Raw genomic sequence first — 57,671 nt, 5'->3', positions numbered from 1 at the left:
TAATTGTGCAGGCCATGTATGATATAAATCATAATTCGTAAATGCTAATAGCAGCACAAAGATAATTGGTAAAATAACAACAAATAACAAAAGGAAGAATCCAGGGGTCAACATTAAATACGGGAATCCATTGTCTATTAGGTTACGGTATTGATTTCGTACAGAATTAAGTTGTTGTCCCATATCTCTTCTTTGTCCATTTTTATATGCATCACGCAAGTTAATGAACATAAAAATAGAAGCCAGCACAAGTAAAAAAATCGCAATTATTCCATAGACCATTAGAAAAATTGAATTATCCCTAGGTAACTGTTCACCAAGTGTAATAATTCCCCATATACCAAGATCGATGAAATCCCAAAACGAAATTAAAAATGATACACCCAGGATTAAAAATAAAGTTCCCTTAAGAATTTGCCGATTATAAAATTGTCCAATCCCTGGAATAATTGAAAGCCATGCAGCAATTTTTCGGTGGTTTGATTTATATACATTATCCACAGAAAGAGACCCCTTTCTTAAAAACACAGGCAGTATTTCAACGAAGAAAATACCGCCTGCAATCACTATTAGTTTCCGCCGCCATGATTCATTTCAATATTTTGATTAATTAAATCAACAGCTTCCTTCAATGCTTCTTTCGGTTCCGCTTTATCAGTAGCAACTGTTTGAACTGCTGCTGCAATTGGATCCCATATTTCAGCCATTTCTGGAACGGATGGCATTGCAATTGCGTTTTGGGATTGTGCCATAACAGCTGCAGCACCTTCATTTTCACTAACCCATTGTTCATCTTCAATTAATGATACTAATGGCGGGATTTCACCAGTTAGGTCATAACGTGTTTTTGCATTTTCTTCATTTGTTACAAATTCCACAAATTTCTGTGCCCATTCTTTGTTTTCAGTAAAGTTTGTAACAAACCAACCTTTAACTCCCATATATGTTCCTACTTCTTCTCCATTTGGTAAAGTTGGCATTGGAGCAATCCCTATATTAATTCCTGAATCACGGTAATCCTTGAATGCCCATGGTCCATTTTGAACTGCAAATGCTTTTCCTTCTTTAAACAGAGCATTCATTTGATCATTTGAATTTTCACCTATTATACCTCTAGGGAATAATCCTTCTTCATACCATTTATTAATATATTCTAATGCTTCTACTGCTTGTTCATTATTTAAACCAATATCAGTTACGTCGTCACCAAAGACATAGGCTCCAAATCCTTCAAAAATACCATGGCTATGATAGAAATCATCCCATATTGCCAAAAATCCGAAATCATCTCCTGAATTAGCTTCTTGAGACAATGTATATACTTCTTCCATTGTTTCCGGTACTTCTGGCAGAAGGTCTTTATTGTATATGAAAACTGTTGTTTCAGTTGCTTTCGGTAAGCCATACAACTCACCTTCATATTTTAGCGACTCAACAGAAGACTCTGTGAACTGACTTAAAATGTCCTCGCTAACTTCGATTGGCGAAATATATCCTTTAACTACTGATGGACCAACCCCATCATGAGACATGGTAACCACATCTGGAGCATTATCTGTGTTACCATCTAATGCTAAATTTTCTTGAATTTCCGTAATGTTATATTCCACATATTCAATTTCTATCCCATGCTCTTCTTCAAACTTTACTGCAGCATCTTCCAATGCGGCTCCTTTATCCTGATCCTCCCAAACAATTAACTTCTCAGGCTTGTCACCCTCTGTACTTTCCGTACTATCTCCCTCACCCGCACCTTCATCTGCTGGTTCAGCATCATCCGGACCACATGCTGTAAGTATTCCGATGATAAGTAACATTGCGAAAATATAAATTAACGACTTTTTCATTCAATTAACCTCCCCTATGTTTTGTAAAAATTAACAATGCTTATTTTATGCAATTTGTGAAATCGTTTGCACAAACATTGTACTTTTATTATACATCGATTTTTTTAAAAAACAAGCTTAAAACTCTTATTCTAATAATATTTATAATTATTGTTATTATAATGGGGTTAACGCTTACAGTTTTAAGAATAAACGCTATTTTAATAGTATAAAAAGGGGCCCTGGATCGAGGTATAATTTGGTTTGGCCATATTTAAAATATTATTTTGTGCAAACGTTTGTTCAAAAGACACATAAAATCTGGTTCTATTTTAATACATGATTATCGAGGTAGATATTTAATATATCTGTTACCCCGCAATTATTTTGTAGCCTTGAATATTGGATTTATCTGGAATAACTTTTCAAATAATGAGATAATAGACTTAGAAAAGGAGCTGTTTTTATGCATCAAAAGAAAACTGATAAAAAGCCATTGATTAAAGAAACCGGGTGGAGTGTTGATGACTATTATCAATTACCTGAGGACGGGAATCAATACGAAATTATTAATGGTCAACTTGATTTAAAGCCTTCTCCAACAACTACCCACCAGCGTGTTTGTCATCGTTTTGTACAGACTTTAACCGATTCGTGTGATAATGACTATATTATTATGCATGCACCTATTGATGTAATCCTATCCGATAATGAAACAAGACAACCCGATATACTTATGATTCACCACAGCCGCGAGCACATAATTGAGGAGCATGCTGTGGTTGGACCCCCGGACTTAGTAATTGAAATCCTCTCCCCAAATAGTGCAAAACGTGATCGTATTATGAAAAAGAATAGCTATGCTTCTTTTGGTGTTTCGGAATATTGGATTGTCGATCATAAAAATCAGTTTATTGAACAATATGTGCTTGCAGCAGATGGACAACCTTATGAATTAGTCAATGTATTTGAAGCTGCTGATGTGGTTTGTTCTGAACATATTCCTTGTGTTGCTTTTATTGTGAAGGATAGCTTGAAAATAAAGTAGGTTTTCATGTTTAGTACAGCTTTTCTGATATAAACTGTTTCAATCTCAATCATAAAATATTCTAGTTGCCGGGGGTTCCATTTCCCACTTATCTTTTCATCTGATAGCTTTTAACAATTATTATGGTTGAAATTTTAACTTTAAAAAAGTAGGAAATTTCTGTTTTTTTTATTGAAGAAAGCTAGTTGAGCGTCTTATCTATAGGGCAGGATTACATTATTATAGAGAAAATAAAAAGCGAAACTTCAATCAGTGGAGTATTAGTAGCTTGATGTTACATAAGGAATAATAGTATAAGGAAGTGCCTTAAATTTTATGTAGTACTTTCATTTTGGATCATAAAAAGACATATTATTTTTTGTAAATATCACCACGGCTATCCAAATCGAATACAAATATCACAATCTCACTTTCTATTATTGTGTATAAAGCTCTGTATTTTCCAACCCTTAATCTATAGGAATCTTCATACCCTGCTAATTTTTTGATGTCTAGTTGATTTGCTTCCCATGGGTTTTGAGCAAGTTTAACGAACGATTTCTTGATCCTTTCTTTTGTTGGTTTATCTAACTTTTTAAATATTTCCCAGCCCCTTTAGAGAATCGTATCTCATACATTATTCTCACCATCTTCGAAAACATAATCAAAAGTATGATATTCCCCTTTTTCGTATTCATCAAATGATTTTTCTAGCCTCTTTTTTGATTCTTTATCCAATACTATTTCTTCATCCTCTTGATTATTTAATCTATCTAAATACTTCTTAATTTTATCGTATTTTTCCACTGGCATGTTATCTATTTGCTTAAACAAATCCCATTTGGATATTCCCATGATTTTACCTCCAGTATTTATTTTGATTACATTGTATCATATCATGGAGAACTATTCGTATCCTTCTCTTTTTGGTGTTTTATCAGAAAAATACCCACCTACTTCTCGACTTTATAACCTTATCTCTCTGATTTGGCACTTTATTTCCCAACTTTAACTACTAGCCTCTCAACTGCACTATTTAACCCCTTCAACAAATCACCTCTTATTTTTTTGACTAGCATCATGTATAATTAATATTAATACAGACGATAAGGAGCACTCAATATGATCAAAGTTAAGATGAATGTCCAAACAGCATACCATGGTGAATTGCTGCGTGCCGGTAAAGTCTATGAAATTGATGAAACAATTGCAAAACGCTGGATAGCCAGTAAAATAGCAGCAAAAGCGGAAGATAAATAATATCAAATCACGACATGTTTCGATAGCATTCTTTTTAAAATTCAGATATAATTTTTAAATAAGAAAGGTGGTGAAAAAAATGAGTGAAGAAAGATTTGACCGACTTGAAAAACGATTCGATCTCCAGGATAAAAAATTTGAGCGTATGGAGAATATGTTGTCACAATTGATTGCGACAGTAGCTAAGGTAGTGGAGGAACAAGTTGCCATGCGTGAAGAACAGACTACATTTCGCAAAGAGCAGAACATCATGAAGGAAGAGCAGGCTTCAATCCGAGAAGATGTAACTGTCGTAAAATTGGAACAAGCCTCTATGAAAGAGGAAAATGATAACCGTCATAATGAAATAATGGGTAAATTTGAAACCCTGGAGGCAGATCAGAATCATATCTGGGAGAAGGCTGTGCGTAACGAAAGGGAGATTGCCAGATTGAAAAGCCAATTTGGCAATTAATACGAATTCACCCACGTAATTCATCTTCACTTCAACTATTAATACTTACTTCATAGAACTCTATTTCCCAAATTAAAACCCCCGCTGCAATACTGCCATTCGTATTATCCAGTGGGGATTACTATTGTTAATATCTAGTTTTGCCATGCTATTCTCTCTCTTAGAAAAAAATCATATTTACGGCGGAACATCTACTTTCCCACAAGCTCACTAAACTTCCTTAACGCTGCCGGATTTTCCTCCATTTCGTCCCTCTTCCAAACCGACTGCAAATAAACTTCAGTGATTGCCTTCTGTCTGCTGTCACCTTTTACGCTGGTTTCAATTGCAATGACACTTTCATAAATAGCTGCCATCGCCTCTGCAATTTCTTTGCTGTAGTAGGTTTGCAAATCAGAAGAAAGCTCTTTAATCTGATGTATTCGATCCATCAATTCGTTAATCCCCAAATTGATTATTTCAACCCAGTGCATTAACTTGCTACCTGTCACCTTGTCTAGCTTTGCTCTCATTTCTTCCGCAAATATTTCTTCCGCATTATATTTGCCAATTAACCTGAGAACTTCCATCCCTAATATATTTGCAGTGCCTTCCCACACGGTCAGGACCTGTGCATCGCGAAGCAATCGTGGTGTTATAAAATCCTCAATATACCCATTCCCGCCATGCATTTCAATAGCCTCATGTGCAAAATGGATTGCTTGCTCTGCCGTTTCTTTTTTCATAATTGCCACATACAATCTGAATAATATCTGATCTTCTTTTGAAGCTTTCTGCTTTGTATCCTTCCCCATTACCAAATCCATCAAACGTATAACTTCAAACACTGCATTTGTTTCAACCTCTTGTTTAGCAGCCAATTTACTCAATGTGGCCTGCACCATTGGATAGTTTGTAAGTTTATTTCCAAATGCCTCACGATCCATCGCATAGTTTTTCGCCTCCAGGTATGCACGGCGCATGATGCCCAAGGATGCTACCGCATTGGATACACGTGAGAGGTTGAGTGCTTCTATCATATAGGAAAATCCTTTGTGTTCTTCTCCTACCAAATAACCCTTAGCACCTTCAAATTCCACTTCCCCTGATGGAACGGCCCTTACGCCAAGCTTATCCTTTAATCTGCGAATCCTAAGCAGTCCGGCAGCCCGGTTTTCTTCCCAGGGGACAAGAAATAAACTTAACCCCCTTGTGCCTTCCGGTGCACCCTCGGTTCGCGCCAAAACCATTGCGATACCGCATGCTCCAACATTGCTGGCAAAATACTTTTCTCCCGAAATACGATAGAAATCACCATCCTGAACAGCCTCTGTTTCATTTGCACCAACATCCGAACCACCCTGTCTCTCAGTCAGAAAGGTTGCTCCCTCATATAGTTCTGTATCACCTGTTGAAAGTACATGTGGCAAAAATTCTTCCTTTAAAACTTCCGAAGCATAGTGATCAATCAGATAGGCAGTAGCTTTCGTAAGTGTTACCGGACAGTAAAACCCTGGCTCTGCATGGGAAAGCAAATAGCTCTGGGCATAAGAATAAACATAATTCCCCTTATATCCCAAATCAGGAATTTCTTTATGGACATAGCCGATAATCCCTGAGTTATAGGTCTCTTCAATCGTCTTTTTATATCCCTCATTTAACCAAATATGGGATACTTCATTTCCCATTTTGTCATAACGGATAAGAAGAGGTTGCCCCTCCCTATCTGTATGAGCAGCCCGCTCGTCAATATCTCCCGCACATAATTCACCAAATTCCCCTAGTTCACCGTCTGCCCAATTGAAAAAGTCCTCCTGCAGCATTTCTTTAAGCAAACGCTTTAAGTTTGGATCCTCTGTATAAAAATTTGTCATGATCTTATCCCCCTATGATGTTACAGTTCTACACGCTCACGCAATTGGTTTTTCAGCAGTTTACCAGTTGCATTGCGAGGCAGTGCATCCAATTTTTCATATACTCTAGGAATCTTGTAATCGGCTATTTTTCCCTGCAGAAATCCTTTGCATTCCTCTGCCAGATTTTCTATTTCTCCTTCAGTCACAACATATGCTTTCACTGTTTCGCCCCAGTCTGGATTCGGAACACCTACAACTGCTGCATCCGCAATTTGTGGGTGGATTGTTAATAGATTTTCTATTTCTATTGGAAAAATGTTAACCCCGCCAGAGATAATCATGTCTTTTTTCCGATCGACAATCCAGTAAAATCCGTCTGCATCCTGTTTGCCCATGTCACCTGTATATAACCATTTTCCCTTTAATGCTTCACTCGTTTTTACTGGATCTTTATAATATCCCTTCATATTCCCTTCACCACGCAGAATTATCTCTCCAACCTCACCTTGTTTTACTTCAATACCTTCTTCATTGACTATTCGAATCTCACAATTCAAAGCTGGCCTTTTACCGATGCTGCCAGCTTTTGTTTGATGGTCATCGAATCCTAATAATGATCCACTTGGTCCTGCTTCTGTCAGTCCATATACACACATCAGCCGGTCAGTTGAAAATTTCCCTTTAACAAATCTCACTTCCTGTTCCCCTAAAGGAGCGCCGCCGTATACCCAGTATTCCATGGATGATAAATCATACTCCTTAATTTTTGGATGTTTGGATGTTGCCAGGTAAGCAATTGGAGCACCAAAGAAGTGTGTTGTCTTTTCCTTTTGTACTGTTCCCAGCAGCAAATCAGGTGTAAATGTTGGTACAAGTACATGTGTTGCTCCAACATAGGTACCTGCAATCAGGAATAAATGCAATGGTGCAGAATGACTCAGCGGCATCATGTGGAGTATCCTGCTTTCAGTATTCATTGTCATCTCAATACAAATCATCGTTGCAACTGTGAGGATATTGCGATACGTAAATACAACACCCTTCGGATCACCAGTTGTTCCTGATGTATATAATAATGCAGCTTCATCATCTTCCATCAAATCACACTCTATTTCATCCGGGGATCCTTCTTTTATCAGCTTTTCAAATGAGAGCCAATGCCCTAATGCTTCTCCTGTTTTCACACATAAAAGATCATCTGATTCAGGCAGCCCCTCCACTTGATTGAATAATAACTCATGTGTCACAAAAACTGTCGCATCACTGTGATCTAAAATATAGGCGATTTCCTGATGAACGAGCTTCGCATTGATTGGAACAATCAGTGCTCCTAAACGCTGCACAGCAAAATAAGTGAATAAAAATTCCTTTGTATTCGGCATGTGCAGGATGACTTTATCACCCGGCCTGACACCATGTTTCCTAAGACTGTCTGCTAATTTGTTCACTTTCACATTCCATTCTAAATACGTTATCCGTTCATATGGTGTTACGATTGCTTCATGATTTGGAAATATTCTCGATTGCCTTGCAAGCAAATTTGGTATATTCATCATTTCTCACGCTCCAATTCATCTAATCTAACCTTAAAATCCATTATTAAATACTCCATCTCTGAACGAAGGTTCTTCATTTCATCTATCCGTTTGGACACCTCCCCTATTTTTCCTGTGCCATATTCGATTGTCTTTTGGAGCTGTTGTTTTCCGGAAGGATCCTGATCAAATAGCTGAATCATCTCTCTGATTTCCTCCAGACTGAATCCATATTTCTTCCCGCGAAAAACAAGCTGCAGGCGAATTCGCTCTTTTTTTGAGAATATTCGCTGACCGCCTTCACTTCGTCTGGGATGTATTAAACCAAGCTCCTCATAATAACGAATCGTTCTTGTTGCGATGCCAAAATATGCCGCAAGCTCCGAAATCGAATAGGTTTCTTCTTTATTCATTTGCAATCACCTTTATTGTAATTTTCTAACATTTAAAGCTTATCATTGACGTTAACGTTAAGTTCAATATCTTTTTGCACTTTCCTGCTTATTCTCTAAAAAAGCCTAAACTCTTATTGACTTTATAGGATAATTTTACTATATTTATAATAATTGGATTTTTCTAAAAAATATATTCGATTTACTATGGAAGGGGTTATTGTTTTGGAGGTAAATAAAGGAATTACCACAGAACAAAAGCGGATGGATGATATAATCAATGAATTTGAAGGAGAACTTTTTGTTGGAAGAAAGAAAGAAATAGAAATTTTCCGGCAGCACACAGAGTCTTCCCATCATGATGCAAAAGTACTCCATATTTACGGCACAGGCGGAATAGGGAAAACGTATTTGCTATCAGAGTATTCCAGGATTGCCGAACAGGATGGAATACTTTTTTTAATGATCAGCAGTGAAGATTTCCACCATACGCCCTCGGGATTTGTTGAATACTTATGCTCACTCATTGAAATGAAAATATCACAGTTCCAATACCACACTACTAATATGCTGCAAAACTGTTTTCAAAATCTGGCAGATATCGCCCGTGAGCACAAAATTATCATCGCCATTGACACCTATGAAAAGATGGACGATCTTAAACGCTGGTTACGTCAGGTATTCATCCGAAATATTGATGCGAACATCTTGTTTATCTTTGCCGGCCGAAAAAAACTAAAAGGAGAGTGGAAGGAATCTCCCGCTTGGCGCAGAGTGACCAAACAAGTGGAACTGAAGGATTTTACTTTAGAGCAGACAAATACCTATTTAAGCCATTACGGAATCAAAAGTAAACGGCATATTAAGTCATTATGGCAATTTACAGAGGGGCATCCACTGACGCTTTCCCTTGCAGCAATTACGGATGAAAAACCCGAGTTAGATCCCGCTTTACAACTGACTGAAAGTATACCCCAGATTTTGATTGAACTCACAAAAAGATGGCTGCAAGAGGTTGAAAATGAGGATCTGCAAAATTTAATCGAAGCAGCGGCAATTCTGCAGAACTTTAATCAAATGTGCCTGTCCTCTATTTTGAATCAGAAGATTAGTATGACGAAATTCAATGAACTTCTATCACTTTCCTTCATCAAGCAGACCAGAAATGGCTGGGCAATGCATGATTTAATCAGAGATTCTATTCGAATCGAGTTAAAACATCGAAATCCCGAGCACTTTGAGCTTTTAAGTGAACGAAGTGCCGCATTCTATTATCATAGAACAGTTTCAACCCGATCATCCTATGATATTGCTCAATTTTTTTACCATCTTGGTGACGAGTTTATTCAATCTGCTTTTTTTCAGGATTCGATCGATACATCCCTGTATTTCGAGCCTGTAGCATCCTATAATTTTCACGAAGTAGCTGCATTCTTTGAACATAAAAAAAACCATTTAACCAAAAGTGATGTGCAGTTTTACAGCAGAGGCTCAAATACTTCTTACCATTTTCATGCATCACTGAGACATAATAAAAAAGAATTGGAATTAATGGATAAAGAATATATTAAAAAAATGGGGTATAACGTTGCCCAGCTATTGAAAAATGAGCATGGGGAAACATTAGGTCTTTCCGTTCTTGTACCAATAAATAAACATACACTGGAGCATTTGAGTAAAGAACCTGTTTCCAGGGCTTATTTTTCAAGACTGACTGGCACGGATAAGAAGAGCTTTTCCGTTTCTGATGGCTCTAACGCCGGCTGGTTCATACGTATGCTGGACTATGCCAATCCAAGTGATACGGCAGCCCGATCATTTTCATTGTATAATTTATTTCCTTTATTGCTCTCTGGCGGGAAAATTATTGTATCAACGCCGCTTCCCTTTTTCCAGGATTTACTTAAAAACTTTGGGTTTCAGGAAATTCCGAATGCATTGCATTATGATTATGGAGAGGACTATCCATCCCCCACATACTTATTAGATGTCAGCGGGGCGAAATTAGCTGTGTATCTAAAACAGTTTACAGCCAAAGCTTCGGAAAGCAATCAAATTGAAATTATTACAAAGACTTTTTCCTTCACAGAACGGGAAGTAGATATTGTCAGACTGATCCTGGATGGAAGAAGCAATGCAGCTATTGCCAATCAGCTGTTCGTTGCTGAAGTAACAGTAAAAAAACATATCTCCAGAATTTTAGCAAAGGCTCGTGTTAAAAATAGAACTCAGTTAATCAAACGCATTATGGATATTATTTAGGAAAAGGGAGGCAGTTCATAACCGGCTGTCTCCCTTCCTCTTCACTTAATCAGCTTGAATTTTCCAATTAACGGCAGTGGCTTCTCTTGACCATTTGCAGCATTGATGATCCCAAGCACAAGCATAATGATTAAAAACAAACTGCCAAGCGGCAGGATGAGCAGCCATCCAATAAACGGTAATATTGTACCGAGTACGGATACCCCAACCCAACAAAGAAACAGGATAAGCCCTTGATTTGCATGATACATAGCAAACTTTGAATCTTTTGCAGCAAGAAGCGGAATAAAGAAAATAATATATGCCAGAATTGCCATTCCCTTATTTTCCTTTACATCAGATGATTCTTCCTGGTGTGGGTCCAGGGACGTTTCCTCTGATTTTACTTTCTCTGTCATATTATGACACCTCCTTAAAAACTGCTAGCTGTTGGCTTTTTCATCGTATAGAAATTTTACCATGTGATTTATCCTGTGTAATGTATACCTAAGTATACAAATTAGCTTTTCAACTGTGGAGGAGAATTTTCAAATTCCATTTTTGGATAACCTTGTTTCAAATAAGTACGTACCTTTTCTTTACTTAATCCTAATTCCTTTGCCTCGGAAATTAAATTAACCCATTCTTTATCATAATAATATGTAGGACTTTTAACTAAAGCTTTGTTATCCAACGACGAAACGCCTCCCACAACTAGTCTTTTGGCTGTTATACTCTCCTGCTCTTGTAGTTCCTTTTACTCAAATATAACGTACCACAATAGATACGGTTGTGTAATGTATACCTGGGTATACAATTTCAAAAAATCTTTATTTATCAAAAAAAGTACTGCCCCACATTATGTAAGGCAGCATGTTTTTTCTATATATTAATTTACCTGTTCGCAAAAAACTCTTCTGCTTTATCTAGGAATACTTCCTGATCAGGTGTGAGATCATATTCTTCCTCTATCGCTTCCACCGGACAAACAGCTTTACATGCCCCGCAATCAATACAAACATCTGGATCTATATAAAACTGATCTGGTCCTTCTTCGATACAGTCCACTGGACAAACGCTGACACACTCGGCAGCTTTTTCCGGACCACATGGATCCAAAATTACGAAAGCCATCTATGTTATACCTCCCTTATATACTATAAAAAGTTTCTATCTCTTATTTAATGATACATTAGATAACCATTGCAAGTAAACCGCTTGATTATTTTTTAGTAGTTTTATCATTTAACAAAGTGGGAACACAATTATTGAATATTAGTTATAAAGGAGTTTTTCATAATGAAAACCTATAGTATCGCACCAAATGTCGATGCATCGGGCTGGTTTGTAAAATTGGAGGATGTTGCACCTGAAAAGATATATGATGCAAAAGATGATGCCATAGCAGCAGCTGAACAAATGGCAAAGGAAAACAGTCCGAGCAAAGTTGAAGTTTTGGATAAGAACCATAATATAGTGGAAGAGAAAAGATATTAATAGAAAAGGATGCTCATAATCGAGTATCCTTTTTATGTCTATGTAAATGGTTTTTAGGAAGCTGCAAATGTGAATTTCGGCATTCTCCAGGTTTCGCACCAAAAAAGGACTCCCTGCATCATCATGTGCAGAGAGTCCAAATCATTCTATTTCTTCAGCTTCGCAAGCTGCTCGGCCAGTGCATTATTTTTAAATTCGTCATCCTGCTTCTTCAAATATTTATTCACGTCTTTTTTCGAGACTTTGTGCTTTTTCTCACGCTGCTTGCGTTGATTAAATGTGGATAGTTTCTCACGGTGGCCACACTTGCACATGAACATTTGCCCTTCGCCTTCACCGCGCAGTTCCAAGCGTTTATGGCAATTCGGGCAGCGGGCATTCGTTTGTTTGGCAATATTTTTCTTGTGTCCGCAAGAGCGATCCTGACAAACAAGCATGCGGCCATGTTTATTTTTTATTTCCAGCATTAGTTTGCCGCAATCCGGACATTTTGTTCCAGTCATGTTGTCATGTTTAAATGTTTCATCACTGCCTTTTATCTCCCGTACTACTTGTTTTGCATAGCTTTTCATTTCAGAAATAAACTTGTTCTTATTCAGTTTTCCTTCAGCAATTAAGCCAAGCTTTTGCTCCCATTCTGCTGTCAAGGCTGGTGAACGCAAATCTTCAGGTACAAGATCTAGCAGCTGACGTCCTTTAGAGGTAATGAAAATATGCTTGCCCTTCATTTCCATGTACATACTATTGAATAGCTTTTCAATAATATCCGCACGGGTTGCAACAGTGCCAAGACCACCAGTTTTATTGATGGTGCTCATTAGATGCTTTTCATCAGAGCTCATGTAGCGAACCGGATTTTCCATTGCCTGGAGCAGTGCCCCTTCTGTAAATCGTTCCGGAGGCTTTGTTTCGCCCTCTTTCATAGAAATCCGCACATTCATTACATCGCCCTTTTCAACTGCAGGCAATTGCTGATCATCACTGCTTTCATTGTCGTCAAAGCGATTATCATAGATTTCCTTCCAGCCTTGTTTTTTAACAATCTTGCCTTTTGCAGAAAAACGTTCATTATCGATCTGTGCTGTGATGGTAGTTTGTTCATATTCATGCGGTTCTGACAATACTGCTAAAAACCGCTTCACAACAAGATCATAAATTTTACGTTCTTTATCATTCAATTCATCCAGAATCACATGCTGTTCTGTTGGAATGATGGCATGGTGATCAGAAACTTTCGCATTATCTACGACAGACTTTCCAAGCTTGAAGTCCTTTCTTGAAATTTTCCCAGCAAAACGGGCATATTGATCAACACCACAGGCTTTCACTCGGTCCTTCAATGTCGGCACAATATCTGTTGTAATCACCCTTGAATCTGTCCGGGGATATGTCAGAACTTTATGCTGCTCATACAATTTCTGCATTAATGATAATGTTTGTTTTCCAGAAAATCCAAAAATCCGGTTTGCATCCCGCTGCAATTCTGTCAAATCATACAGCTGTGGAGCAAATTTCTTTTTGAAGTTTTTATTGATATCCACTATTTCAGCAGGCTTACTTTTCAGTTGACCAAGCAAATCGTCAGCTCTCTTTTTATCGAAAATTCTGCTGTTATTTTTCGCATCCTGCCAGGTTAGTTTAAAGCCTTTATTCGTTTTCCCTTCGATTCCATAAAATTTCTTCGGTTTAAATTCCTTTATTTCCTTTTCACGTGCGGCAATCATTGCTAATGTAGGTGTCTGTACACGGCCACTGGAAAGCTGTGCATTAAATTTGGTTGTCAGTGCCCGTGTGGCATTAAGTCCTACATACCAATCAGCTTCTGAACGTGCTACTGCGGAAGCATATAAATTTTCATACTTATTCCCAGGTTTTAACTGTTTGAATCCATCACGAATTGCTTTATCCGTAACGGATGAAATCCATAATCGTTTTACAGGTTTTGACACGCGTGCTTTTTCCAATATCCAGCGTGCCACCAATTCCCCTTCACGACCAGCATCTGTTGCAATGACTATTTCACTGACATCCTTCCGGGCCAACTGTGTTTTTACTGCACTAAACTGCTTGCCGGTTTTTTTGATTACGACCAGCTTCAAATCGGTTGGAAGCATTGGAAGATCATCAAGCTTCCATGTTTTATATTTATCATCATACACTTCCGGGTCAGCCAGTGTAATCAGATGACCAAGCGCCCATGTCACAATATATTTTGAGCCTTCCAAATAGCCATTGCCTTTCTTGCTGCAGTTAAGCACACGAGCAATGTCACGGCCTACGGAAGGCTTTTCTGCTAAAACTACTGTTTTACTCATTAAAAATCCCCTCTTCTAAAAAACATCTATTGTAACTTTACCATAATTGGAGACTGTGTGCAGGAAGGAGCGCGCTCACACACTACGAGCCATTTCCATAAAATGAATGAATTAAAAGAGATAACAAAGGAATTGGTAAAATGCTTTTTTATACAGGTTTATTTTTTTTAGTAATTGCTGTTAGTCTGGATGGCTTTGGTGTGGGGATTACGTATGGGATGCGGAAAATTCTCGTTCCACTCAGTGCGTTGTTCACTATTATGTGCTGCTCAGGGATTATTGTGCTGGCCGCTATGTCAATTGGTTCAGCTCTGAGTTCATTCATATCACCAGAAGTGGCTAAAACGATTGGTGGAAGTATTTTAATCTTTCTGGGCTTATTTTCTCTTTACAATATTATTCGTCCAAGGCAGGAGAATGCATCGGACGAATCCAGTCAAAACTATTTAACAGCAGTGCTTTCTACACCAGATAAAGCAGATTTGGATCAATCCGGTTCCATCACGTCACATGAAGCATTGCTGCTTGGTGCCGCTCTGGCACTTGATGCCTTTGGTGCCGGATTAGGTGCTTCGATGCTTGGGTATGCACCAATTTTAACAGCATTTCTCATTGCTTTTATGAGTGGGTTATTTGTCTTCTGCGGTATACGAATCGGTATTGTTTTATCAAAAACCAGGCAGCTGCAAAAAATGACATTTGTGCCGCCTTTATTATTGATCGCTCTCGGGATTTTTAATATCCTATAGTGCCTTTACCAGACCACCGTCTACAATCAGGGACTGTCCGGTAATATAGGTGTTTGCCCCGGATGCCAGAAAAACAATTGCCTTGGCAAATTCCTGCGGCTGTCCATAGCGTTTCATTGGTATATTTTCTTCTGCTTCTTTTCTTATGTCTTCTGCTGTCTTATTTTGTTTGTCAGCAAGTGTCTGATTCAGCTCCGTAATGCGATCAGTTTCAATGGTTCCTGGACCAACTGTATTGATGAGAATATTATCTTCACTTAATTCCTGGGCCAGTGTTTTTGCAAGCCCGACGATTCCAGGTCTCATTGTATTCGAGAGCACAAGATTATCAAGACTTTGTTTAATGGAAGAGGAAGCCAAGTTAACGATATGCCCTTCCCCTTGTTTCTTCATAAATGGCACAGCCTCACGAATTGTACGAACAAAGCTGAGTAAATTTAGTTCAAATGCATGCTGCCAGTCTTCATCCGTCATATCCAAAAAGCTTCCTGCTGGCGGACCACCGGCATTATTAATAAGTACATCTACTGTGCCATTTAGGGAAACAGCCTTTTCAACAAGCTGTTTAATTTCCTGTGCATCTTTCATATTGCAAACAGCATAATCAATGGTTGTATTTCCAGTAGCTTCTCTGATTTCATCAACTGCTTTTTGCAATGCAGGCTCACTTCTGCTGCTGATCAGGACTTTTGCTCCTTCTTTGGCAAACTCCATCGCTGCTGCTTTTCCGAGTCCTTTGCTTGCAGCTGTTACGATCACTGATTTTCCCTTTAACCTAAAATCCATTATAAACACCCCTCTATCTAAAAATACCCGTAATCCTATTATATAGGCAGGATTACGGGTATTTCAAAATTATAGATTTTTTACAGTAATGAAATTATCCATCCAATTACAACAATAGCACCAATAATCATTAGAATCGTTCTCAGCATCTTAGTCATCCTTTCCTGAAAGAGGAAAATTTTTAATAGTATTTACCTTTAATTTACCCATTACATAACGGATGAAAACATCAGGCCATAATGTTCAACAGGATTGTTAATGTAACAATACTTGTAACGGTTGCGATAAAAGTGATGCTTGAAACTAAGTCCGGTTCCGTATCAAATTCAATTGCGTACATTGTCGTGGTGGCTGCAGTCGGCATAGCGGAAATAATGATAAGTACGCTAGCTATAATCGGATCCACATCAACAATGAGTACAAATCCAAATGCGATCAATGGTGCAATCACCATTTTTAATGTTACTGCTGAAATGACCACTTGCCAATTCAGTTTTAACTTTGTCATCGAACCAAGCTGCATACCAAGCATAACCATCATTACTGGAATTGCAGCATTTCCTACCATGGATAAGGTGGAATGAACCGATTCGGGAACACCAACGGAATAATGCTGAAAAATAAATGCGAGAATGGCTGCATACGTTGTCGGCATTTTTAATACATTTGCAAATGCACGCTTTATGCCGCTGGTGCTGCGTGAGGCATAATAAACCCCAAAGAAATTATTTTGCAGGGCTTGTACTACCATTATAAAGATAGCATAAGGCAATGCAGCATTCCCCACACTGAACAGAACCACCGGCAGACCATAATTTCCGGAATTCATAAATCCGGTCGCTAAGATAGAAGCACTTTCCAAATTAGGCTCCCATTTAAAAAATTTCGCCAGCAGCTTATTTAAAAATACCATTAGGAAGAACAATACGAACATATATACAATAATAATCAAAAATCCACTGTCAAATTCAGCATCATACAAAGTAATGAAAATCAGCGCCGGACTCAATATGTATAATGTAATTGCTGAAACTGATCTTACATCAAGAACCCTGATGCGCTGCAATATAAATCCTGAAGCAAATACTGCCATGATTGGCAATATAACATTTAAAAATAGACTCATCCTTACCTCTCCAATAATATATTCAATTCTATTAGTTTATCATAGTTGGTTGGACTGATGGACTTGCTTCCGCGAAAAAAATAATTGTTTTCCTCCTATTCCCTGTTTTTGTGGATGCATGTCCACACTTCGCAATCAAGAATTAATTGACATATTGTTTATATTGTATATAATGTATATATACAATATAAATGAGGGATTATTCCATGGATATTCTGATTAACAGTAACAGTAAAGAGGCTCTTTTCCAGCAAATCAAAGAACAAATTAAACAGCAGATCTTCTCCGGTGAACTAAAGGAAGGCGATGCACTCCCATCCATGAGGCTTTTGGCTAAGGATCTGAAGGTCAGTGTGATAACGACCAAACGTGCTTACGAAGACCTTGAAAAGGAAGGTTATTTAATTTCCGCTGTAGGCAAAGGTACGTTCGTCGCAGGTCAGCAGCCTCATGTACTCAAGGAATGGCAGATTCGTGAGCTGGAAAATGAACTGGAAAAAGTCGTTCAGGAAGGAAAAAGACTTGGCTTAACAAAAGCTGATTTATTCGAACGGATAACGATTTATTTTGAAGAGGAGCTGTAATATGAATACGGTTGAATTTCACAATGTGACAAAGAAACGCAAAGGATTTTCGGTTGAAAACTTGAATATAACTATACCAAAAGGCTATATTACTGGTTTCATCGGACCAAATGGAAGCGGAAAAACGACGACAATCCAAATGATGATGAACATTTTACAATTGGACAAAGGTGATATAAAGCTGTTTGGTACCAGTCATAAAGAGCATCAGGTCAAACAAAAAATTGGCTTCGTCTATGATGATCTTTACATGTATGAGGAATTTACGATTAAAAAAATGAAATCCTTCATTGCTCCATTTTATGAAACCTGGAATGAAGAATTATTTCAGGACTACCTGGCAAAATTCGAACTGCCACTGCGAAAAAAATTAAAGCACTTTTCTAAAGGAATGAAAATGAAATGCTCGCTATTATTTGCCCTTTCACATGAACCGGAATTTATCGTCATGGATGAACCAACCTCGGGCCTGGATCCGATTTTCAGAAGAGAATTGCTTGATCACCTGCAGGAATTAATGGTTAATGAAAATCAAACGATATTTCTTTCGACGCATATAACGACAGACCTGGACCGTATTGCTGATTATATTGTTTTCATTTATCACGGCAAGGTTATTTTTCAAAAAAGCATGGAGGAATTACAAAATCAGTTTCATATCATTAAAGGCAAAACAGACATGATTGATGCAGATACGAAGGAGTTATTTGCCGGGCTTCAAAAAACTGATATGGGGTTCAACGGACTTTTCGAAGGGGATCCATCTATTTTTGATCCATATGGCGAGGAAATTATTATTGAAAATGCAACACTTGAAGATATCATGTATTTCATGACACGAAAGGGGAATTGATTCGTGGCTCAGCTTGTTAAGAAGGAATTTCAGTTAAATATAATCTATCTAATCTTTATCATACTTTTTATTCCATTCTCCTATGTAATGGATATGCCCAGTACTTTTATTTTTATTGGTGCAATGCTCGGTTTTCTTTTTAATGCATTTTATTATGACAGCAAAAACCATGTAAATCGATTGACTGCAAGTCTTCCATTCAGAAAAAAACATGTTGTTTTAGGGAAGTATGTATTCTTTCTTATTATTAGTGCAGGTTTCTTACTGTATCTCTGGCTTGTTGACTCAATTGCTCATTATGGATTGCCATACCTGGAGTCACAGCCTTTGCACTGGTTTTTAGTTTTATTAATTTTTGCATCCATTGCAATCATGCTGTCCATTTCGATTCCGATTTACTATTTGATTCAATCGTATATGAAAGCCTTTTTCGTTCAAATAGTCTTTTTATTTTCAATTGCATTCGGCATTGTAATCATCATCGCAAACCCATTTATTCAAGTGAATGACAGCATCATTCGCTTTATCCTTGATATTATCGCATTACAGCCTGTCTTGATTGTGGTTGGATTTTCATTTATCAGTTTATACCTTTCCTATAGGCTTTCCACTTGGATTTATATACGGAAAGATATTATATGAAGAGGGTGGTCGAATGTATCAGTTTATCAAACAGGATTTTTCTGTAAATACATGGGGAACCTATCTATCTCTAATTCTAATATTACCAATATCTTACGTATTATTTTTGCCGTCTGTTTTCATGTTTATCGCAACTGCCTTGACGATCATTATCAGCATTTTTTATTATGATGACCGCGCAAATGTGAATCGGTTCCTGATCAGCCTGCCCATTTCAGCTGCATCTGTTGTCAAGAGAAGGTATCAGTCTATTATTCTGTTTTCAATTTGTGTCATTCTTTATCAATGGGTAATTGGTCATGTCGTAACGTTTTTCATTGGCAGCGAACACTATGTATACGGCTGGAAGGATATTATTGTATTAATCTGTATGGGGGCAATCATAACAGCCGTTACTGTTCCTTTTTTCTACTTATTTCGTTCGTTCATACTTTCCGTCGGATGCATAATGGTTCTTCTGCTCTTGGAAAGCTATTATTCATTAACACCACTTGTCACCGTTTTAGAAATGGATGAAGTTATTATTTTTAATGATCTAGACCCAGGATTTGTAATGATAGTGGAAGAATATATCCCTTATCAGCCATTTCTTATTTTAGTGTTTGCATCACTAGTTATCTTTTATATGTCGATGAAAATTTCTGAGCTGCTTTATTTGAGAAATGACCGGTGAATTTGACATAGTTGCATTCATGTGGTAAGCTTGTCAAGTTAACAAATGAAGTAACAAATAAGTCATCTGGCATTCTGCAATGTTTTTGAAGATGCTTATTCACACTGGCGCGACTAAGGGGTCGCAAGGACGTAAGAGCAGGTAGGGCTTACGTTGCTTAAGTTAGAGAACACCCAGTGGAACATGTACCGCGGTTAAAGTGAAATTCTTTAAGAGACTCTTAAGCTATATCAGCTGAGTTTAGAAAAGAAAAAAGAAGTTAATGTTATTCCATGATACACATTAAAGAAATGCTTTTAAAAAGCACACGAACAAGAATTTCCCACCCGTTTTTTAACGGGATTAAAAATAAAATTTGAAACTTATGTGTTACTTTAGAAATCAAAGGGGTACTCTTAATAGAAGGGTGCCCCTTTTCCAATACATAGCGGGACTTGGTGCATTTCACGTCTCTTGAACGGATATTACCAATCTTAAAAGGATTTTTGGCATAATAGAATTTAAATAATGCATAAAAAGAAAGTAGGTTTAAACATGTTGCCAATAGGAACAATTCAAACGATGACTGTACTGCGTAAAATCGACACAGGATATGTTTTGCAAAAGGATGAGCTGGAAGCACTGCTGCACCATAACGAGACAGATAAAGAAATCGAAGCCGAAGAAAAAATAGACGTATTTCTATATACGGATAAAAAAGGCAATCTTACCGCAACAGCCCAATTACCTTCCGTGGTAATGGATGAGTATAGCTGGGCTGAGGCAGTTGAAGTTATTCCGAATCTTGGGGTATTCGTGAATATCGGCACAACAAAGGAAATGCTCATTTCTAAAGATGACCTCCCATTATTTGAAACCGTTTGGCCAGCCGTTGGTGATAAGCTGTATGTTACTTTAGGCAAAGACCAAAAAGGACGGCTGCTTGCAATCCCTGCAACAGAAGGTGTTTTGGCAAGAGAGGTAGAACTTGCCCCTGATGAATTACTGAATCAAAAAGTCACTGGAAGAGTTTATCATACAGATAAAGAAGGAGCAGCGATAATAACAGAAGAGAATTATCGCGGATTCATCCATCATACCGAACGGAAAGAAGAGCCGCGGCTGGGTGAGTTAGTAGAAGGCCGTGTCATCGAGGTTAAGGCGGATGGCACGTTGAACGTTTCTCTGCGCCCTTTGAAGCAGCACAGCATGGGAGAAGATGCTGAGGCTATTTTAACACACCTGGAGCAAAATGATGGAGTCATCCCTTTTGGTGACAAAAGCGATCCAGAAGATATTCGCGGCACATTTCACATCAGCAAAGCAGCATTTAAACGTGCACTTGGCAAGCTGATGAAAGAAGGCAAAATTGAGCAACGTGATGGCAGTACGTATTTAAAATAAAGAACTTACAAAAGCCACAAGCAACTGTGGCTTTTTCTGCATTAAAAAAAGAGCGGTCAATTCCGCTCTTTTTACTTATGCTTCTGCCTGTTGGTATGAATCTACAATTACTGCAATGATTAATCCAATCGCTGCAGCAAATAGAGATGCAATTCCCCATCCGCCAAGTCCAGCGCCCAGTACTTCAACTTTATCGATTAGGGAAGCTAATCCGATAAACAATAATCCTGCGATAAAAAATACATAACTTGCATAATAGCCGGTAAATTTTTCCTTGCCCGATGCTTTAACCAGAATCAGGTTAATTACAACGATAGCAACTGTTAAGACTGCTCCTATTACTATAACTGACTGAATCATTTTTTTCACCTCATAAAATAAATATGTATCTTTATATAGTTTACAATTGAACCCCAATAAAGTCAATGAAACCATCGGACTTCCCTCTTATTTTTATAAGTGACTATTCCTGTTATTTTAGAATTTTTCGATATTTAAAGAATAGGATAGTAGTACAAACTTAGAGAGGAGGAAATCTCATGAAAAAGAGTTTTGTTTGGCAGATTATTGCTGCATTTATCCTCGCTATCATTGTTGGTTTGATTTTCGGCGAACGAACAAGTTTTGTTCAGCCGCTTGGTGACCTTTTCTTGCGTTTAATTAAATTTATCATTGTTCCATTAATTCTTGCCACTATTGTTGTGGGTGTTACGAGTGCAGGTGATATTAAAAAACTGAGCCGCCTTGGCGGTAAGACGATATCATATTATTTAGTAACAAGCTTCATTGCCATTTCAATTGGACTAGTGGCTGGCTTCCTTATCCAGCCGGGCACCGGTGCTGATGTTACAGTTGACGATACGGCAGCTGCACCTGCAGAAACAGAGGGCGTCGTCGATACATTGTTAAATATCATTCCTACAAATCCAATTGAAGCATTAACAACAGGAAATGTCCTGCAAATTATTTTCTTTGCTATTTTCTTAGGAATTGGAATTACTCTTGTCGGGGAAAAAGCAGCTCCAGTACAGCGATTCTTTGATGGATTGGCTGAGATCATGTACAAAATCACAGCACTGATAATGGTATTGGTTCCTTTTGGTATATTTGGCTTACTTGCTCCAATTGTCGGGGAACATGGAATAAGCGTACTTTTACCACTTATTAAGCTGATACTTGCTGTACTTATAGCGTGTGTCATTCATGCAGGAATTATTTATTCTTTAGCAGTAAAATCACTCGGAAAAATGAGCCCGCTTCATTTTTTCAAAGGAATTTTTCCAGCCGCTGCAGTTGCCTTCAGTACAAGCAGCAGCTCTGGAACCTTACCTGTGACCATGAAAAATACACAGGAAAACCTTGGTGTATCGAAGGAAACGAGCAGCTTTATTTTACCGCTTGGTGCAACAATTAATATGGATGGAACTGCAATTTATCAAGGTGTTGCCGTTGTTTTCATTGCACAGTACTTTAGTGCAGAACTGACATTGACTCAAATCATGATGGTCGCATTAATTGGAACACTTGCATCAATCGGAACAGCTGGAGTTCCTGGTGCCGGGCTGATTATGCTCACAATGGTTCTTGCCGCGATTAACCTGCCGCTTGAAGGAATCGCTCTTATTGCAGGTGTTGACCGTGTACTTGATATGATGCGGACATCTGTAAACATTATGGGTGATGCATCTGCAAGTGTTGTAGTAGAAGCATCGGAGCGGAAACGGGAAGCAAAAGCAGGGTAAAAAATAACCGTCACTTGAAAAACATTTTTCTTTTCAAGTGACGGTTTATTATTCTGTATGAACTCTTCCTACCTGTCCATCTTCCAGTCGAACTTTAATTCCATGTGGATGAAACTGAGAATTTGTCAAAAGATCCTTTACAATACCTCGCACTGTATTGCCCGTTTTTTGATCTTTTTTCAGAACAATGTCCACTTCCAGTCCTGGATTAATATTTTTCCGATATCTGCCATCAATCGTCATTTTGATTACCACCCTATTTTTGTATCTCGAATAGATCCTCTAGCTTTGCTGTCATAAATGCATGACTGTCCTCTACTCCAATATTGTAAAAGATTGGAGCGAGTTCTTCGATAAAAAACTCAAGCATCAGCATTGCCGCTAAATCACCAATTTCCTCATCACGCTCTTTTTCAAAATACCCTTTTATTGATCCCATCATGTCCTCTTTTTGTTCTTTTGATAGTTCGAATTTAGGTTTCACGATAAACTCCTTTTATTAAAATACTGTATTTTACATTATACCATCTGTCCACCATAATTCGTATCCATACTAAATTTCCAAATGCAAAAAAGGATTACTATCTTAAATGTCGAAACTATAACTATACAGAAGGAGGACCACATATGTTAAAATTCGAAGACTATAAGTATGAACGACCGGATCTTCAAGAGGAAAAAGAAAAATTCACTGGACTATTGAAAGCTTTTAAAAATGCTGATTCTTTAGATGATGCAAGTAGTGCAATTGAGGGAATAAACGCTTTTCGGAATAGACTTTCCACATTATCTAATCTTGTATACGTTCGGGCTTCAATTGACACAAATGATAAGTTCTATCAGACAGAGCAGGATTTTTTTGATGAACTGGAGCCTGAGTTGCAGTCATTCAATACTTCCTTTTATAAGGAACTAGTAAAATCGCCTTTTCGCACAGAACTTGAAAAAAAGTGGGGACCTCAGTTATTCCAAATTGCTGATTGTGAAATAAAATCTTTTTCCCCTGAAATTATAAAGCTGCTTCAAGAGGAAAACAAATTGACTTCAGAATACTCCAGACTTGTTGCATCGGCAGAGGTCGATTTCAAGGATGAAACGTATACACTTGCACAACTTGCCCCATTCGCACAGGACAAAGATCGTGCTGTACGCAAAGAGGCAATAACAGCAAGTGCTGGATTTTTTGAAAAGAATGCAGCTAAATTTGATGATATTTATGACAAACTGGTTAAAGTACGTCATGAGATTGCAAAAACACTAGGATATAAAAGTTTCGTCGAAGTCGGATATCTGCGGATGCAGCGGATTGATTATGACGCGTCTATGGTGGAGATTTTTCGCAAGCAAGTTCGTGATTTTATAGTGCCACTAGTGTCAAAACTTTATGAAAAACAGGCAGAGCGCATTGGAGTCGAGAAATTAAAATTTTATGATGAAAATCTTCAATTCCAGAGTGGAAATGCTAAGCCAAAAGGTAGTCCGGAATGGATTATTGAAAACGGAAAGCAAATGTATAAGGAACTATCAGATGAAACCGAAGAATTTTTTCAATATATGCTGGACCGCAATCTGATGGATCTGGAAGCGAAGAAAGGAAAAGAAGCCGGAGGGTATTGCACATACATCGATGATTATGAGTCACCTTTTATCTTTTCTAATTTCAATGGTACATCAGGTGACATCGATGTCCTGACACATGAAGCAGGACATGCCTTTCAGTTCTATTCCAGCAGTAAGATCGGGATTCCTGAATACCTGATTCCAACAAGCGAATCTGCTGAAATCCATTCAATGAGCATGGAATTTTTCACATGGCCATGGATGGAGCTGTTCTTCAAAGAAGATACAGATAAATACAAATATTCCCATCTGGCTGACGGACTTCAGTTCCTGCCATATGGTGTTGCGGTAGATGAGTTCCAGCACCTTGTCTATGAAAATCCGGACTGGACTCCAGATCAGCGGAAGCAGGCATGGAGGAAACTGGAGGAAACCTATCTTCCACATCGGGATTTCGATGGAAATGCATACTTGGAAGCGGGCGGATTCTGGCAGCGTCAGGGGCATATTTATGAGGTGCCATTCTATTATATTGACTATACGCTCGCACAGATTTGCGCATTCCAGTTTTGGAAGCGATCCAGAGAAAATCAAGAAGAAGCTTGGAATGATTATGTTAATCTTTGTAAATTAGGTGGTTCCAAACCTTTTCTTGAGCTTGTGGAAGCGGCTAATCTCAAGTCTCCTTTTGAGGAAGGAACAGTTGAGGACATCGTCGGCACAATAGAAGCATGGCTGGAATCAGTGGAAGATAAAGCACTTTGATTAGGGAGATAACCGTAACTCTTTTAGAGTGCGGTTATTTTCATTTCATAATCGGCAGCAAATCATCTTGAGTAAATAAGTATCAGATTCCACTTAACTGTGCTAAAATCTGCTTATATTCAACTATAACCAAAGGAGATCTACATGACATACAAAATACTCTTCTTAGATATTGACGGAACTATTTTAAAACCTGACCACACGTATACAGAATCGACGAAGGATGCAATTTCTCAGCTGCAGAATAAAGGGATAGAAGTTTTTCTATGTACGGGAAGACCGCTTCATGAGGTAAAGGAACTTGCTGAGGAATTGGGTGTAGATTCGTATATTGGTTACAATGGTGCATATGCCGAATATCAAAATGAAACTGTGATTGATGAACCAATGGACAAGAGTACGATTGAAAAATTTATTGAGATTGCTAAATCAAACAACCATCAAATGGTACTGTACACATCGGAAAAAAACTACTTTACGTCTCAAGATAGTCCATCGGTTAAAAATTTCATCGACATTTTCCAGCTGGTCCAAAATGAAAGATATACCGATGATGTTGCAAAACATATCTTAGGTGCAACAGCCATGAATTTAAATCCAGAGCAAGCCGCATTATATGAGATAAGTACAAATATTCACCTATCTCAGGTCAATGTTGAAGGGGCCCAGGACTGCTTTGATATCATCCGAAAAAATGTCAATAAAGGGGTAGCTGTAAAAAGCATCCTGACACGTTTAAACATATCGAAAGAACAGGCGATTGCTTTCGGTGATGGAATGAATGATAAAGAAATGCTTCAAAGTGTTGGTGAAGGATTCGCCATGGAAAATGGAGACCCCGATCTTTTTCCATATGCCAAACATAAAACGGCATCTGTAACGGATTCAGGAATTTTTAATGGATTGAAGAAATTGGGACTGGTGGAATAGATAGTTACAAAAGCCTTTCATGATTCCTCATGAAAGGCTCCTTTTTAATTTAACGTTCCTATAATAAAAAACCGCCATACACGAGTGCACCAGCTATAACAAACGCCGGATGCACCTTAAACCTCTCCATCAGCAAATAGCTTGCAATTGTTATAATTGCTGTCTGCCATAATCCAATCCCCTCATATGATTCAAAGAAAAATCGCCATGCCATAACCCCAAGCAGGATAGCTATAACCGGACGGACATACAGGGTCAACCGCTTCACTTTAGAAGAATTCTTGTATTTCGTAAGTAGCCCAAGCAATAAAATCATAATGATAAGTGATGGAGCCACAGCAGCAAAAACCCCTACTGCTGCGCCTAATATTCCCCCTACATCATAACCAATATATCCAGCCATTTTCGTAGCAATCGGTCCTGGCAGTGAGTTTCCCAGTGCCAGCACTTCACTAAATTCCTGAACAGTCATCCATTCATACCGTTTCACTACCTCATTTTCAACTAGGGGAATCGATGCAGGTCCACCACCATACCCAAGGATACCCGGAATAAAAAATGCCAGAAATATCTCCCAGTATTTCATCATGATGGCTCACCTTCTTTGGCCGTGGACTTATCTTTTTTAAATAATGCGATGAGCAGTAATGCGCCGATAATAATTCCAGGATGAATCGTTAAAAGTTGCAGCAGAACAAAAATAATCAACCCCATTATTCCCGTCTGCAGCCAGCCCATTCCTTTTCCAGCTTTGTCGAGGAATTGCCATGTCAATACAGCCAGCATCACCCCGACAACCGGAATGACTGCTGCAACCATTCCCTGAACCCAGTCAAACTCCTTAATGGATGACAGAGATGTCAATAAAACAATCATTAAAATAATTGTCGGAAACATTGTAGCAAATACAGCATTCATCATCCCCCAGAATCCGGAAACGCGATAGCCAATATATCCAGATAATTTGGTAGCAATCGGTCCTGGCAGTGTATTTGCCAATGCCAGTAAATCGCCGAATTCTTCTGCATCCATCCAATTATATTTATCTACTACTTCTTTATGAATTAAGGGAATAGACCCTGGTCCGCCTCCATAGCCAAGTATTCCAACACGAAAAAAAGCAATAAAAATATTCCACTGTGTTTGCATAAGTCACGTACCTTTGCTGTAGTTTAATTCTTCTACCACGGGGCAACTGTGCCATCTGTCCGGGATTCCGTTCCGCCAATCAACACGCTGCTTGCCGGATCACGCCAGATGATTTGCCCCCTGCCGAAGCTATTGGGCTCAAGCTGCATATGAATATCATGCCCACGATCAGCCAAACCTTGTGCGAGATAATGGCCAAAGCGATTTTCCACTTCGACCGTTTTATCCCTCATCCATTGCCATCTCGGTGCATCCAGTGCTGCTTGCGGGTTCAAACCAAAATCAATTGTGTTCATAATTACCTGAACATGACCTTGTGGCTGCATAAATCCGCCCATTACTCCAAATGGGCCAACTGCCTGATTATTTTTTGTCAGGAATCCCGGGATAATTGTATGATAGGTTCTTTTTCCACCTGCCAGAGCATTTACATGACTTGGATCCATCGAAAAATTATGGCCGCGATTTTGCAGTGCTATTCCTGTGCCTGGCACTACCAAACCAGAGCCAAAGCCCATATAATTGCTTTGAATAAATGAAACCATATTCCCTTCACTGTCGGCAGCCGCAAGATAAACTGTCCCGCTTCCCTTTGGTTCACCTGCTTCAGGCTGCATTGCTTCCTCAGCAATTAATTTTCTCCTAACTCCTGCATAAGCATCGCTCAGAATATCCTGGGAAACAAATTTCATATGCTCTTCTTCGGTCACGTGCATCTGACCATCAGCAAATGCCAGTTTAATTGCTTCAATTTGTTTGTGATATGTATCGACAGATTCTTTCTCTGCAAACTCGAATCCTTTTAAAATATTTAATGCCTGAAGTGCAATAATCCCCTGTCCGTTAGGTGGTATTTCCCACACTTCATAGCCACGGTAATTTACATTAATTGGGTCAACCCAATCCGGCTGAAATAAGGCCAAATCCTCTGCAGAGAGATAACCGCCCGTTTCTTCTGAAAAAGCAGCAATTTTCTCAGCCAGTTCTCCTCTATAAAAAGATTCCCCGTTTGTTTCCGCAATTGACTTTAGTGTTTTCGCATGATCAGGAGATGACCATATTTCACCAGCCTTTGGTGCACGGCCATCTGGTGCGAATGTGTTAAACCATTGTTCAAAAACTGGGTCTTTCAAGCGCTGTTTATATGCTTGATAACCTTTCTTCCAGTACTTGCTTAATGTTGGTGAAACGGGAAATCCCTCTCTAGCGTATTTAATTGCCGGTTCCATCACTTCTGTTAATGGCAGCTTGCCAAACTTTTTAGATAGCTCAGCCCAGGCTCCCGGTGCCCCTGGAACAGTTACCGGGGTCCAGCCATATGCCGGAATTTCTTCATAACCAGATTTTTTAACTGCTTCAATTGAAATATTCTTCGGCGATCTGCCACTTGCATTTAACCCATGCAGTTTATCTTTCGTCCATACTAATGCAAATGCATCCCCGCCAATTCCATTCGATGTTGGTTCTACGACAGTAAGACAAGCTGCTGTCGCAATCGCTGCATCAATTGCATTGCCGCCCTTTTTTAAAATATCCAGCCCAGCCTGCGCAGCTAGCGGCTGTGATGTTGCCACCATCCCATTTTTCGCATAAGTCGCATTTCTTGTTACCGGGTATGGCGAAGATTGGTTCGTAAAAGAAAGCATATGTATCCAACCCTTCCTGTTGTTTTCTGAATTATATAATATACTACGAAATCATTTGTTATTTGTCAATACAATAATAAAGTATTAATCGATTATCACTTTCACTTTGATTGTGATTATTTATATTTATATTCTATTTGTGTTATAATTATATTAGTTTCGATCGGTGTGAATTTATATATAAGTTAAACAGAACCAATGAAGAGGTGACGTTACATGAAATACGATGAAATCGATAAGAAACTATTAGAGGAATTAGCGGAAGACGGAAGATTATCCTATGTCGAGCTTGCTGAAAAAGTTGGACTATCACGTGTCGCAGTTAAAGATAGAATCCAGAATTTGAAGGAAAAGGGTGTAATCGAAAAATTCACTGTCGTCATTAATTCGGAAAAATTCGGCAAGCAGGTATCTGCTTTTTTTGAAGTAGATGTAGAGCCAAAACAATTGCAGGAAGTAGCACAAAACCTTGCAGACAATCCAAATGTTGCAAGCATTTATCAGATGACAGGTCCAAGTACACTCCATATGCATGTACTAGTTGAAGACTTTCAGATGCTTGAAGTGTTTATTAATAATGAATTGTATGCAGTGGAGGGAATCACCAGGGTGGAGAGTTCTGTAATTTTGAAACGGTTTAAGAGCAGAACTGGATATAAACTTTAGAGTTAAAAGATGCCGGCAGTCATTACACAAAATCGATATTGTTTCAATTCTTTTCAGTAGATCTACTTTTAATTTAATCCCCTGCTAACTGAATAAATCTATTTCATCAGTTAAAACTAAAGAAATAGTTAATTTCTTTAGGGGAGATTCTTATGAATGAGTCGGAGCTTTATAATCAAATTTATCAACAAAAAGAACAACTTGGAAGTTTGATATCTGAGTACTGGAATCTTTATTCTGGTATGGATACGTGGTATTTTTGGTTCAATGTTGCCAGTGTATTAATACCTCTTGTTATTCTGTATTTTGCAATAGACAGACAAAGAATATTCGAAATATCTTTCTTTGGTTTCGCAGTACATGTACTATGGGCAAATATTGACAGCATTCTTTCATCAAATAATTATCTCGTCCATGCACATACCCTTACCCATCTGATTCCATCCGGGATTACTATGACAGCATGAATGCTCCCTGTCGCATTCATGCTGCTTTATCAGTTTTGTACGAACAGGGAAAAGAACTTCTATATATACACTATCATTTTGTCACTTATTTTTGCATACGTTTTCGGTTCGTTATCCGTAGCAACTGAACTGCTAAAAATGTCCAAGGGCATGAACCTGACGTATTTATTTCTGATTGATCTGGCCGTAGTATTCCTTGCACTTTGGGCAACAAAACTTTTTTGTAAAATGAAGGTCTCGGGTAAAAGGAATCATGAACAATAATTACTTTGGGGTTTACTATATAAAAATAGTACTCACAAAAATATAGAGGTATCGAGTATACCTTGATGCTCTCGATACCTCATATTGATCACCAATAGAATAGTGCTGCCACTATAGCAATCCCCATGAAAAGCACACTTGAAAAAGAACCGATGACATACTGTTCTTTTTTTGTGAGTATACCTGTACCATAAGCAAGATAGGTTGTTGTCGAATGGATTGGCAGAACCATCATGCTTCCAATAATCATAATAATAAGAAAAGCTAATTGAATAGGCGGAAGACCAATGAGTTCCGAATAGGACATCACAATCGGAAAAATAACAATAACTGCTGAAGACGGAACAATGAAAAAGAACCTTATAACAAATACAATAACTGCAATTGCAATTACTTTTACAAGGATCCCTGAACCCTCCGGTATTACCTCAATTAACTTACCTGCCAGAGCAGCGGCTGTTCCATTCGCCTCCATAATCATTCCCAGTGAAAAGGATGCTCCTAAAAGCAAGAAATTTTCCCAGTCAAAGCTGCGTATCACATCATTTGTTACCAGTCCTATTTTGGGCAGGGAATAAAATACAACAAGCAGCATTGGAGGTATTAGCAGCGGAACCACCTGCTGATCTGCGATTATCCATGTTAAAATCATTGCCAGAAAACTCAGGATTACCACCCAAAGCTTCCAGAAGGTTATTTCTTTATTTGTCTGTATGCTCTCGCTTATAACATGGCTTTTTTCAGTTTCCGGTGCTTTCTGATTCAAATACCGCCATACAAAAAAGACTGTTATTAATGCACCAATCCATAGCGGTGGAGCAATAATGAAAAACCAGTCAAGCCATCCTAATTGCGCAATATTGTAATCACGGATCAGCTGGGAGGCAAGGATTGGGAAACCGCCGCCGGTATATATAATCATCGTAGCATTTTGATTCAACATTCCTATCACATAAAGACAATATTTCATAAACGCACTATTACCGCTAAGTCCATAAAAGCTGTTTAATCTTGTGATTAATGGTAATAGCATTTTAAATCTGGCAACAGCAGAAGGGAGAAACAGCGGCATAATCAATATAAATAATGGCAGGCCAACAATAATAAATGCGGGCCCGCCGTTACTGATTTTCAATAAAAAACGTGCAATAATCTTATCGATTCCTACTTTTACCAGTGCCTGACTAATTATCGATAACATTAAAATAAAATAGAGTGCCGGGGACAGAAACCCAACTACTGCTTCATCGATGCCATCCACTACATTAAATAATAATAGCAGTGCTAAAATCAAAATACTGCTGGCACCGGTTGGTATCGGTGCAGCTATCCATAGAAACATAGCAATCGCTAAAATCATAAGTGTGCGTTTCTGCTCCGGAGTGAAGCCAGTAAGAAGATCGTTTTTTTCCATCCAAATTACAAAAATAAATACAATCCCGACAAATAGAATTTGCAGTATTCTCTTATATAAATGCAGATCCCTTAGTAATGTTTTCACTGATATCTATCCTTTTCTTTTACGCAACTGACGAACTAGCGGGAATACAAAAGAAAGCAATGAAACTATTAATAGGGAAAGTGCGATTGGGTCTTGAACAAAAATCATCAAACTGCCATTTGAAATAGTTAAGGATTGTCTAAATGCCTGCTCCATCATGCCTCCAAGTATAAAGGCCAGGATGAATGGTGGTGCTGGAAATGAGAATATCCTCATAAGGAATCCAACAACTCCAAACAGTAAAAGCATATACAAATCAAACGTGTTAAAGCTAATCGCATAAACACCAATAATACTAAACATAATTACCAAAGAAATCAAAAGAGGCCTTGGTATTTTTAATATTTTTGCAAAATAAGGGATTAACGGTAAATTTAAAATAAGCAAAAACACATTACCAATATACATACTGGCAATGACACCCCAGAAAATTTCCGGCCTGTCTGTCATTAATAATGGGCCAGGCTGAACACCGAGTACTAAGAAAGCACCAAGCATTACAGCAGTTGTTCCGGAACCAGGAATCCCCAGGCTTAACAGTGGAACAAAGGCACCACTTGTTGCGGCATTATTAGCCGCTTCCGGTGCTGCAAGTCCTCTTACAGAACCTTTTCCAAATTCCTCAGGATTTTTTGCTATTTTCTTTTCCGAAATATAGGCAATAAATGATGCAATTGTAGCCCCCGCCCCAGGAAGTACTCCGATTATAAACCCTAAAAGTGATTGCCTCGTAGCGGGCCCTTTCATTTCATTTATATCTTCCTTGCTAAGCTTCATGCTGCCAATTTTATGTGTATTCTCCTGTGATAGATCTTTCCTGTTAATGATCAATGTACAAACCTCTGCAAGTGCGAATAATCCTAATGCAATTACCAAAAAGTCTAAACCTTCCAATAGGTTAACATTTCCGAAAGTAAAACGCTGTGTACCGGTTTGCGCATCAATACCAATGGTTGCAACCATAAAGCCAGCAACTGCGGAAAGTAATGCTTTAATTGTACTCCCTTCTGACAGACTGGAAATAGCTGTTAATCCCATTAGCATCAATGCGAAATATGCCGGCGGACCAAAAGCGATAGCAACACTTGATAGGGCCGGTGCCAGCAGCATTAACAGAAGTACACTGACTGTTCCTCCGAAAAATGAACAAATTGCAGCAATCGCCAAGGCTTTTCCTGCTTTACCCTGCTGTGCCATCGGATATCCATCAAATGCAGTAGCTACAGCTCCAGATACCCCAGGAGCATTTAATAAAATGGAAGAGGTCGAACCCCCAAATATTGCTCCATAGTAAACACCTGCCATCATTACCAGTGCAGGGGCAGGGTCCATTCCAAATGTAATTGGAATCATAACTGCAATTGCACTAATAGGTCCCAATCCCGGCAGCATACCAATGAACGTCCCGACAAACACACCAATCAATACAAATAAAACTCCTTCTAAACTAAACGCAACCTGAAAACCAGTTAATATTCCTTCTAGCGAGCCCATAAAGTTCCTCCTTTAAAACGGCAATATCCCCTGCGGTAAACTAATTCTTAAGAATTCAGTAAACATAACATACATAAACACAGGAAATATTACAGAAACAAGCAAATTCGTAATATGTTTTTTATATCCAAGAAACCATGAACAAAAAAAGACAAATAATGCAGTAATCAGCACAAAACCCAATATTTCAAGAAAAATAATATATACAAGAATAAATCCAAAAACAGTCAGCAATGCAACTACATCTTGTTTTGGTATGTTTCTTCTCGCTTTTTGTTCTTCTGTTTCCGAATCTTTGGAAAAATAGAGGCATACTGCTAATATGATTAATAGAATTCCCAGCACCATTGGTATTAAATCTGCATCTGCAGGTACATAGGCATACGATGGAAGCTGAAAAGTTAATACAAGATATCCTGTTCCTATTAAAATTAAAACAATACTAATACGCTGGTTTAGCGTTTTTAACATCCAATCACCACCTGAATATGTTAATCAACTATAAGAAATGGAAGTCAATAACCAGAGTAATTGGTCATTGACTTCAAAATATTTTTTATTGACCTAGTCCCAGTTCATCTAACAATGTTTGAATTTTTTCCTTTTCATCACCTAGAAACTGCGAATACTCCTCGCTTCCCATATACATCTCATCCCAGCCAAATTGCTTGCGGATATCTGCAAAGGCTTCAGAATCGCTAAGTTCCTTAAATTTTTCTTCATAATAAGCTACTGCAGCCTCGTCCATGTTTGGTGGACCGAAGAATCCTCTCCAGTTTACAAAGGTTTCATCAATTCCTTGTTCTTTCGCTGTTGGGAAATCCTCCAGAATTTCACCTTCAAGTCTTTCTTCTGAGGTAACACCAAGTACTTTAATCGTTCCGGCTTTTACTTGTTCAACTGTTTCGGAGACTCCAGTAGAGAACACATCCACACTCCCGTTTAGCAGCTGAGTCAAACCAACGCCATCCTGGTCGGAAACATATTTAATCTTTGTTACATCAACACCTGCTGCTTTTGCGATTTTGACAAATTGGATATGGTCCATACTTCCAGGCGAAGATGTACCTACAACTGTAATACTTGATGGATCCTCTTTCATATCATCAAAAAGTTCATTTAAATTATCCCATTTGGCGTCAGCTGCAACTGCAAAAGCTGCATAATCAGCAATAACATTGGCAATTGGTGTGAAATCCTCATGCCCATACTCGGATTGACCATTTAATGGAATAAACAATAACGGTGGTGAAGCGACAAACATGTTATGTCCGCTTCCTTCATGTCCGGCAACGTATGCCCAGCCAACAGCACCGCCTCCACCTGCTTTATTAACTACCCCAATACTTTCTTCAATAATGCTTTCCTCATTAAACACTTTTGCGACCATTCTTGCAGTCGTATCCCAGCCGCCGCCAGCTCCGGCCGGTGCAACAATTTCAATTGGCTCTTCCGGCTCCCAGCTTCCGTCATCAGATGACCCATCAGCTTCCCCACTGCTATCAGAAGAACAAGCCACTGTGATAACCATAAATAAGGCAAATACTGTCAATAATAAAAACTTCTTCATTCTTTTTCCCCCTCGTTTAATAATGAAATTTTCAAATTATAAAGCTTACTGAACACTATAAAGAAACTTCACATATATGTAACCGTTTTCAAAATAATAAACAAATCGTTTTTTATGTCTATTTTGTTCATTAAGTTCACAAGGGGTTAATAGTTGAAGGTGTAACTATCGTGAAAGAACAAAGGCGCTGGAGCCGGACGTGGCAGATTTGGTTGTTTATTTATTAATAGATCAAAATTTTTATAATTTCTGCTATAAAAAAGATGCCAGCCAATATGAGGCTGACATTTTTCACACTCTAGTATACTATTTTACATAATACCTTCTCTCCGGCCGTCCAACAACACCATACTCCAGCTCTGCAGAGATATTCCCTACAGAAATCAGATATTCTAAATACCTTCTGGCTGTGGTCCGGGATGCTCCAATTTTAGCCCCCATTTCTTCAGCTGTTATTCCACCATCTATAGTATTTATAATCCCTATTACTTTTTCAAGTGTTAAAGGATCAATACCTTTAGGCGTTTGCTTCTCTTGAGGTTTCGAATCAGACTTGTAACCAAAGTAATCATCTAAAAATGACTGGTCCACTTCTTTTTTTACATCAAGCTTTTCCTTCATTTGTTTATACCGTTCAATAGTTTCAATAAATCGTTCCATCTTCACAGGTTTAATAATATAATCAAAAATGCCATTTCGAATTACTTCACTGACTATGTCTGTCTCCGTAGCGGCAGAAACCATAATGAAATCAAGATTGGGATTAATCCTTCTTAGTTCCTGTATCATATCAGTTCCAAGAATATCCGGCATATAAATATCGAGAAGCACGAGGTCTGCCTCTTTCGCTTTTATCAGTGTAATTGCTTCCTTCCCATTCAATGCTTTTCCAACAACTGCAATATCGCTGGCTTTCTTTAAAAATTCCTCATGAATACCTGCAATTCGGTAATCATCTTCTACTATTACTGCTTTAATCACTAGCTTCCCCCCTGTTAAACCCTTTAGACTTTCTTAGGAATAAATACTGCGAATACTGTACCCCCACCTGGCTGGTTATGTACCTCAATATGACCATATAGTTCCTCTATTGTATGTTTCACAATAGCCAGACCAAATCCCCGTCCATCCGTTTCTTTTGTTGAAAATCCCTGTTCAAATATTCTGTTCATCAGATTCTCAGGAATCCCGGTTCCACTATCAGCTATTTCAAATACAATATCTTCACCTAAATCTGTTGCAAAAAATATAATTTTTCTTTCTTCCACTCTCTCAACTGCCTCTATTGCATTATCGAGCAGATTGCCTAACACAGTTATTAACTTTGCAATATCTATTCGTTTCGGAAGTGGATCAAGATAACTATTCACTTCAATTTCAAATTCTATTTTTTTCTCAGAGGCTTTCCCTATTTTCCCTAACAAAATGGCTTGTACGGTTCTATCTTGTATTTGGTCAAGAAGAATTTTATTTTGCGTTCTGTTTACTTGTGATTCGATTTGAATCAATTCAATTGCTTCATTATAATGACCTAACTGCAGCAGACCTGATAAAACATATAGTTTATTCGTGTATTCATGTGTCTGCGCACGAAGGTCCTCTGAATACTTTCTTACCTCCGATAATGTATTAATCATTTCGTTCAGTTCCGTTTTATCCCGGAAGCTTGCGACAACACCTGCTACTTGGTTTTCATCGATTATCGGTGTACGATTAACGATCACCTGTCTGTTATTCAATATCATTTCATCATCTTTACTGACTGCACCGGAGCGAAGCACATGGTACACTTTTGTATTAGGAAATACAACTTCAATTTTTTCACCAATAATCTCATTATTAATTCCGAGTATTTTCCTGGCAGACTCATTCATTAAATTAATTTTTCCATCCTTATCCACCGCAATTATTCCCTCTTTAACAGAAGCAAGAATCGCATTGCGGTCCCTGAATAATGAGGCAATTTCATGAGGTTCAAGACCAAATGTGTCTTTCCGGATATCCCTTGCCAGCAGAATACCTCCAATTATTCCGATTACAAGCACTGGAAGTGAGGCTCCACCTATTTTTAACAATTTATTAAAAATAGTTTCCTTAATATCTTCCACCATAAATCCAACAGAAACTATTCCAACAACTTCGCCACCGCTATTAAAAATCGGTGCTTTTCCTCTGAGAGATGGGCCAAGACTTCCAACTGCTTTAGAAGTATAGTATTCTTCAGCAATCAGCGCCCTGTCATTGTCACCGCCAACCATATGCTTTCCTATTTTTTCTTCATCCGGATGGGCAACGCGAACGCTGTCCTTATTACCAACTACAATGAATTCCGCCCCAACAAATTCTCTTACTTCCTCAGCTATTGGCTGTATTATTTCTTCAGGATTTTCCTGTTCAAAGGCTTCTCTGACAGAGGGCATGAATGAAATAGTTGTTGCAATATGCAAGGCTCGTTCCCCGATCTGTTCCTCAATATCCTGAGATTCCAAATAGGCATTTACACCTGTCAGCAGAACAGTGACCAGCAATATTAAACTGATAAGCAATACTAAAATTTTTGTTTGTAAAGAGACTCTGGTCATTAGCCGCTTCCTTCCCCGATCATGCTGTTTTACATATAACTATATATTAAAGTGATTAGAAAGCAGGTTCTATTTTTCTGGGTTCATCTCGCCTAGCTGTTTCAAATCGACATTCCCTCCTGATAGCACACATACCACATTTTTATCCCGTACATTTAATTTATCAAACATGGCTGCAGCGACGGTAACGGCACTGGATGGTTCAATCAGCTGCTTCATTCTCTGAAGAATAAAAAATAAAGCCTTTCGAATTTCTGCTTCACTGATAAGTACAATTTCGTCTACATATTTTTGTACAATGGGAAAGGTTAAACTGCCAGGCTGACTTGTTCGCAGTCCATCAGCAATTGTGGCTGCTTCCTTAATGGAAGTGATTTTCCCCTGCTGAATGGACTGATAGGTATCATTGGCTTTTTCAGGTTCCACACCAATAACTTTGATCGATGGTTTTATTTCTTTAATTGCTGTTAAAATTCCTGAGATCAGTCCACCCCCGCCAATAGGAACAACGACAACATCAACCCCATCCAATTGATCAAGAATTTCCAATCCCACTGTTCCCTGTCCCGCTATAATTAGCGGGTCATCATATGGAGGTATTACACCCCCATTATTTTCTGCAGCCAGAGCTTCTGCCCGTGGCAGGCGTTCAGCTGAAGTAAGACCACATCTCTCGATTTCACCATTATACGCCTTGATTGCGGCTTCCTTACTTGGATTTACATCCTCTGGTACGACAATTGTCGCGGGAACGCCAAGTTCATTTGCGATATATGCAACTGCCTGGCCATGATTTCCAGATGAAGCAGCTGTAACAAAAGTTGCTCCATCCTTTACTGCCTGCTTCACTTTATTGGTTGCTCCACGTATTTTAAATGCCCCTGTCTTCTGCAAATGCTCTGCTTTGAAAAACATTCGATTTCCGCATATACTTGATAACTGAGAAGAGCTCAAAATTGGTGTTTTGTTTATAACATCGCTGATTTGTTCGCGCGCTTTGTAAATATTTTTTACTGTGACCATGAATACATCTCCTTTTACAGCTGAATCCTCTCTCCTTGAAACAGGTTTATAATTTAATTAACGAGTATTAATCTTGTTAATAAATTCCACACATTTCTTTGCTATCTGTTCTTTATCATTATCCAGTGTTGCCACATGATAACTATTTTCCAATGAAACCAATTCTTTTTCCGTGGAAGAAATAGATTCATATATTTCCTTTGAATTTTCAGGTGGAACAACATGATCGACAACAGAACTCAAGATAAGCGCTGGTCCAGTTATTTTTGATAAATTGCTTCTGACATTTTTAGAAAGTTTAATCAAATCATTCATTGATTTCACAGGTGTTTTTGGATATGCCAGCTCTTCCACACCCTCTTTTTTGATATCTGATCCAATCCCATCTACAAATCTTGTATTCACTAAAGATAACTTTTCATAGTCTTTAATCATTTCAGGCATATGGGTGGCTGCATTTATTGGCATGATTCCTTTTATATCCGGATGGTTTTCAGCAAGGAATAATGTTAATGTTCCGCCCATGGAAAGACCGGTAACAAAAATATCCGTACATGTCTCATTTAATTTTTTCAGCCCTTCCTCCACATTTTGAATCCAATCCTTGTAACTTGCTTTTTCCATATCTTTGGGTGTAGTTCCATGTCCTGTTAATCTTGGTCCAAAAACAGTGAATCCTTCGTTTGCTAATTCTTCCCCAAGAAATCGCATGCTTTGTGTCGAACCGGTAAATCCATGAATGACAAGAACCCCTATATTATTCCCCGGGAAATAAAATTCCTCAGCTTCCTTCATAATTTGATAGTTTCCCATTATGTTTTAGCCTCCTATTTCGACAATTTGAGATTGTAAATTCTGATAATTTAATTTTAACATATTTTCAGAAAATCTCGAGAAATTCAATACGAAATAAAACACGCCCTCCATTTAAGAAGGACGTGCTAATTCGATTTCTGTCTGAACATGTTTAGACTTTTTGGCCATTCTTACAAGCAAATAGACTATTGGTGTATCAATTAGTGCAACACAGAATTTGAATACATATTGCGTCACAATCATTCCAAGCAAAACAGTAAATGGAACGGTTCCCCAAAAAGCAACAGTTATAAAAATAGTTGTATCAACAAGCTGACTTGTTATTGTAGATACATTATTGCGAAGCCAGAGCTTTTTTTCACCATGTTTATTTTTCAAGCGATGAAAAATGCTGACATCCAGATTTTGGCTGGTAAAGTAAGACAGCAAACTTGCCAGCATAACTCGAAAGCTTCCGCCAAGTATCGTTTCAAACTCTGATTGCGATCCAAATACAGGTGCAGCAGGCAGTTCAATCGCTATAAACACAAAAATCATAACGATTATCTGCGTAAAAAACCCGGCCTGAACTATTTTTCGTGCTGCATCCTTTCCGTAAACTTCGCCAATGACATCTGTTATCATAAAAGTTGCTACATAAACGATAACGGCTGCAGGCAGAATAAATTCGCCGATACTGAATAATTTTACACCTAAAATATTGGATACAATTAAAAGTCCAACAAATAAGGCATTTAAATAAACGAACATAGAGACCTCCTGTTCCAAGAGATCGAAGCTTACCCTATAAAACGACTATTAGCGATTATCTATTTTTTCCGGGTACATATCATGATTCATCATGCGATGCTCCGCCATCTGTTCAAATTTTGTTCCCGGTTTTCCATAATTGCAGTATGGATCAATGGAAATCCCACCTCTTGGTGTGAATTTTCCCCATACTTCTATATAGCGGGGATCCATCAATTTGATGAGATCATTCATAATAATATTCATACTGTCTTCGTGAAACCCGCCATGATTGCGAAAACTGAATAGGTATAATTTCAATGCTTTACTTTCCACCATGTTCACATCTGGAATATAACTGATGTAAACTGTAGCAAAGTCCGGCTGTCCCGTGATTGGACATAATGTTGTAAACTCCGGGCAGTTTAATTTCACGAAATAATCTCTGTCTGGATGATTATTTTCAAATGTCTCTAAAACCTCGGGATTATAATCAAAATCGTATTTAGTTCCCTGATTTCCAAGCAAAGTAAGACCAGATACATCCTGTTCCTTCAATGTAAAAACCTCCTTTTTTCATTTCAATAAAAAAGCCACTGCTCTAAGGCAATGGCTTATAATCGCGTCATTTGTCTTAGTTTTTTATAGAGGGTTGAAGCTAAGAACCTCTTTTATTTAATTATACCTGCTCATTATAGATATGAAGTTGGTATCTGTCAATATGCAGATAACAACGAGAATTATTCTCCGATAACTTCCATATTCCATTCATGTATTTTATAACCTCTAGCACCGCGAATGACATATGGATCCTGGCTTACTATTTCTTCTATTTCAGCTAAACTTTCTCCTTTATAAATGACAAGGCCTCCGGCACCATCTGTAAATGGACCTTTTGCAAAAAGTTTCCCTTCATTTGCTTTTTGTTCCAAAAATGCAAGATGATCAGGTCGATACTGCTTATTTTTCTCCTCATCAAGCATTGTTAAAATTACAGCATAATATTTCATAGATATCTTCCTTTCGTTTTTCTATATTTATTATAAATTAATATTTGGCTGGATGTGGAATGATTTTTTTCATGCGATAAGACAAATATGGACATGTGTGTGGTTAGTTGAGTGATAGACTTGTAAACCTGAGAGACACGGCCGGAAAGTTGAGAGAAAATTGAATGTACAGTGTTATCTCTCAACTTCAACCTGCCTTCTCTTAATTACTGCTAAAATCCCACAACCCCTTCAACATCTATGGAACCAGCTTCAGCTGCATTCCTTCTGCATCTTCCAATCTCGTTTCATGATAATTGCCTTCCACCCAATCATCCATCTGAACATGATACCATTCACTTTTGAAATGACCCGATTGTCCTGGTCCTACAATATGATAGCCTTTTGCTGTCTGATTCATATCGATAACAAAACGCCAGGATGCACCATGGTCCACCTCACCACTAGCAGCATCATAGCTTGCTGCCATTGGCGTAATGCTGCTGCCCCCGACTGGAACAGGTTTTTCATTATTAAAGAAGAATTCCAGCACCGGGTGGATACCCGAAAGAGGATGATGGAACTGAACCTTATGATAGTCTCCCCACTCCCATTCATCCATTTCCTCTCCATATTCTTTTTTAAGTTTGCTTAGTGTGGATGTAAATGCTGTATGCAGTACATCCTGGAAGCCACCATTTTCCTCTATCCAGATTGACCCTTTACCACTTGCAGAATTCCTTAATAATTCATCCGTAGTTTGTGCGCGGCCGCCAAACAGTCCCCTTATATTTTTAGGAATTTCATCGTGATAAAGGATTGCCTCTATTTCATCCATCCATTTATGAAAAATTAATGGCTGAACATTTTCCACCTCATCCATATAGTCCCATTCTTTTAGAAGAGCAATCGCCTGAGTTTCCGTTTCATTTAGTTCAGTATCCTGCAAAGCTTCTAAAAACATCGGCACAAACTCCCTCGCTTGCAAGTTCCCAACATCCATCTGCAGTGCCATCATATCTTCTGCTGTAAAATCATCATCCGTTTCAAGCACCTCGGCAATCCGTTCATAGCGATAGGGCTGTGCCCACAAATTGCTGATATGGTATGGATAATCATCTCCAGTTATTTTATTATTTGCTGTTGCTATGAATCCTTTATCCGGATTAATTACACGTGGCAGCTCATCAAAGGGAATATAACCTTTCCATTCGTGCTCAGCTTCCCATCCCGGCAAAGGCAGCAAAGCATCATCTCCATTTTCATAGATTGGAATATTGCCATTCGCTTTATACGCAATGGTTCCATCTGTGGATGCGAAAACAAAGTTCTGTGCCGGAGCAAGAAATTTTTCAAGGCCTTTTTCGAATTCCTGCCAGTTCTGTGCCTTGTTAATTTCAAGAATTGCTTCAAGTTCAGTTGTGGCATCAAGTGCTGTCCATCTTAAAGATAAAACAGTTTCCTTCCCACTGTCTTCGGCAAATTCAGAAACAACCGGTCCATGACGTGTTTCTACTACTTGATAATCAATTGTTTCACCGTCCTTCACCTTGATTGGTTCATCAATCACATTGGCTTGTTCCCATATATCTTCATATAAAAATTCTTCAGGATTAACAGGGTTTCTCTTCTCCACATATAATTGCTGAACATCCGGTCCTGTATTTGTCACACCCCAGGCAATTTGCTCATTATGACCCAAAATAATTCCAGGCACGCCGGCAAAGATAACTCCACTTACATTAATGTCTTCAGTTTCAAGATGCATCTGAAGCCAGATCGATGGAGTTGCAAGGCCAAGATGGGGATCGTCTGCAAGCAAGGGCACGCCTGAGGAGGTTTTTTCGCCACTTACAACCCAATTATTACTTCCATTAAATGCATGTGGGATGACAGCTTTTTCAAAACTGGCTGCAATGTCTATTTCTCCCTCACCAATAATTGTTGGGCGGTTTTTCGGGTAACTCGGAAATAATTCATATGCCTTTTCATCCGCAAAATTATTCAATAAGTAATAATTGAATGCCTGTCTTTCCCAATGGCCGCCAAGATCAAATGCCATATATTTTCCAATTGTCAGCGAATCAAGCGGAGTCCATTCCGCTGGTTCTGAACCCATCAGGGTAAACTCAATTGGCAAGCTATTATTTTCAATTGCTTCGTTAATATACAGATTCACCCCGTCAGCAAACAATTGCAGCACTTCCTTTGCTTCATCTGTATAGATGTCATACGACTTTTCTGCTGCCCTTCTCAGTCCCAGTGTTCGAAAATATTTGTCATGGTCAACTGCAGATTCACCAACAACTTCACTAAGCGTCCCGGATGCCTGCCTGCGTGACATTTCCATTTGGAATATACGGTCCTGAGCCTGAATATATCCTTGGGCTATGTAAAGATCGTGTTCATTGACAGCTTTGATATGTGGGACACCATTTTCATCTGTAATAACCGTTACCTCATGTTCCAGAGCTGACAATTCTATAGTCCCCTCTAGTTGCGGCAAAGTACGATTCAGATACATATTCGCAAAAATGGTGGCTAGAATTCCAATAATAATAATTGCACCCAGCCCAATTAGAATAATTTTTTTAACATTTCTCTTTTTAGCTGGTGGTTCGTTTATCTCATAAGCCTTTTCCAAAATCCTTCCCCCTTTTGCCTTCCTTATAAATTTCGCCTTTTGATGAATAGATTCCTTCTTTTATAGAGCTAAGTTCTGGCACTCTTTAATTTTTCAATGAAGTCAAAAGAAAACACCCAAAAATTCAATCCCTTGGGTGTTCATTCTCTTATTCAATTAAACTAGTACAATCCATAATACAAATGTAACTTCAAAAGCGGTCACCCCTTGTAAGAGAGTTGCGGCTTCTCCCTTTAAAAGGAACAAATCAAATGAATAATTTGTTTTGTCTGTTCATAAAGCAATTCCTCAGCATTTTCCATACATGCCTCAAGTGACAATGGCTTATTTGTAATGGAAAAGCAGCCTGAGAACCTCTCCCTTAAAACGTCTAAGTCACCAGAAAGACTTCCTGAAATTAAAACAACTGGCACATGATGCTTTTTTGCAAGTGAAGCAATAAAGCCTGGAGCCTTCCCGAAAAGAGTCTGTTCGTCACTTTGCCCTTCACCTGTAATTACCAGATCAGCAACCTGAATAGATTCCTCTGCTTTTATCGTTTCAGCTAATAGCTCTGCCCCTGAAACAAGATTTGCCCCAATTGCAAGCATTGCAAAACCAAGTCCGCCAGCAGCACCAGCCCCTGGTATATCCTTTAATGATTGGTTGAGTTCTGTTTCTATTAAATCACCATAGTTATTCAGCGACTGGTCATAATGCTCGATCTGCTTTGCTGTTGCCCCTTTTTGTGGTCCGTAAACGGCTGATGCCCCCCTTTTCCCACAAAGCGGATTATCCACATCACATGCAATCTTAATCTTGATTTCTGATAATCTTGAATCAATTTCATTAAAATTTGCTTTTTTTATTTGCTGCAGATCTTTTCCATAAATGCCAATTGGTTTACCATTATAATCCAACGCTTTCATACCTAAAGCCTGAAGCATTCCAAGGCCGCCATCATTTGTTGCACTTCCGCCTAAACCAATGACAAAATTAGTGCAGCCCTTATTTAAAGCATCAATGATGACCTCACCAATACCAAAAGATGTTGTAACGTCTGGATTTCGCTTATTCTGAGGAACCTGAACGAGTCCTGCAATGCTTGCACACTCAATAATTGCAGTATTACCCTCAACAATGGCATACGCTGTATCGATTTTCTCGCCTAATGGGCCAGTACATGCTATAGGAATCTGCTCCCCATCTGTTGCAGTCAGCAATGTTTCCAGTGTCCCCTCCCCTCCATCGGCCATTGGCTTTAAAACCACGTCAGATGACGGCTGAACTTTCAAGATAGACTTTTTAATTACTTCAGATGCCTGAGTCGAGGTCAGGCTTCCTTTAAAAGAATCTGGTGCAACTATAATTTTCATATTTGTCCTCTTTTCCTATATTTATTACCATTTACCCCTGTTATGACACCGCTCTCAATTAGGCATCTTCTTTTTGATCTCCTGCTCTAATTCATTGGTGATCTGCAAAGAATCACTCCTCATAAAAAACTTTTAATATTTACTAATAACATACCAAAAGGCTAGTTTTGGGAGGTGCAGGGCACATCTTCAGTGGCTAATAATATCGATAAAACAAAGAAGTTAGCCGCTGAAGAATTTTTAAGATAAAATTCACTTTGGATTTATAGCTTTCCACGTTCTGACCAGCCCATCAACAATCGGTTTAATAACATCAGCATCCGTATCATATTTGTTATGAGACAACGGATTCCAGCTCGTTAATAATCCTCCTACATTTACAGGTACATCTTTTGTAACTGCTTTTGCATACGATTTATTCACACCTTTAAGCGGGAATGCCAGGACATCATCCTTATCGTAAAAATTGAGCCATTCCCCTTCAATCTCCGGATAAAATGACTGAACAGCAGGAGACGGAACAGTTATAGGGGAACCAAAGTCAATGTAGCGCAATGACCATAATGCCATAGGACTGCCAAGCGTATAGAATAGTGTCAGTGTCTGGCATTGCTCGATTGGTGCATTATCGGTACATTTAGCTGTCTCTGCTCCCATGTTTTCGCGTTTGTACTGTAAATCATAAAAATAATTGCTTGCAACAATTGAACCTAAACTATGGCTGATAATGCATAATGGTGCTGTTGGCCCCGCTTTTTCTCTCAATCTTTGGATACCACCTGCGATAAAAGCATGTACCTTATCATAATTTTGATTTCCAAGTTTGGTAGGCTGATAGGCGATAGCATCGGCCAAAAACTCAATGACAAAACGCCTTAATCGGGAATAGTTCAAGTCTGCATCTTTTTGTAATCTTTCCCATAATTCCTTTTGTTCAGATTCGAAGATAGAAGACCAGAATATCGGTTCAAAAACAAGCTGCTCTTCAGCATTTTCAATAGATAGGTTCTTTGAAAATCGGTTTAAAATACGTTTAATGATTTCATCTGCAAATGTTTCATCTGGTGTACCAGCACCATGTATCACTGCAACGGCAATTTTCTGAGTCAAAGCAGTACCTCCTTTGGAATCTCATTAACTACCTGTATCGTACCGACTTTCAGCAAAAATAGTAAGATGAAAATTACCTATATTTTTAAACAGGCACTAAAAAAATAGTCTATATACAAAAAGAAGACCCGCCTGAGCGAGTCTTCTTAATATACAGCCAATTAATTATTCAGCTGCAATTGGTTCTTCTTCAGTTACAGCAATTTCATGTAAAGCATTGAAATCAACTGCAATTGAGTAATTTTGAACACGGTTGTTAACCGGTGCTAACAATGAACGATAAAGCGTTGGGAATACAGGAATTTCTTCTACCATAAGTTTTTGCCAATCACTGTATACCTGCTTACGGTGTTCAACATCAAATGATTCTTCAGAAACGCCATCTTCCAGTAAAGCAGTGTTTTCTTCACTTTCATAGCGAGGGAAGTTGAACAATGCCTTATGTCCATACAGTCCTTGTGGGTTAACATCATAGCCTACACCCCATGCACCTTGATAAATATCAACTGCAGGATCGTCTTCCCCACTTTGGCCTACACGGTCATAGAACGTGTTGAATTCTTGCAGACGTCCATCAAGAAGCTGTACATCAAGACCAACAGCGTTCCATGATTGAATGTAATAGTTTGCTAATGGCTCAGCAGTGTCTCCACCAGACATGGAAGCGAAGTTAATTACTAACTCTTCTCCTTCTGGGTTTTCACGCATTCCATCTCCATTTGTATCTACATATCCAGCTTCATCCAAAATTCTTTTTGCTTCTTCCGGATCATATGTTGGAGTTTCGATTGTTTCATCATGGTATTCAGGATGTGATGGCGGAATTAATGTTGTCGCATTCCAGCGAAGTCCATTATAGAAATTCTTACCAACAGCATCATTATCAACCGCATACCACATTGCTCTTCGAAGGTTCACATCAGACATTTTCTTGCTGTCATCCATAACTACTTCTGCATTTTCAGAATCCCATGTACCTAATTTAAAGCCAATATACGTATAAGCAAGATCGATCATACCTAAAAATTCCACATTTGACATATCAGCATTATCTGGATATTGGTCAGCAGGGAAACTATCAACCGCATCCACTTCACCAGTTTCAAATGCCTGTACTACTGTACTAGGGTTAACAACTTTAACTGTAACACCATCAAGCTTCGGTTCACCTTGCCAGTAATCTTCATTTTTAACCATTGTTACAGATTCACCCGGTACAATGCTTTCCACTTTAAATGGACCGAATCCAATTGGATTTTCACGAACCTCTGGAGAGGAATCCATTTCAGCTACAGGGATATCTCCAAAAATATGCTTCGGCATTGCATACGGCCAGATACCACCAGTCAGAAGTGATGGACTTGCTTTAATGTAAGTAATTTTCAATGTTTTTTCATCTACTACTTCAATACCGGAAATAGAGTCAGCTTCTCCAGCATTGTATGCTTCCATTCCTTCAATATTAGTGAAGTCAGCACCATAACGAACCCCAGTGTATTCAGGGTCTCCAATTACTTCAAATGAGAAAGCCCAGTCCTCAGCTGTTACAGGCTCACCATCATGCCAATTAACATTATCCTTAATTGTGAATGTAAATGTGCGATTATCATCACTTACTTCATAAGTTGCAGCACCATCGTTTGTGTAACGGTACTTATCATCATTTGACAATAATGATTCACCAAACCATCCAAGTATCTCTGCATCGTAAGTACCTGAATAGAAGTTCCAGTTTAATGTACCTTCAAAAGCAGTATCAGTAACTAAACCATATTGAAGCGTTCCACCTTCAATTGCTTCACCTTCATTTGTTTTATCTGTACTGAAGTCCTCGATTGAATACAGCCCATCTTCTCCCTCAGCTGCTTCAGAATCGCCTTCTTCCCCTTCATCAGTTCCTTCATCAGTACCCTCTTCAGTTCCTGCATCGTCAGAACCAGAATCGCCTGATCCTTCGTCGTCGGAACCACCACTACATGCTGCTAGAGCAAGTAACAAGATAAGCATTAGCGCAAATAGCGCCTTACTAAAGCTAATCTTCTTCATCCTTTTAACCTCCCTTTTTTTTAACCCTTCTTTTTGCTTCAGTCTGAAACTGTACTGACTGAAAATTTATACTCAACATCAATAGTTATTGATGCAGGTATCCACTCTGGTAATTTCTGCTGTCTGGCACTCACCTCCTCAAATTATCCTCTTCTTTGTCTTGCATCAGCTGCACGTTTTAATGCTTCTCCTACATTCCTTACCGCAAGCATCAATAAAAGAATCAGAACCGCTGCAGGTACCCAGATCCACCATCTGTATTCCAATGTTTGCGGATTGGTCGCATAGCTTAAAAGTGTACCCAGGCTTGGTGTGCTTTCAGGAAATCCAAAGCCAAGGAAGGAAAGCCCTGATTCCAAGCCGATGTTTGCAGCCAAATTCAATGTCATCGTTACGATGATTAACGAAGTTATATTTGGTAATACTTGCGTAAACATAATCTTTATATTCGAGGAGCCAAGTGTTTTGGAGGCTTGAGCATAATCAAGCTCCTTTTCCTGCAGTACTTTGGAACGAATCAGCCTGGCTATCCCCATCCATAGAAATGCTGTCATAATCAAGGAAAATGTAAAGACACTGTATTTCGGTACGATGGCAACAAATACGATAACTACCATCAGGAATGGCAAGATGAGAAAGAAATCCAGAATTCTCATCATGATATTATCCACATGTCCGCCAAAGTAGCCGGAAATCAGGCCATAAACTACTCCGATAACCCCTGTCATCAGTGTTACCAAAATTCCAATTGAAAGAGAATTACGAGTTCCAATTATTAATTGTCCAAAAATATCCCTTCCGCCATAATCAGTTCCCAGCCAAAATTCCTCAGACGGCGGCTGGTGAATTGCAAATAAATCCACTGTCACTATTTCTTTCTGATCCAAAATCAGTGAGATACCATACACAAAAGCAGTTATTAAAACTAAAAATATAAGTGAAATAAGGGCTAATTTATCTCTGACAATCTCCCGCCAGAATATGCGTGCCCCTGACGGACTCTTTGTGACACCCTGTGTTGTTTCATCCATCTTCACATCAGTTGTTTCCATTTTAAATCACCTCAGAAGTCTGCCTTAGTTCTTATTTTATACGAATACGCGGATCTACCAGACTAAGTATAATGTCTGAAATTAATGCCCCTAAAATAGAAGCAATACCAAATAACAGAACAACTGCAATTACAACAGTATAATCCCGTAACAAAATGGATTCCATAAACAGTAAGCCCATGCCCGGATAACCAAAGATCTGTTCTACAAAGACTGTTCCGCCGATCAGTCCGGTAATTTCAAAACCGAAAAATGCAGCTATCGGCAGTAATGAGTTTCTAAAAATATGCCTGTTATAAACCCTGGATTCAGAAGCACCCTTTGCTCTTGCCGTAATAATAAAATCTTTCTGCTTTGTATCAACTATTTCACTTCGTAAATATTGAACAGTATTTACAGTTGCAATAAGTGCCAGTGATAATGCAGGCAATAGCAAGTGCTGGAATTTACTCCACACATAGTCAAATGATCCTGGTGTCAATCCCGGTTCAACACTTCCGCCAGTTGGGAACCATTGCAGCTGGAAGCCGAATACCCAGAGCATCACCAATGCGAAAATAAATAATGGTGTTGCGAATCCAATATACGTGTAACCGGTAATTAATTGGTCTCCCCATGTATCATTCCAGCGTCCACTGATAATTCCAAGAGGTATTGCAATTAAATATGTAAAGAATAGAGTGGCTACACCAAGCCAGAATGAATTAATAAGCCGCTGTTCAACCAGTTCGGTTACTTCCATTTTAAATCGGAAAGACTCGCCAAGATCCCCCTGAAGCAAACCGCCAACCCAATCAACATATCTTTCATGCCAAGGGTCGTTTAAACCAAGGTTTTCCCGCTGCTTTTCTATCGCTGCCGGATCAATATTTGGATCGATCATCCCAGACAGTGCATCTCCTGGCATCATTTGTGCCATTATAAATACAAGAACACTAAGTAAAATTATTTGAGGGAATGTTATTACAAGTCGTCTAACGATAAATTTCCACATAATTTATTCAACCTTTCTCTGGCAGAGCTACAAGATGTGTATCAGATACGGATTGCAGGCCATATGCCAATCCTTCACTGTCAAAGTAATCATTGTAGGATTGCTCATATTCCCTCTGCACATCTTCCCTGAACTGTTTTTGTTCCGCACGGTGTCTTGGGTCAATATCAGGAATAGCAGCTACTAGACGTTTTGTATAAATATGCTGTGGATTTTCAAATATATCCTGTTTAGTCCCTTGCTCTACATAACGACCCTTGTACATTATTCCTATTTCATCACACATATGCTTAACAACACCAAGGTCATGACTGATGAACAAATATGTAAGGTTCAGTTCTTTTTGGATATCCTGCATGAAGTTCAATACCTGAGCTTGTACAGAAACGTCAAGCGCTGATACTGGCTCATCCGCAATAATTAATTTAGGTTTCAAGGCAATCGCACGTGCAACTCCAATCCGCTGACGCTGCCCGCCAGAGAATTCATGCGGGTATTTTAAAATACTTTCAGGACTCAGGCCAACCATCTCTAATAATTCCTGCACACGCTTTTTCTCTTCTTGTTTGGAGAGCTTTTCAAAATTGCGAATCGGCTCTGCAACGATATCAAGCACGCGTTTTTTAGGATTCAGAGAGGAGTAGGGATCCTGAAATATCATCTGAATATCTTTTCTGACCGAAGCTGTTTTACTTTTTTTGGAAGTTAAATCCTTTCCTTCAAATAAAACCTTTCCGGAGGTTATATCATTCAAGCCGATGATTGCCCTTCCTGTTGTGGTTTTTCCGGAACCTGACTCTCCTACCAGGCCATATGTTTTTCCTTGTTCAATGGAAAAAGATACCCCATCAACTGCTTTTATATTACCAAGCGTCCTGTTAAATAATCCTCCCTTGATCGGAAAGTATACTTTTAAATCTTCAACTTCAAGAAACCCCATGGTTAGAATCCTCCTTGCTCTCATCCGGGAAGTAAAAATGCTTATGACAAGTGCAGCGAACAAAGTGACCAGGTTTTATCTCGTGCAGCACAGGGTTTTCTTCATGTACTGATTCATCAATCCAAGGCATTCTCGCAGCAAAGCGACAGCCCTCACGCGGCAACTTGGAAAGTGATGGAACGATCCCCTGTATAACATGAAGCTTGTCCTGTCCTTCCTGAGTGTTTGGCACTGAATTCAATAATGATCTTGTGTACGGATGAAGCGGATTCTCAAATAAAGTATGTACATCTGCAATTTCGACAATCTGACCTGCATACATAACGGCGACCCTATCCGCCATTTCAGCTACTACGCCGAGATCATGTGTAATCAGAATTATTCCAGTATTCATGTCATCCTTCAGATCCTTAATCAAATCAAGAATCTGTGCTTGAATCGTTACATCCAAAGCGGTTGTCGGTTCGTCAGCTATCAGTAATTCAGGCTGATTGGCAATGGCAATCGCAATGATGACACGCTGTCTCATCCCACCTGAAAGTTCATGCGGAAATTGATTGTATACATGTTCAGGATACGGAATCCCAACCTGATCCAGCAGGCTGATCACCCTATCCTTTCGCTGTTTTTGTGACATGTTTTTTTTATGCAGGAGCAATGTTTCACTAATCTGGTCCCCAACGATCATTAAAGGGTTTAAGGCTGTCAATGGATCCTGGAATATCATTGCCATATCATCCCCGCGCAGCTTATTGAGCTTTGCCGGTGAAATATTTGCTATATCCTGATCTTTAAATAAGATATTACCTTCGATTTTCGCACGATTATGCAGTCCCATTACCGAAAAGGCTAATGCACTTTTTCCGGAACCTGATTCACCAACAATCCCCAATACCTCATTTTTATTTAGTGTCAGTGTTACATCATCCACCGCTGCATAATAATCATCTTTTATCCGGAATGATGTTTTCAGATTCTTTATTTCCAATAACTTTTCACTCAAAGTTAATCCCCCTAGCATGTTTTATTTCTGTAGGTTATGAGATTTCCCCTCTCAAAGGAGGATGAAAGCAGGGAACAGTTCTTTAAACTGGAATAGTTCCATGAAGAAAAACGTTCGTCCTAATAAAACTTCACCTTCTCAAGCAAGTATTGTGCTTAGGCAAATGTTTACCAATTTTAAAATTACAATTTTAAATATCGGGCGAACGTTCTGATAATTTAATGTAAATATAAAACGACCTTTAGTATATGTAGGATGCTTTTTAAATTTATAATTCTATTAAAACCTTTATTCTAGTAGTTTTAGAATAATGGTTTTTCTATTTTTTCTGAAAATTTAAATTATAATGAAATGTCGTTAATATTCTCATGTTAGTTATACCAGTTGTTCTCTCATTTCGCGGTTCTGCTACTTTCTTATCAGTTCGATTACTGCTTCGGAAATCGTATTGTTGTAATTGTTTTGCATTTTCCGAAAATAAATCGTAATACAAACTTAATATTAATAGTGATTATAAGTGAATAATTTTAAAAAAGCAATACGTTTTTTGATATTTCATAGGTATTATTTTCTATCAATTGTCGTTTTACTGATTCTTTTTTAACCCCAAATGTCGACTGAATTGTATTAAAACGCTTAAAAATCAATGGTTTCCTGGAATAGTTCATGTTGAATTTTGTCGGGTATTTAGACTTAGAATTTTTTCATTTAATATAGAAAAAAATTATAAAAAATTATAAAAATTGAACTTTTCCTGTTGTAGTGAAATAATATTAGATAGAAACCCGACTGTTTTTATAAGAATTATTTAAAGGAGGACTTTTAATGAAACTTCATGAGCTTAAAAATACAGAGGATCGTATCGAATTAATGAAGAAGACTGTAAAACCTTTTAGGGACAGGGCAGAAAAACATGATGAGGAAGGATCCTTTCCTTTTGATAATTTTAAGGAATTAAAAGCGATTGGCTATCCTGCTTTAACGGTGCCAAAAAAATATGGAGGTCTGGGCATATCTCTATATGAACTGCTGAAATTACAGGAAACGATAGCAATGGCCGATGGGTCGACAGCCCTTTCCGTCGGATGGCATATGGGAATAACGAAATATCTTGGTGAAAATCAAGTATGGCCTGATGAAAAATACAAAGCATTTGCAGCTGATGTAATAAATAATGGTGCACTCTTAAATAATGCAGCATCTGAACCTGCAACCGGGAGTCCAACGCGTGGTGGAAAACCGGAAACCACAGCCAGAGAGGAAGATAACGGTTGGATTTTAAATGGACGGAAAACGTTTACTACACTCGCTCCAATTTTAGATTATTTTGTAGTAAGTGCCGGTATTGATGGGACAGATCAAGTAGGAAATTTTCTCATAAAACGAAAGCTTGCCGGTGTGACAGTCGATGAAACCTGGGATTCCATTGCAATGCGGGCAACCGGAAGTCATGATCTTGTGCTTGAAAATGTACGAGTTGAAAAGGATAATCTCGTTGAATATCTAACACCTGGAAACAAACCTGCCGCTGGATGGTTATTGCATATTCCCGCATGTTATCTCGGAATCGCACGGGCAGCTCAGCGGTATGCAGTTGACTTTGCCACAACCTACTCGCCGAACAGCATTAAGGGAACCATCTCAGAATTGCCAAATGTCAGGCAAAAACTTGGTGAAATCGAGCTGCTGCTTATGGAAAGTGAAAACTTCCTCTATAGTGTTGCAAAAAAATTGGATGAAAGCAGTAAAGAAATAAGGCAATCGATGAAAACTGAGTTGGGCGCAGCGAAGCTTTCTGTTGTGAATAAAGCGGTAGAAGCAGTTGATCTAGCCATGCGTGTTGCTGGCGCTCGGAGTCTGTCAAGAAAAAATCCACTGCAGCGCTATTACCGTGATGTGCGGGCAGGCCTTCATAACCCGCCGATGGATGACATGACAATAATGCAGCTGGCCGGGAAAAGTATTGAGGATAGAGATTAATGGATAGATTTCATTCATAAAAATTCATTACCCGAACCTTAAGTGGTTCGGGTTTTTTGTGAACGGATATCCCCGGTCTCGGACAGATGGTAGTTTTCCCCAAATATGAAATCCTGTCACCCTCTCCCCTCCCCTTCCACATGAAATAAAATTGAAATACGATTGTAAGATATCTCCTGCGCAAAAGCGGGTAACATAGTTTATAGGTTACAATAAAATTCCAACAAAATCCGGAGTATATTTAAAGTACTCCGAAAACGGGGTGAAGCAAATGAAAGGAATTATTCTTGCTGGAGGAAGTGGTACGAGATTATCACCTAGTACTGACAGCATAAATAAACATTTACTAGCCGTTTTTGATAAACCAATGATATATTATCCGCTCTCCGTTTTAATGCTTGGCGGGATTAAAGAAATTATGATTATCAGCACACCTGAGGATAAGTCTCGATTTGAAGCGTTGCTTGGCGATGGTTCAGACCTGGGAATTTCCATCAGTTACCGTGAGCAGTCGAATCCAAATGGAATACCAGAGGCACTCACACTTTCCGAAGACTTCATTGACAATGAACCTGTTGCATTAATGCTGGGTGATAATATTTTTTACGGTCAGGGGTTTACAACATTATTCCGTGAAGCTATTAAGAATCATAAGCATGCAACAGTATTTGGCTATCGGGTAAAAGATGCACGAAGATTCGGTGTCGTTGAATTTGATCATAATCAAAAAGTGGTTTCCCTTGAGGAAAAACCGGAGCATCCGAAATCTGATTTTGCCGTTACTGGCTTATATATATACGATCATAAAGCAGTAAGCATTGCTAAGAAACTCAAACCTTCATCCAGAGGTGAGCTGGAGATTACCGATTTGAACAAGCAATATTTGAAATTTGGGCAGCTGGATGTGGAACTGCTTGGAAGAGGCTTTGCCTGGATGGATGCCGGTACACATGAATCCTTATTCGAAGCTTCTGAGTTTGTAAAAATCACACAGCAGAGGCAGGGCTTCAAGCTGGCATGCCTGGAGGAGATAGCATTTTATTTGGGCTACATCTCAAAAGATGCAATATATGAAAAAGGCATGTCGATGGCGAAAAATGATTATGGACAGTATCTGCTGGAGATCGCTGAACGTGAACATAACCAGCAATATTGGGAATCCATAGACAGAAATCCAATACTGGGACTGGTGGAAAATGAATAAACATCAACCAACCTTACTTGTCACAGGAGGAGCGGGCTTTATTGGTTCAAACTTTATTACGTATTTTATGAAAAAATATCCCGATAAACTGCTGCTGAATGTAGATAAGCTCACATATGCAGGTACTAAGGAAAATTTAAACGAAGTAGAGAATCTGAAAAACTATCATTTTATCCATGGTGATATTGCTGATGAACAGTTAATAAAGGCTATTTTCAATGATTACAATATTGATGGAGTCATCCATTTCGCTGCAGAATCACATGTTGACAGATCAATAAAGGATGCAACGGAATTCGTTAGATCGAATGTCCTCGGCACCATGGTACTTTTGCAGGCAGCAAGAAGTGATTGGGTAAAGAAAGGTGTCCTGACCGAAAGACGCTTTCACCAAATTTCAACAGACGAAGTATATGGCTCACTTGGAGAAACAGGGAAATTCAATGAAACTACACCTTATGATCCTCGTAATCCTTATAGTGCATCAAAAGCAAGCGCAAATATGCTCGCTAAAAGCTTTGGCTATACGTATGAAATGAATGTGGTAATCTCAAGCAGCTCCAATAACTATGGCCCAAGGCAGCATGAGGAAAAGCTTATCCCTACCATCATTTCAAAGGCCCTGTCTGGCGAGTCCATTCCAATCTATGGAGATGGGAAAAATATCCGCGACTGGCTTTATGTCGGTGATCACTGCATTGCATTGGATCAAATCTATCATAGAGCTGCTCCTCAGGAAATATATAATATCGGGGGCAATAATGAAAAAACTAATATTGAAATCGCAGAAAAAATCTGTGAAATCCTTGATGAAATTGAGCCGGACATAAAAGAGAAATTTTCGTTAACAAGCTTTAAAGACCTGATCACCTATACAGAAGACCGGCTTGGGCATGACAGAAGATATGCAGTTGACGATACAAAACTAAGAAAAGATTTGGGCTGGGATGCAACAGAACCTTTAGCATCGGGAATTAGAAAAACAGTAGAATGGTATGTGAATAAATGGAAACTTCCAACCCCTTAATTTCAATCGTTATTCCTGTTTACGGCTGCAAAACCTGTTTAAAGGAACTTTGCAGCCGTATTATAACAACAATTGAACAAATCCCGGCCCAACTGGAAATTATATTAGTAAATGATGCAAGCCCGGACGATGCCTGGGAAGTGATCAAACAATTGAGTTCAGAGGATTCGCGGATTAAAGGATATGATCTTGCACGTAATTTCGGCCAGCATCATGCAATAACTGCCGGTCTTGATCATGCGTTTGGTGATTGGGTCGTTGTAATGGATTGTGATCTGCAGGACCGCCCCGAAGAAATTTCTACATTGTATAAAAAAGCAATGGAAGGATATGAAGTGGTTTTCGGAAAACGGGTAGTGCGCCAGGATAAATGGCTCAAGCGAAAATCTTCTAGTATTTTTTACCGAGTTTACGACTATTTCACAGGGGGTAAATCAGACCATACGGTTGCTAACTTCAGCATCAGTGCCAGAAAAGTCGTTCATGGATTCAGAAAAATGCGTGAGCAGAATCGCTTTTTCCCATTATTTATCCAATGGATGGGGTATAAAACAGCTACTGTAGCGATTGAACATAATGAACGCAAAGAAGGTAAAACATCCTATAATATAAAAAAACTGATAAGCCTTGCAACAGATGCAGTTATCTCCCAATCGAATAAACCACTGCGGCTGTCAATTCAATTTGGATTTCTGATCGCAAGTCTTTCCTTTCTTTATGGTTTATATTTAATTGCAAGATACTTTTTCCTCGATGTGCCTGTACAGGGGTGGACCAGTGTAATGGTTTCCATCTTTTTTATCGGTGGTTTAATGTTTTGCAATTTTGGAATCCTCGGTTTGTATATTGGCAAAGTATTTAATGAAACGAAAAACCGGCCGCTCTACCTGATTCGGGAAACAACCGGGGAGATACAAAAGCGGAAGTGCCCGGTTAGCAACGTACAAACTGGAGCACACCGAAATGAGATAAAGGAAACACGGTGAGGTACGAGCCGATGTTGACTTATCGTAGTGGAGGAGTGTGAAGTTTGATAGTTGCTGGGCGCTGGAGCTGGACGTGGCTGTTAATGTTCAAGTAATAAGTTGCTGGATATTTTATAATTCCTTATTTCGAGAAAGAAGAAACAGATGAATGGAGCTGATTTGATGGAAAACTATTTAGAGCCCACGCCTTGGGATAAGCGGAATTTTCATGTAGAAACATACGAACTGACAGAGCATACCGAAGCAGCATTACATCAAA

Annotated in this window: 59 protein-coding genes and 1 riboswitch (2 of these 60 running past the window's edge); of the genes, 21 read left to right on the top strand and 38 right to left on the bottom strand. The window is 38.7% G+C overall.

The annotated features are described in order from the left end of the window. Both CIL03_RS13820 and CIL03_RS13815 read right to left on the bottom strand, forming a co-directional pair. Positions 1-501, bottom strand: partial view of a carbohydrate ABC transporter permease gene (locus tag CIL03_RS13820; protein ID WP_094886476.1) — the 5' end (the start) only. It extends 780 nt beyond the left edge of the window; the window shows 501 of its 1,281 coding nt (coding positions 1-501); it begins with the start codon at positions 499-501; its stop codon lies off the left edge, out of view. A 68-nt stretch (positions 502-569) separates the two neighbouring features. Beyond that, entirely contained in the window at positions 570-1,847 is a 1,278-nt protein-coding gene (locus CIL03_RS13815) for an extracellular solute-binding protein (RefSeq protein WP_094886447.1), read from the bottom strand. A gap of 445 nt (positions 1,848-2,292) precedes the next feature. On the opposite strand from CIL03_RS13815, the gene CIL03_RS13810 reads away from it, so the two are divergent. After that, complete coding sequence (locus tag CIL03_RS13810) at positions 2,293-2,874, top strand: Uma2 family endonuclease (protein ID WP_094886446.1); 582 nt, start codon at positions 2,293-2,295, stop codon at positions 2,872-2,874. A 351-nt stretch (positions 2,875-3,225) separates the two neighbouring features. Here CIL03_RS13810 and CIL03_RS20395 read toward each other — a convergent pair whose 3' ends face one another. Both CIL03_RS20395 and CIL03_RS13800 read right to left on the bottom strand, forming a co-directional pair. Then, a complete protein-coding gene (locus CIL03_RS20395) occupies positions 3,226-3,456 on the bottom strand; it encodes a type II toxin-antitoxin system RelE family toxin (protein WP_206207706.1) in 231 nt (76 codons plus the stop codon). A 27-nt stretch (positions 3,457-3,483) separates the two neighbouring features. After that, positions 3,484-3,708, bottom strand: a complete 225-nt coding sequence (locus CIL03_RS13800; protein ID WP_094886445.1) for a hypothetical protein — start codon at positions 3,706-3,708, stop codon at positions 3,484-3,486. A gap of 267 nt (positions 3,709-3,975) precedes the next feature. Between CIL03_RS13800 and CIL03_RS19865 the strand changes: the two genes are divergently transcribed. Together CIL03_RS19865 and CIL03_RS13795 are read left to right on the top strand one after the other, a co-directional pair. Continuing rightward, positions 3,976-4,113 carry a hypothetical protein gene (locus CIL03_RS19865; RefSeq protein ID WP_165767964.1) on the top strand — a complete coding sequence of 46 codons (138 nt, stop codon included), beginning with the start codon at positions 3,976-3,978 and terminating at the stop codon, positions 4,111-4,113. Positions 4,114-4,192: 79 nt separating this feature from the next. After that, entirely contained in the window at positions 4,193-4,567 is a 375-nt protein-coding gene (locus CIL03_RS13795) for a hypothetical protein (protein WP_094886444.1), read from the top strand. A gap of 191 nt (positions 4,568-4,758) precedes the next feature. Here the strand turns inward: CIL03_RS13795 and CIL03_RS13790 are convergent, their stop codons facing one another. Genes CIL03_RS13790 through CIL03_RS13780 form a run of 3 tightly spaced genes read right to left on the bottom strand, consistent with a single transcriptional unit; the run spans position 4,759 to position 8,350 of the window. Continuing rightward, positions 4,759-6,420 (bottom strand): acyl-CoA dehydrogenase family protein, encoded by a 1,662-nt coding sequence (locus CIL03_RS13790; protein ID WP_094886443.1) that lies wholly within the window; start codon positions 6,418-6,420, stop codon positions 4,759-4,761. A gap of 20 nt (positions 6,421-6,440) precedes the next feature. Continuing rightward, a complete protein-coding gene (locus CIL03_RS13785) occupies positions 6,441-7,955 on the bottom strand; it encodes a class I adenylate-forming enzyme family protein (protein ID WP_094886475.1) in 1,515 nt (504 codons plus the stop codon). Then, a complete protein-coding gene (locus CIL03_RS13780) occupies positions 7,955-8,350 on the bottom strand; it encodes a MerR family transcriptional regulator (RefSeq protein ID WP_094886442.1) in 396 nt (131 codons plus the stop codon). Before CIL03_RS13780 ends, CIL03_RS13785 begins: the two co-directional genes overlap by 1 nt. Before the next feature lie 204 nt (positions 8,351-8,554). Between CIL03_RS13780 and CIL03_RS13775 the strand changes: the two genes are divergently transcribed. After that, positions 8,555-10,591, top strand: coding sequence for a LuxR C-terminal-related transcriptional regulator (locus CIL03_RS13775; RefSeq protein WP_165767963.1), 2,037 nt, complete (start codon positions 8,555-8,557; stop codon positions 10,589-10,591). Positions 10,592-10,632: 41 nt separating this feature from the next. Here CIL03_RS13775 and CIL03_RS13770 read toward each other — a convergent pair whose 3' ends face one another. The 3 genes from CIL03_RS13770 to CIL03_RS13760 form a co-directional block, all read right to left on the bottom strand. Then, positions 10,633-10,989 (bottom strand): DUF4870 domain-containing protein, encoded by a 357-nt coding sequence (locus CIL03_RS13770; protein WP_094886440.1) that lies wholly within the window; start codon positions 10,987-10,989, stop codon positions 10,633-10,635. Positions 10,990-11,090: 101 nt separating this feature from the next. Continuing rightward, on the bottom strand, positions 11,091-11,264 hold the full coding sequence (locus CIL03_RS13765) for an anti-repressor SinI family protein (RefSeq protein WP_108721255.1): 174 nt from the start codon (positions 11,262-11,264) through the stop codon (positions 11,091-11,093). Positions 11,265-11,464: 200 nt separating this feature from the next. After that, positions 11,465-11,704, bottom strand: a complete 240-nt coding sequence (locus CIL03_RS13760; RefSeq protein WP_094886438.1) for an indolepyruvate ferredoxin oxidoreductase subunit alpha — start codon at positions 11,702-11,704, stop codon at positions 11,465-11,467. A 165-nt stretch (positions 11,705-11,869) separates the two neighbouring features. On the opposite strand from CIL03_RS13760, the gene CIL03_RS13755 reads away from it, so the two are divergent. Beyond that, on the top strand, positions 11,870-12,067 hold the full coding sequence (locus CIL03_RS13755; protein WP_094886437.1) for a DUF2188 domain-containing protein: 198 nt from the start codon (positions 11,870-11,872) through the stop codon (positions 12,065-12,067). Positions 12,068-12,213: 146 nt separating this feature from the next. Here the strand turns inward: CIL03_RS13755 and CIL03_RS13750 are convergent, their stop codons facing one another. Continuing rightward, the gene (locus tag CIL03_RS13750; RefSeq protein WP_094886436.1) at positions 12,214-14,382 is read right to left on the bottom strand and encodes a DNA topoisomerase III; all 2,169 of its coding nucleotides are present in this window, start codon (positions 14,380-14,382) and stop codon (positions 12,214-12,216) included. 140 nt (positions 14,383-14,522) lie between these two features. On the opposite strand from CIL03_RS13750, the gene ytaF reads away from it, so the two are divergent. Next, a complete protein-coding gene (ytaF, locus tag CIL03_RS13745) occupies positions 14,523-15,131 on the top strand; it encodes a sporulation membrane protein YtaF (protein ID WP_094886435.1) in 609 nt (202 codons plus the stop codon). On the opposite strand, the gene CIL03_RS13740 is transcribed toward ytaF, so the two are convergent. Further along, positions 15,126-15,917, bottom strand: a complete 792-nt coding sequence (locus CIL03_RS13740; RefSeq protein WP_094886434.1) for an SDR family oxidoreductase — start codon at positions 15,915-15,917, stop codon at positions 15,126-15,128. The genes ytaF and CIL03_RS13740 overlap by 6 nt on opposite strands. A 229-nt stretch (positions 15,918-16,146) precedes the next feature. After that, entirely contained in the window at positions 16,147-17,043 is an 897-nt protein-coding gene (locus tag CIL03_RS13735; RefSeq protein WP_094886433.1) for an AEC family transporter, read from the bottom strand. 206 nt (positions 17,044-17,249) lie between these two features. Here CIL03_RS13735 and CIL03_RS13730 point away from each other — a divergent pair, with 206 nt between their 5' ends. The 5 genes from CIL03_RS13730 (at position 17,250) to CIL03_RS13710 (ending at position 21,178) form a co-directional block, all read left to right on the top strand. After that, complete coding sequence (locus tag CIL03_RS13730; RefSeq protein ID WP_094886432.1) at positions 17,250-17,627, top strand: GntR family transcriptional regulator; 378 nt, start codon at positions 17,250-17,252, stop codon at positions 17,625-17,627. Between the two features lies 1 nt (position 17,628). After that, on the top strand, positions 17,629-18,480 hold the full coding sequence (locus CIL03_RS13725; protein WP_094886431.1) for an ABC transporter ATP-binding protein: 852 nt from the start codon (positions 17,629-17,631) through the stop codon (positions 18,478-18,480). 3 nt (positions 18,481-18,483) lie between these two features. Further along, positions 18,484-19,122 (top strand): ABC-2 transporter permease, encoded by a 639-nt coding sequence (locus tag CIL03_RS13720; RefSeq protein ID WP_094886430.1) that lies wholly within the window; start codon positions 18,484-18,486, stop codon positions 19,120-19,122. A 13-nt stretch (positions 19,123-19,135) separates the two neighbouring features. After that, the gene (locus CIL03_RS13715; RefSeq protein ID WP_094886429.1) at positions 19,136-19,795 is read left to right on the top strand and encodes an ABC-2 transporter permease; all 660 of its coding nucleotides are present in this window, start codon (positions 19,136-19,138) and stop codon (positions 19,793-19,795) included. 534 nt (positions 19,796-20,329) lie between these two features. Beyond that, positions 20,330-21,178, top strand: coding sequence for a CvfB family protein (locus CIL03_RS13710; RefSeq protein ID WP_094886428.1), 849 nt, complete (start codon positions 20,330-20,332; stop codon positions 21,176-21,178). Between the two features lie 75 nt (positions 21,179-21,253). Here CIL03_RS13710 and CIL03_RS13705 read toward each other — a convergent pair whose 3' ends face one another. After that, positions 21,254-21,538 carry a hypothetical protein gene (locus tag CIL03_RS13705; RefSeq protein WP_094886474.1) on the bottom strand — a complete coding sequence of 95 codons (285 nt, stop codon included), beginning with the start codon at positions 21,536-21,538 and terminating at the stop codon, positions 21,254-21,256. Between the two features lie 179 nt (positions 21,539-21,717). Between CIL03_RS13705 and CIL03_RS13700 the strand changes: the two genes are divergently transcribed. Continuing rightward, the gene (locus tag CIL03_RS13700; RefSeq protein WP_094886427.1) at positions 21,718-22,920 is read left to right on the top strand and encodes a dicarboxylate/amino acid:cation symporter; all 1,203 of its coding nucleotides are present in this window, start codon (positions 21,718-21,720) and stop codon (positions 22,918-22,920) included. 48 nt (positions 22,921-22,968) lie between these two features. Here the strand turns inward: CIL03_RS13700 and CIL03_RS13695 are convergent, their stop codons facing one another. After that, positions 22,969-23,163 carry a YwbE family protein gene (locus tag CIL03_RS13695; RefSeq protein ID WP_094886426.1) on the bottom strand — a complete coding sequence of 65 codons (195 nt, stop codon included), beginning with the start codon at positions 23,161-23,163 and terminating at the stop codon, positions 22,969-22,971. Positions 23,164-23,176: 13 nt separating this feature from the next. After that, entirely contained in the window at positions 23,177-23,404 is a 228-nt protein-coding gene (locus tag CIL03_RS13690; protein ID WP_094886425.1) for a DUF2164 domain-containing protein, read from the bottom strand. 143 nt (positions 23,405-23,547) lie between these two features. Here CIL03_RS13690 and CIL03_RS13685 point away from each other — a divergent pair, with 143 nt between their 5' ends. Together CIL03_RS13685 and CIL03_RS13680 are read left to right on the top strand one after the other, a co-directional pair. Continuing rightward, on the top strand, positions 23,548-25,245 hold the full coding sequence (locus CIL03_RS13685) for a M3 family oligoendopeptidase (protein WP_094886424.1): 1,698 nt from the start codon (positions 23,548-23,550) through the stop codon (positions 25,243-25,245). Between the two features lie 144 nt (positions 25,246-25,389). Next, positions 25,390-26,175, top strand: coding sequence for an HAD family hydrolase (locus CIL03_RS13680; RefSeq protein WP_094886423.1), 786 nt, complete (start codon positions 25,390-25,392; stop codon positions 26,173-26,175). A gap of 58 nt (positions 26,176-26,233) precedes the next feature. Here CIL03_RS13680 and CIL03_RS13675 read toward each other — a convergent pair whose 3' ends face one another. The 3 genes from CIL03_RS13675 to CIL03_RS13665 are packed head-to-tail and all read right to left on the bottom strand — an operon-like array spanning position 26,234 to position 28,970. Then, complete coding sequence (locus tag CIL03_RS13675) at positions 26,234-26,761, bottom strand: chromate transporter (protein ID WP_094886473.1); 528 nt, start codon at positions 26,759-26,761, stop codon at positions 26,234-26,236. Continuing rightward, positions 26,761-27,324: a chromate transporter gene (locus CIL03_RS13670; RefSeq protein ID WP_094886422.1), complete on the bottom strand. Its 564-nt coding sequence runs from the start codon at positions 27,322-27,324 to the stop codon at positions 26,761-26,763. Before CIL03_RS13670 ends, CIL03_RS13675 begins: the two co-directional genes overlap by 1 nt. Before the next feature lie 32 nt (positions 27,325-27,356). Further along, entirely contained in the window at positions 27,357-28,970 is a 1,614-nt protein-coding gene (locus CIL03_RS13665) for a gamma-glutamyltransferase family protein (protein ID WP_094886421.1), read from the bottom strand. A gap of 216 nt (positions 28,971-29,186) precedes the next feature. Here CIL03_RS13665 and CIL03_RS13660 point away from each other — a divergent pair, with 216 nt between their 5' ends. Both CIL03_RS13660 and CIL03_RS13655 read left to right on the top strand, forming a co-directional pair. Next, positions 29,187-29,636, top strand: a complete 450-nt coding sequence (locus CIL03_RS13660; protein ID WP_094886420.1) for an Lrp/AsnC family transcriptional regulator — start codon at positions 29,187-29,189, stop codon at positions 29,634-29,636. A gap of 152 nt (positions 29,637-29,788) precedes the next feature. Then, a complete protein-coding gene (locus tag CIL03_RS13655; RefSeq protein ID WP_094886419.1) occupies positions 29,789-30,103 on the top strand; it encodes a hypothetical protein in 315 nt (104 codons plus the stop codon). 352 nt (positions 30,104-30,455) lie between these two features. Here CIL03_RS13655 and CIL03_RS13650 read toward each other — a convergent pair whose 3' ends face one another. From CIL03_RS13650 to CIL03_RS13560, 19 genes are all read right to left on the bottom strand, one after another. Next, positions 30,456-31,868, bottom strand: coding sequence for an SLC13 family permease (locus tag CIL03_RS13650; RefSeq protein WP_240508082.1), 1,413 nt, complete (start codon positions 31,866-31,868; stop codon positions 30,456-30,458). Between the two features lie 6 nt (positions 31,869-31,874). Then, positions 31,875-33,362: a tripartite tricarboxylate transporter permease gene (locus tag CIL03_RS13645; RefSeq protein ID WP_094886418.1), complete on the bottom strand. Its 1,488-nt coding sequence runs from the start codon at positions 33,360-33,362 to the stop codon at positions 31,875-31,877. 12 nt (positions 33,363-33,374) lie between these two features. Continuing rightward, on the bottom strand, positions 33,375-33,833 hold the full coding sequence (locus CIL03_RS13640) for a tripartite tricarboxylate transporter TctB family protein (RefSeq protein WP_094886417.1): 459 nt from the start codon (positions 33,831-33,833) through the stop codon (positions 33,375-33,377). A gap of 85 nt (positions 33,834-33,918) precedes the next feature. Further along, positions 33,919-34,932 carry a tripartite tricarboxylate transporter substrate binding protein gene (locus tag CIL03_RS13635; RefSeq protein WP_094886416.1) on the bottom strand — a complete coding sequence of 338 codons (1,014 nt, stop codon included), beginning with the start codon at positions 34,930-34,932 and terminating at the stop codon, positions 33,919-33,921. 306 nt (positions 34,933-35,238) lie between these two features. Continuing rightward, positions 35,239-35,913, bottom strand: a complete 675-nt coding sequence (locus CIL03_RS13630) for a response regulator (protein ID WP_094886415.1) — start codon at positions 35,911-35,913, stop codon at positions 35,239-35,241. Between the two features lie 23 nt (positions 35,914-35,936). Beyond that, positions 35,937-37,514 (bottom strand): ATP-binding protein, encoded by a 1,578-nt coding sequence (locus tag CIL03_RS13625; RefSeq protein ID WP_094886414.1) that lies wholly within the window; start codon positions 37,512-37,514, stop codon positions 35,937-35,939. Between the two features lie 69 nt (positions 37,515-37,583). After that, a complete protein-coding gene (locus tag CIL03_RS13620; protein ID WP_094886413.1) occupies positions 37,584-38,537 on the bottom strand; it encodes a threonine ammonia-lyase in 954 nt (317 codons plus the stop codon). A gap of 57 nt (positions 38,538-38,594) precedes the next feature. Next, positions 38,595-39,350: an alpha/beta hydrolase gene (locus tag CIL03_RS13615; RefSeq protein WP_094886412.1), complete on the bottom strand. Its 756-nt coding sequence runs from the start codon at positions 39,348-39,350 to the stop codon at positions 38,595-38,597. Between the two features lie 114 nt (positions 39,351-39,464). Next, complete coding sequence (locus tag CIL03_RS13610; RefSeq protein ID WP_094886411.1) at positions 39,465-40,103, bottom strand: queuosine precursor transporter; 639 nt, start codon at positions 40,101-40,103, stop codon at positions 39,465-39,467. Positions 40,104-40,151: 48 nt separating this feature from the next. After that, a complete protein-coding gene (gene queF / locus CIL03_RS13605) occupies positions 40,152-40,640 on the bottom strand; it encodes a preQ(1) synthase (RefSeq protein WP_094886410.1) in 489 nt (162 codons plus the stop codon). Positions 40,641-40,710: 70 nt separating this feature from the next. Then, positions 40,711-40,757, bottom strand: a riboswitch (PreQ1 riboswitch). Between the two features lie 65 nt (positions 40,758-40,822). Then, positions 40,823-41,092 carry a YciI family protein gene (locus CIL03_RS13600; RefSeq protein WP_094886409.1) on the bottom strand — a complete coding sequence of 90 codons (270 nt, stop codon included), beginning with the start codon at positions 41,090-41,092 and terminating at the stop codon, positions 40,823-40,825. 238 nt (positions 41,093-41,330) lie between these two features. Next, the gene (locus CIL03_RS13595) at positions 41,331-43,718 is read right to left on the bottom strand and encodes a penicillin acylase family protein (protein WP_420855418.1); all 2,388 of its coding nucleotides are present in this window, start codon (positions 43,716-43,718) and stop codon (positions 41,331-41,333) included. Between the two features lie 230 nt (positions 43,719-43,948). Continuing rightward, positions 43,949-45,070 carry a glycerate kinase gene (locus CIL03_RS13590; RefSeq protein ID WP_094886408.1) on the bottom strand — a complete coding sequence of 374 codons (1,122 nt, stop codon included), beginning with the start codon at positions 45,068-45,070 and terminating at the stop codon, positions 43,949-43,951. A gap of 252 nt (positions 45,071-45,322) precedes the next feature. Then, a complete protein-coding gene (locus tag CIL03_RS13585) occupies positions 45,323-46,180 on the bottom strand; it encodes a chemotaxis protein (protein ID WP_094886407.1) in 858 nt (285 codons plus the stop codon). 165 nt (positions 46,181-46,345) lie between these two features. Beyond that, the gene (gene opp4A / locus CIL03_RS13580; RefSeq protein WP_094886406.1) at positions 46,346-48,226 is read right to left on the bottom strand and encodes an oligopeptide ABC transporter substrate-binding protein; all 1,881 of its coding nucleotides are present in this window, start codon (positions 48,224-48,226) and stop codon (positions 46,346-46,348) included. Between the two features lie 143 nt (positions 48,227-48,369). After that, the gene (locus CIL03_RS13575; protein WP_094886405.1) at positions 48,370-49,278 is read right to left on the bottom strand and encodes an ABC transporter permease; all 909 of its coding nucleotides are present in this window, start codon (positions 49,276-49,278) and stop codon (positions 48,370-48,372) included. A 31-nt stretch (positions 49,279-49,309) separates the two neighbouring features. Then, positions 49,310-50,272, bottom strand: a complete 963-nt coding sequence (gene opp4B, locus CIL03_RS13570; protein ID WP_094886404.1) for an oligopeptide ABC transporter permease — start codon at positions 50,270-50,272, stop codon at positions 49,310-49,312. A gap of 7 nt (positions 50,273-50,279) precedes the next feature. Next, positions 50,280-51,212, bottom strand: a complete 933-nt coding sequence (locus CIL03_RS13565) for an ABC transporter ATP-binding protein (RefSeq protein ID WP_094886403.1) — start codon at positions 51,210-51,212, stop codon at positions 50,280-50,282. Then, positions 51,199-52,215 carry an ABC transporter ATP-binding protein gene (locus CIL03_RS13560; protein ID WP_094886402.1) on the bottom strand — a complete coding sequence of 339 codons (1,017 nt, stop codon included), beginning with the start codon at positions 52,213-52,215 and terminating at the stop codon, positions 51,199-51,201. Before CIL03_RS13560 ends, CIL03_RS13565 begins: the two co-directional genes overlap by 14 nt. Positions 52,216-53,040: 825 nt before the next feature. Here CIL03_RS13560 and CIL03_RS13555 point away from each other — a divergent pair. The 5 genes from CIL03_RS13555 to CIL03_RS13535 all read left to right on the top strand — a co-directional run. After that, entirely contained in the window at positions 53,041-54,195 is a 1,155-nt protein-coding gene (locus CIL03_RS13555; RefSeq protein ID WP_094886401.1) for an acyl-CoA dehydrogenase family protein, read from the top strand. 271 nt (positions 54,196-54,466) lie between these two features. Then, complete coding sequence (gene rfbA / locus CIL03_RS13550; RefSeq protein WP_094886400.1) at positions 54,467-55,399, top strand: glucose-1-phosphate thymidylyltransferase RfbA; 933 nt, start codon at positions 54,467-54,469, stop codon at positions 55,397-55,399. Beyond that, the gene (gene rfbB / locus CIL03_RS13545; RefSeq protein ID WP_094886399.1) at positions 55,392-56,426 is read left to right on the top strand and encodes a dTDP-glucose 4,6-dehydratase; all 1,035 of its coding nucleotides are present in this window, start codon (positions 55,392-55,394) and stop codon (positions 56,424-56,426) included. The genes rfbA and rfbB overlap by 8 nt, the downstream gene beginning before the upstream one ends. Beyond that, a complete protein-coding gene (locus tag CIL03_RS13540) occupies positions 56,405-57,412 on the top strand; it encodes a glycosyltransferase family 2 protein (protein WP_094886398.1) in 1,008 nt (335 codons plus the stop codon). Before rfbB ends, CIL03_RS13540 begins: the two co-directional genes overlap by 22 nt. Before the next feature lie 162 nt (positions 57,413-57,574). After that, positions 57,575-57,671, top strand: partial view of a GNAT family N-acetyltransferase gene (locus CIL03_RS13535; protein WP_094886470.1) — the beginning only. It continues 590 nt past the right edge of the window; only the first 97 of its 687 coding nucleotides appear in the window; its start codon is at positions 57,575-57,577; the stop codon falls past the right edge of the window.

The sequence above is a fragment of the Virgibacillus indicus genome, from assembly GCF_002266285.1.
GTDB classification, from domain to species: domain Bacteria; phylum Bacillota; class Bacilli; order Bacillales; family Amphibacillaceae; genus Virgibacillus_K; species Virgibacillus_K indicus.
Note: the sequence above shows the minus strand (reverse complement) of the source record. Positions and strands in the feature narration are given on the sequence as shown.

Bases quoted from the DNA above. Each gene is read 5' to 3' on its own strand.
- CIL03_RS13635 (WP_094886416.1), bottom strand. From the start codon at position 34,932: ATGAAGAAGTTTTTATTATTGACAGTATTTGCCTTATTTATGGTTATC.
- CIL03_RS13590 (WP_094886408.1), bottom strand. From the start codon at position 45,070: ATGAAAATTATAGTTGCACCAGATTCTTTTAAAGGAAGCCTGACCTCG.
- CIL03_RS13725 (WP_094886431.1), top strand. From the start codon at position 17,629: ATGAATACGGTTGAATTTCACAATGTGACAAAGAAACGCAAAGGATTT.
- CIL03_RS13670 (WP_094886422.1), bottom strand. From the start codon at position 27,324: ATGCAAACACAGTGGAATATTTTTATTGCTTTTTTTCGTGTTGGAATA.
- CIL03_RS13575 (WP_094886405.1), bottom strand. From the start codon at position 49,278: ATGGAAACAACTGATGTGAAGATGGATGAAACAACACAGGGTGTCACA.
- rfbA (WP_094886400.1), top strand. From the start codon at position 54,467: ATGAAAGGAATTATTCTTGCTGGAGGAAGTGGTACGAGATTATCACCT.
- CIL03_RS13645 (WP_094886418.1), bottom strand. From the start codon at position 33,362: ATGGGCTCGCTAGAAGGAATATTAACTGGTTTTCAGGTTGCGTTTAGT.
- CIL03_RS13680 (WP_094886423.1), top strand. From the start codon at position 25,390: ATGACATACAAAATACTCTTCTTAGATATTGACGGAACTATTTTAAAA.
- CIL03_RS13540 (WP_094886398.1), top strand. From the start codon at position 56,405: ATGGAAACTTCCAACCCCTTAATTTCAATCGTTATTCCTGTTTACGGC.
- CIL03_RS13555 (WP_094886401.1), top strand. From the start codon at position 53,041: ATGAAACTTCATGAGCTTAAAAATACAGAGGATCGTATCGAATTAATG.
- CIL03_RS13770 (WP_094886440.1), bottom strand. From the start codon at position 10,989: ATGACAGAGAAAGTAAAATCAGAGGAAACGTCCCTGGACCCACACCAG.
- CIL03_RS13685 (WP_094886424.1), top strand. From the start codon at position 23,548: ATGTTAAAATTCGAAGACTATAAGTATGAACGACCGGATCTTCAAGAG.
- CIL03_RS13795 (WP_094886444.1), top strand. From the start codon at position 4,193: ATGAGTGAAGAAAGATTTGACCGACTTGAAAAACGATTCGATCTCCAG.
- CIL03_RS13755 (WP_094886437.1), top strand. From the start codon at position 11,870: ATGAAAACCTATAGTATCGCACCAAATGTCGATGCATCGGGCTGGTTT.
- opp4B (WP_094886404.1), bottom strand. From the start codon at position 50,272: ATGTGGAAATTTATCGTTAGACGACTTGTAATAACATTCCCTCAAATA.
- CIL03_RS19865 (WP_165767964.1), top strand. From the start codon at position 3,976: ATGATCAAAGTTAAGATGAATGTCCAAACAGCATACCATGGTGAATTG.
- CIL03_RS13730 (WP_094886432.1), top strand. From the start codon at position 17,250: ATGGATATTCTGATTAACAGTAACAGTAAAGAGGCTCTTTTCCAGCAA.
- CIL03_RS13810 (WP_094886446.1), top strand. From the start codon at position 2,293: ATGCATCAAAAGAAAACTGATAAAAAGCCATTGATTAAAGAAACCGGG.
- CIL03_RS13780 (WP_094886442.1), bottom strand. From the start codon at position 8,350: ATGAATAAAGAAGAAACCTATTCGATTTCGGAGCTTGCGGCATATTTT.
- CIL03_RS13760 (WP_094886438.1), bottom strand. From the start codon at position 11,704: ATGGCTTTCGTAATTTTGGATCCATGTGGTCCGGAAAAAGCTGCCGAG.
- CIL03_RS13800 (WP_094886445.1), bottom strand. From the start codon at position 3,708: ATGGGAATATCCAAATGGGATTTGTTTAAGCAAATAGATAACATGCCA.
- CIL03_RS13790 (WP_094886443.1), bottom strand. From the start codon at position 6,420: ATGACAAATTTTTATACAGAGGATCCAAACTTAAAGCGTTTGCTTAAA.
- CIL03_RS13700 (WP_094886427.1), top strand. From the start codon at position 21,718: ATGAAAAAGAGTTTTGTTTGGCAGATTATTGCTGCATTTATCCTCGCT.
- CIL03_RS13715 (WP_094886429.1), top strand. From the start codon at position 19,136: ATGTATCAGTTTATCAAACAGGATTTTTCTGTAAATACATGGGGAACC.
- CIL03_RS13655 (WP_094886419.1), top strand. From the start codon at position 29,789: ATGAATGAGTCGGAGCTTTATAATCAAATTTATCAACAAAAAGAACAA.
- ytaF (WP_094886435.1), top strand. From the start codon at position 14,523: ATGCTTTTTTATACAGGTTTATTTTTTTTAGTAATTGCTGTTAGTCTG.
- CIL03_RS13660 (WP_094886420.1), top strand. From the start codon at position 29,187: ATGAAATACGATGAAATCGATAAGAAACTATTAGAGGAATTAGCGGAA.
- CIL03_RS13640 (WP_094886417.1), bottom strand. From the start codon at position 33,833: ATGTTAAAAACGCTAAACCAGCGTATTAGTATTGTTTTAATTTTAATA.
- CIL03_RS13740 (WP_094886434.1), bottom strand. From the start codon at position 15,917: ATGGATTTTAGGTTAAAGGGAAAATCAGTGATCGTAACAGCTGCAAGC.
- CIL03_RS13625 (WP_094886414.1), bottom strand. From the start codon at position 37,514: ATGACCAGAGTCTCTTTACAAACAAAAATTTTAGTATTGCTTATCAGT.
- CIL03_RS13615 (WP_094886412.1), bottom strand. From the start codon at position 39,350: ATGGGAAACTATCAAATTATGAAGGAAGCTGAGGAATTTTATTTCCCG.
- CIL03_RS13565 (WP_094886403.1), bottom strand. From the start codon at position 51,212: ATGGGGTTTCTTGAAGTTGAAGATTTAAAAGTATACTTTCCGATCAAG.
- CIL03_RS13735 (WP_094886433.1), bottom strand. From the start codon at position 17,043: ATGAGTCTATTTTTAAATGTTATATTGCCAATCATGGCAGTATTTGCT.
- CIL03_RS13750 (WP_094886436.1), bottom strand. From the start codon at position 14,382: ATGAGTAAAACAGTAGTTTTAGCAGAAAAGCCTTCCGTAGGCCGTGAC.
- CIL03_RS13610 (WP_094886411.1), bottom strand. From the start codon at position 40,103: ATGTTCGTTTATTTAAATGCCTTATTTGTTGGACTTTTAATTGTATCC.
- opp4A (WP_094886406.1), bottom strand. From the start codon at position 48,226: ATGAAGAAGATTAGCTTTAGTAAGGCGCTATTTGCGCTAATGCTTATC.
- CIL03_RS13675 (WP_094886473.1), bottom strand. From the start codon at position 26,761: ATGAAATACTGGGAGATATTTCTGGCATTTTTTATTCCGGGTATCCTT.
- CIL03_RS13620 (WP_094886413.1), bottom strand. From the start codon at position 38,537: ATGGTCACAGTAAAAAATATTTACAAAGCGCGCGAACAAATCAGCGAT.
- rfbB (WP_094886399.1), top strand. From the start codon at position 55,392: ATGAATAAACATCAACCAACCTTACTTGTCACAGGAGGAGCGGGCTTT.
- CIL03_RS13600 (WP_094886409.1), bottom strand. From the start codon at position 41,092: ATGAAATATTATGCTGTAATTTTAACAATGCTTGATGAGGAGAAAAAT.
- CIL03_RS13695 (WP_094886426.1), bottom strand. From the start codon at position 23,163: ATGACGATTGATGGCAGATATCGGAAAAATATTAATCCAGGACTGGAA.
- CIL03_RS13710 (WP_094886428.1), top strand. From the start codon at position 20,330: ATGTTGCCAATAGGAACAATTCAAACGATGACTGTACTGCGTAAAATC.
- CIL03_RS13705 (WP_094886474.1), bottom strand. From the start codon at position 21,538: ATGATTCAGTCAGTTATAGTAATAGGAGCAGTCTTAACAGTTGCTATC.
- CIL03_RS13815 (WP_094886447.1), bottom strand. From the start codon at position 1,847: ATGAAAAAGTCGTTAATTTATATTTTCGCAATGTTACTTATCATCGGA.
- CIL03_RS13665 (WP_094886421.1), bottom strand. From the start codon at position 28,970: ATGCTTTCTTTTACGAACCAATCTTCGCCATACCCGGTAACAAGAAAT.
- CIL03_RS13785 (WP_094886475.1), bottom strand. From the start codon at position 7,955: ATGAATATACCAAATTTGCTTGCAAGGCAATCGAGAATATTTCCAAAT.